Origin of the sequence: Pararhodobacter sp., assembly GCF_036802785.1 — a bacterium.
In the GTDB taxonomy this organism is placed as follows: Bacteria; Pseudomonadota; Alphaproteobacteria; order Rhodobacterales; family Rhodobacteraceae; genus Pararhodobacter.
Map to the genome: position 1 here is coordinate 1 of NZ_DAIRVN010000037.1, position 42,547 is coordinate 42,547.

A 42,547-nucleotide genomic window follows, 5' to 3' on the forward strand; every position below is an offset into this window, starting at 1 on the left:
CCTTCAGGCCAGTCACCGCCCAGTGCCGCAGGGTCGGCACCCTCGGCGTAGCGCCAGTAGTCAGCGGGCGGCAGGGCGGCCAGATGGTGCCCGACCTGACGCGCAAGCCACAGGCGCAGGGCGGCGTGTGGCCCGTCCGGGGGAAGGGCATCGCGCATGCCCCGGTAAAGCGCAAAGACCGCGCCCAGTGCTTCAGCCTCCGGCACCCTGCGCTCCGCAGCGGTGTGCAGCATGATGCCGTCATGAAAGCGGATGCTCCGGGCCTTCAGCACAGCATTCCAGTGAAACGCAGGCCAGACAAGCGCGGGCCGGTCTTCGGCAAGGCGCAGGCCAGCCGCGCGCAGGAACTGGCGCCGCAGCAGCATCCGTCCCGGCAGGGCCTCCATCGTCAGGGCGCTATCGCGGTCCGGCGCCGGCCATCCCGGTTCACTGCCCCCGGAAGATCGCGCCAGAACCACATCCGCCACGCCCTCCGCCAGAAGCGCGCGCGCCCTTGAAACACCCGCAGGTTCCAGCCGGTCAAGGCCTGTCAGAAACAAAACCCCCTCGCCCGACGCCAGCGACAGCCCGGCATTGGCGACAACCCCTTGACCCGGCCGTGGCTGCGCGCCCAGCCGGACCGCCCGCCACACCACCTTCCCCGGCCTGCCCTTACCCTTGCGCGCTTCTGGCCCGGATACGGCGATCCGGGGCACCCCGGATATTACCACCGGCGGCCCATCGCGCGTGGCCATGACAATGACCTCATCGCCCGGCAGGGCCGAGGCGAGAAGACTGCGCCTGCAACCCGCGCTCATGCCCTGCCCGTCAAGCACAACGATAAACGAGAGGCGCATCACCGGCCCTGCCCGAAAACGGCGATGAACCGCGCGGCCAGCCCCGGCTCCTCCGTGAGGGCGCGCTCAATGGCCGCTGCCAGCGCCGGGCTTGCCCGCTGCGCCAGGGCGGTGATGAATTCCCCGGCACGCAGGTTCAGCACCTGCACATCTGCCGGATCAAGCCGGGTCTGCGCCCAGTCGATCAACCGGCAGCTGAAATCCAGAAACGGCCCCGCGAAGGCCGCGCGCGCCGGATCGCGCGCAATCTCGCGCTCAAGCCGGGCGCTGACCGCGGACAACGCCTCGAACAGCCGGACCCGGTCTGCCCCGCGCCGGTTGGAAAGCTGCGCACCCCCCGCGACGACATTGTGAATGGCACAGGCGCGCCCGCTCACCATGCCGCGCTGCGCCGAGAGGAACGCGGCCCAATGCGGCTCGATGTCATTGTGCAGCGGAATTTCCGTGCAGCGCACATCCGCCTCGTGCAGAAAGCCGGTGCGCCAGATCTTGTTCCAAGGGTAGTTGGACAGACGGCACAGAACCAGCGCCTCGTCCGGCATCAGCGGGCGCGGCAGCGGGCCGGGGGCGATATCGGCCCAGAAAGCACGGTCAGACGGCTCTTGCGGGCCGCTCAGCCCGCGCGCCAGAAGGCGGCTGTCATGATGGGGGAACAGGCAGAAATCAAAGGTCTGGCCCGCCAGATCATGCAGCAGGGCGCATATGTCCGGCGTCAGTGCATCATCGGCATCAAAGAACAGCACATGCGAGCCGCTGGCCGCCGCCTGACCCAGATTTCGCGCATGCCCGGCACCAAGCCCGGCTTCGGTCCGCAACCAGACGGTCTGCGCACCCGCAACCGGCGCCCGCGGAAAGCGCGACTGGCACGGCACATCCGATCCGTCATCGACCACGATCACCTCATGAGCGATGCCAAGCTGCCCGACCTGCGCCAGAAGGCGCGCCAGCCCCTCATGGTCATTGAAAACCGGGATGACCAGCGACAGCTTCATGCCGCGAACAGGCGTATGTCCAGAAACGCGATGTCAAACCCCTCGGGATCAAGGAACAGCATCAACGTGCGCCACTCCGCCGGAGCCTGAAGCGCAGGTTCGCGCGCCAGCCAGAGCACGTCACAATGGGTGCTTTCCTCGCCGAACGCGACCAGATAATCCGGGAAAAAGCTGTCCTCATGCCCGCCGCCGGGCAGAAACGACCGGACCGCAAGGCGCGCGGTTGTCGAGCGAGGGGCACGGCTGCGGATCGCGACACCAAGCAGCGCCGTATCGCCGGGGTTGTGACGGCCCAGATCAATGTTCAGCGTGCACCAGCGCCCCACACCGGAGGGTTCCAGCCGCATCTGCAACAGCGCAGCGCCCCCCGCCTCAAACGCGGTCTGCGCCGCGCCCTCGCTGTCCAGATCGATCCAGACACCGGGTGCTATCCGCTCGCCGCTGCGGATCACCCCGCCCGATCGCGTGTTTCTGAGCGCGTGCAGCGAGGAAGTGGCGGCAGAAACAACGTCGGTCATCCGTGGGCCTCCGGGAACAGCTTTCGCCGCGACACTGGTGCGCAACGACCTGCCCCCTGTATAGCCCCGGTTTGCGCGCCGATCCATAGCGACGGGCGCGCGAGGGGCTGATCATGGACCTCCCGCGCAGCGCTCATCCCTCGTCGGCAAGGGGCATGCAGTTTCGTCACCGACATTTCGCCCTGAGGTGAGTTTTGCACTTGTATCACCCCACAAAACCCGGTTATTGCCGCAAGTGGAGACGTGGCCGAGTGGTCGAAGGCGCTCCCCTGCTAAGGGAGTAGGCCCGGAAGGGTCTCGTGGGTTCGAATCCCATCGTCTCCGCCATTTCCCCTTGCGAAAGCGTTATTCCGATCCGGCTACGACCGGATTTTTCCGTTGTTTTCGGGGGTTATGCGGGAGGGGCTGAGTTCCGGCCTCGCCGCCACGATACAGAAAGTGGTCTCTGGGCGTTTGTTCTCTGAACCTGATGACTGCGCGGCTTTGGTGAAAAGCTTGTCAAAGCATTGATAATGCAGTGTTTCGTGAGTGTTGCCCTTTCCACCTCGATTTCAGGGACTGCTGTATCGTGCCCACCTGGGTGTCGGTGCAGTCGCTGCCGCGCAGAGGGTGCCGCCGCCTGATCGAACCGGGAGGTTTCCGGACATTCGCCGCAGGCGCATTTTCACTTTGAGGCAAGGCAGAAGCGGCCCTTCAGAGGTGGGCAAGGATCGTCACACCTCAGAAGTGAGGTACCACAGCAATGCCAATACCGCTTATGTCGCATCTGTCTTGGCAACGACCCCTGACGCAAGGCATTCGAACGCAGCGATGGCCTTGCCCAATGTTGCCCGGGGATCGTCGCTTGCCGCGACCCAAAGCGCCGCGTTCAGGGCTACGCCATTCAGAAGCCGGGCCAAAGCCTCGATATCCACGGGTTTGATCGTGCCATGCGCGGCGAGGTCGTTCAGGGTGGCGATGGTCGCCTGAAGGCATCGGTTCTGGCTGGGCCACTGCGACGGATCGCCCAGCACCGAAGGGCCGTCCAGCAGCACGATCCTCTGAACCTCGGGCCTGAGGGCCATTTCGATATAGGCGGCCCCTTCGGCGAGCAATCCGCGCCAGCCACCACCGGCGCGTTTCCCGGCCTCTTGTGCCTGAGCGGCCATCGCGGAATCGATCTCATCAACCACCGCCGCGAACAATCCGCGCTTGTCACCGAAATTATGGTAAAGCGCGCCCCGCGTCAGCCCGGCTTGGGCGGTGAAATCGTCCATGTAGGCGCCGGCGAAACCTTTTTCTGCAAAGGCTTTGCGCCCGGCGGCCAGCAATTTGGCACGGGTTTCCTGCATCATTGCGGCGCGTGTTTTAGCGGTCATTGGCCCTCCCATTTAGATACATCGCGTATCTGTATTGACATACGCGGCGTATGCCCTTAGTCGATATACATGGCGTATATGAAATAGCACCCTTTCACCAGAGCACAACAGAAAGCCGACAAATGCCCTTGCGCAATAAAACCATCTTCCCCGCAAACCGCCACGCCCTTTATGAACAGCATGGCTATTCAGCGGCTGTTCAGGCTGGCGATCTGGTGTTCATTTCCGGTCAGGTCGGAAGCCGTGATGATGGCACGCCAGAGCCGGATTTCCGCCGTCAGGTGCAGCGCGCCTTTGACAATCTGCGTGCCGTTCTTGAGGCTGCGGGCTGCACACTGGATGATATCGTCGATGTCACAACCTTCCACACCAATCCAGAAGAGCAGTTTGCGACCATCATGGACGTGAAGGCTGAAGTCTTTCCCGCGGCACCCTACCCGAACTGGACGGCGGTGGGGGTCACATGGCTTGCGGGGTTCGATTTTGAGATCAAGGTAATTGCCCGCATCCCCACCGCAGCCAGCTAAGCCACGGCTGCGACCCCTTCCACGATCTTCATGCCGCGCTTTGCCGGGCGATCTCAATATGATCGAGGACGAGCGCGGCGATCCGTTCAGGCTGGTCTTCCGGTGAGAAATGCCCGCACTCCTCCAGAACCGTGAGCCGCGATCCGGGAATGGCGCTCTGGAGCTTGTGCGCCCAGTCCACCACCTGCCAGCCGTCGTCAGCGCCCCAGATCAGCTGCACCGGGATTTGCCCAAGCTCGGGCAGCCGATCGGCGACCTCCATGGTGTGGATCGGATCGTAATGCCGGACCTGATGCTGAAAAAGGCTCGGCTGCCCTATCCACCCGGAAATGTAATCAAGGTAGGTCTCCAGCGGGCCCTCAGTGAAGCGCTGCTTGTCATGGACGGCGTCCAGCAGCCAGTCCCGGAAATGGCGTCGGTGGGCATCATCCGGCGCTTTCGCCAGCGTATGAAGACCTTGCACCATCTGCTTTCGGGTGCGCGGCGACGGATAGCTGTCATAACTGACGACATCGATCATGGTGAGGGATATCAGGCGCTCCGGGTGGAAAACGCCGAACCTCTGGGCGATGCCGCCGCCGATGTCATGCGCCACGAGATGAAACCGCTCAAGGCCCCAGTGATCCAGCATCGCCTTGAGGATCTCCACCTGCGCGGACATCGAGGTGTCGACCTGCGGGTCTTGTGGACGCTCCGACAGGCCAAAGCCCAGAAGATCAAAAACATGGGCGCGATATCCTTGCCCGGCAACCCGCGGGGCAATGTTGCGCCAGATCAGCGATGACGAGGGTGTGCCGTGAAGAAAGACGACCGGCTCGCCGTCTCCTTGGGTGCCACAGGCGATGCGGTGGCCGTTCACGATGACCTGGTCTGAGATGAGCGGGTTCATGGGTTCTCTCCGTATTGCGCGTTCAGGCCCATGGTGGAGCGCCTGCATCATGATGTAAAATGCAGTGTTTGACAGAAATGATCTGAATATGTCATGCAATCACCCATGACAAAGCTGGAAATCGGGGCGCTTCAGGCCCTTTGCGCGATCCATGACCACGGCGGCGTCTCCCGCGCCGCCGCTGTGCTTATGCTGTCGCAATCGGCAATCTCTCACAAGATCAAGCGGCTGGAGGACGCGCTTGGCTGCGCGCTGCTGGACCGCCGACCGGGCCACCCCCGCTTCACTGAAGAGGGCGCCAAACTCCTGAGCTATGCGCGTCGCATCCTCGCCCTTCATGACGAGGCCCTTCATGCGCTGAGCACGGAACCCTTGAGCGGGCGGATAAGGCTGGGCGTGACCGAGGATATGACAAGCGGCGGGGTGTCTCGCGTGCTCGGGCGCTTCACCCGTCTTTACCCTGCCGTCTCGGTTCAGATCAGCGTGGCGCAGAGCCGGGTCATTGCTGAGCGTCTGGACCGTGGCGAGCTGGATGCAGGGGTCTTCCAAGTGTTCGCCAGTGACCTGCGAAAGGACGATGTTACGCTGATCGAGGACAGCCTGCATTGGGTCAAATCGCCCGATCTGGTGCTTGATATGGCGCGGCCTGTTCCGCTGCTGGCCTTCGACGACAATTGTTTTTACCGCGATTGGGCTCTGCACCATGCGCAGCAACCCGCGGCGGGGTTCCGCATTGTCATGGAATGCGTGAGCATTGCCGGTATGAGATCGGCCATCCGCGCCGGATTGGGTGTCACCCTTCTGAACGGCCGGCACATCGAGGCCGGATTTGACGTCCTGACGGACCCTTTCCCGCCGCCGCCAGACCTTGCCTTTGTCGTCCGCACCGGGCCGAAAGCGCGCAATGCGACCGTCATGGCCCTGATCAGGATCGTGGCGGGCGAACGCGACTGGCATATCGAGAAAGATGTCGGGAAAGCCTCCTGATCTGGCCGCAATGCGGGGCGGATCGGATAGGGCCAGGTGCGTATCGCACCGGCAGCCGCGCCGCCTCGGCGAGCGTCAGGGTGTCAAAGCCCGCCACGTCGGTCTCTATGCCCCCGGGCTGACGGCGTTCACCTTGATGTTGGCTCCCCTTGAGTCGCGCCAGCGGCCATCCCTGCGGGCCAGGTTGACCTGCGCCAATCCGGCGGGTTGCATCGCACCGCTGGCGATCAGAGCCTTGGCAATTTCCACATTCCGGGCCGACCAGTTTGACCGGGCGCGGCGGGGCGTGATCCGCTGGAACCACGATGTGTCGCCAGCGGATCGCTTCAGCCCGTCAATCCAGCCCCAGGCCAGCGACGCCCGGACACAATCATCCCACTTCACAGAAGGATGACCACTCGCCTTCCGGTAAATCCTGATCCAAAGCTCGTCCGCGCTGGCGTGATTGGCGGCAAACCAATCATACAACGCGGTCGCATCGACAAAGCCAAGAGCGGTTTCCTGCGGATCGGTCATCCGCTTTGCCTAGAAGAAGGAAAGCACGACGGCAATGACCAGACCCGCCGCCAGATGATAAGAACCGCTGACCGCGCCATACAGTATAGGGTGCGGGATGTTGGGGTTGATCCCGGTATTGATCGTGGTGGCCGCAAGAAAGCCGATGCCAAGGAACAGGCCCAATCCAGCCGCGCCGGTCAGCGTTGTAATGCCAAGGCTGGCCATCAGAACGGCGGTTGCAAAGGCGGTGATCAGGCTCCAGACAGCGGGCCCGATGATCATCAGCATCGCCGGTCTGGCATTCGGGTCATGCATGCGCCCAAGGGCCGCAGAATAGGCGCGGCCAAAGATTACGGAGAACCAAAGCCCCCCCAGCACGAAGGAGGCGATGCTTGCCGCGATGATACCGATCCAGCTGATGTCAGAAAAGTTGAGCATGGTCATTGTCCTTTTGAGGTCTCACCGAAAGCTCTGTAAGACATCCCTACTGACAGTTTCCGGCAGTTATGGAATGGCACGATCCGACCGCGCGCGAAGACTTTCGCATGTTCCGCGGCGACAGGATTGCCGCCGTCAAAGATGGCGGTCGCAACTTCCGGCCAAGGCGCGTTGCCCTGCTGCGCGATTACCTTGCCCGGTTGCGCGCGGCAGAGGTCAGCAAGTCATGGGGATAGCGGCTCTGGCGCATGGGGGAGAAGGAACCTGGAGCATCCTCGGTTTGGGTCGGGGTGAGGCGTGCAGCCCACTTTACGCCGAACTGGCCCGCCTTGGCCGGGTGTGGTGCTGACGGTGCCAATATTTGGAATGGTACCCAGCCATCTAATTCTGCACGACGTATAGATGCCCGCAATGCGAAAGCCGCAGCGTGGCATCGGTGCTACCGGTGAAAGGCAGGTTCGGGCCGGTCCCTGCCGGGCGGCCCCGCCGGCCAGATTTCCACCGCTTCTGAGATGGTCAAGGCATCTTCAAGCTCGACCCCAAGGTGGTGGACGGTGCAGTCCATTTTTCGCGTGCCCGAGAAGAAGCGGAACGGGCCGAGGACTGCCTGTCTTGAGGCAGATACGCGCGATCTTGGTCCGCCCCATCGATCTTGGTCCGCCCCATCGAAAGTGTGCCAAATATGCTCGGCTCCAGACCGATCTGCATCACCCGATCTCACACCAACCGAGGATACTTGCGCGTCGAGATGTACAGCCTCAGCGCCGCGGTGCTTTCCTGGATGGCAATGGTGTTCGACAAGGGAGTCCGCACCGTCACGGGAACGTCCCGACAGACGCAAGGTATGGCGCGCCATACTGTCCGGCGCCTTTCAGGCGCTTCCTTTCCGCTGCGCTTGACCGTATACCTGTGGTATCTGAAAAATCTCTCCTATCGTGGTCAAAGGGAACACAGGATGCGACAGAGTCTTCCCCCGGTGCTGGGTCTGGTTCTTATCGCGGCCTGTGGCGGCGGCGGGACGGCCCTGCCCCCTTTGCCGGACGGTGTGCCCGTCGAAACCCCGGCATTCGAAAGCTATGTAACCGAGCACAACGGCTTTTCCCGCGTGCGGCTGGACCGGTCCACCCCCGGTGATGCGGCCATTCTTGCCGCTTTTGAGGATGCAGACCCGGCTGACCCGGCCGGTTACCGCAACCTCGTCACGTTGAACGAAGCGCTGTATGGCGGACGCATGAATGTCGAGGTGATCGCACAGGTCGATGACGGCACAGGCCCGGTGCAGCGGCTCTTGCGGCTGACCGCCGATCAGTCGCCGTTCCTGAATGAAGAGGCCGGGCAGCTGGTTGCCGCGACCGGCACTTTTTATCTGCGCGGGCATAACTTCAGCTGGGTCTCGATTGATGACGGCCCCATCCTGAGCGGCAATGACCCACGCGGGCTGGTCAATCTGGCGCTTGATTTCGACAACGAAACCGCCACGCTGGACCTGCGAACCGGCGTTGATGACCTGTCGCAGGTGCGCACCGAGATCATCGCGACGGACCTACCCTTCAACATCCGCACCGGGGCCTATGGCGGCGATGTGCTGATCACCGTCTGGGACCCGGATTCACCCGATATCTTGTCGGCCGATGGCAGCCTGCGTGGCACCGTGGGTGGAAGCCCCACCTATGCAAACGACCTGCATGGTCTGTCCACCGCGGGGCTTTATACCACCGAAGGCATCGATGCGGAAACCAGGCGGCGCCTTTCGGTGCAGGGAGCTTTTGTGGGTATCGATCCGAATGCCCTGCCAGCGGCGCCCTGAAGCCGCGCTGTTGCGCGCGCTGGGTTTTCTGATTGCACTGCTTCTCACCCTGTCGGGCGGCGCCCATGCGCAAGTGATGGAACGCGCGGCGATGGCCGGGCTGGCCCCGGGAGAGCGGCTGCGGCTTTATGCCCTGACGCGCGCGCTTGATACCCGCCGCGCACCGCCGCCGATCACGCAAGCAGCGCGACAGGCGCTTCAGGCGCAGGGGTTCTATCATGACGCCCGCAGGCCCGCCCTGCTCAGCGCTGATGCCCGCGTAACCCCGGTGCTGGCCTGGGATGCCAATATCAACGGCGGCTTTATCAATGACCGGTTCGACCATTTCGGCCTGATGTTCGAGGTGGACCCGGCGCGCATGGCCAGAGCCGGGCTGGTCGCAGGTGCGCGGCTGGGGGCCGAGACGCGACTGGCCTACGGGCCGGGCCGGTATCTGGAACTGCAGGGAAATGGCGAGGCCGTCTGGTCTCCCCGCCATGAGATTGGCAGGGCCAATGCCAGCCTTTCGGTCTGTTCACGCAACCATGTCACGGGCTGGAATTTTGCCGATCTTTGCGCCAGCACGCAGGCAGGCTGGCGAGCGCTGTCGAGCAGTCGCAGCTCAACCGTATCGGGTACGCTTTCGCATCTTCTGACGGCCGGTCCGGCGTATCACCAGCTTTCTCTCGGGCTTGCCCGGCACTGGCAGGAGGATGGCCAGCAAAACGCCGTAACACTGGGCTGGGGCGCCGTCTGGAACCATCTGACAACCGATATATCGCTGACCCTGACCGATGGAATCCCCAACGAAACCGCGCTGCGCCGCCGGATCAATGCGCAGGCAAGCTGGATCTGGAAGCAGCGGCCCTTCAGCCTGTCGGTCTGGCAGGTCGATGCCCGTGGCGGCCTCTTGCTGGGGGTTGAGCGGCAAGACCGGCTGAGAGGGTTGAGCCTGTCTGTCCGCCCGCGTCGGGGCCTCACGGTGGAGCTGACGCATCAGCAGACCAGATCAACCCTCGCATTGTTCAGCGAGCAGCGCACCGGCCTGGGCCTGCGCTTCGATCTGGGACGCTAGAGCGGCTCATGCCGCTGGCCAGCACACGCACTGCGGAAGTGGGCCATCAGTGCCCTACCTCGATCTCCTAAGCAGAGGTGGCGCGGTCTGCTGATCCGTTGCGTCGCCCATCTCATGGTCAACGAAAGCTTCAGCGAGCTTCCGGTTGCGATCACGAAGAAGCTCGGTGAGCCTGTCATGAAGGTCCTGATTCAGTTTCAGCCCCCAGCTGCTTCGTTTTTCAAGGGCATCGAATGCCAGCAGGCCATCCGCGCGCCGGTCCTTCAGGAACCTGAGCAATGCGGACTTGCCCAGATAGCGGCTCTCAAGTTGGTCGAGGGTGTTGTAGACACCGAGCTCGGACTGCCCGTCATTTGCCGCCAGAAGCAACAGCAGCTCCCATGTCGTGCCGTTTCTATGAAATGGAGAATAACTGCGCAAACGTGCGATCTGTCTAAAGGTGTCCAATTCAATCTGAAGTTGTTTACATGCGGGTATTTTCGCGTTTCTATATTGCATGCGCTGGCCTCCTTTTTTGAACGCAACTGTAAAATACCGGCAGATGAAAGCACGAGTCGTCTATGCCGAGCTCAAAAACACTGAATGTCAGTCACCAATATTGATTTCCATCAACTAACAAAGTCGTCAATTTATATCGGTATTAAAGGACGTTCATTTCTCAGGGTGATTTTCTGAAGAAAACCACGTAAAAATAGGTCGTTAGCGCGCAGGCCGCATCGGGTTTGAGTGATGTCGGATCTTGTGAGAATGGATGCGATCGTGATGCCTAAAATATCTTTACCTCCATAGAAATGATACGGCATCAAGGCGATAAAATGCAGATTTCTGCCGGAAGGGGATTTGTGACCACCCTGAAAGGCTAAAATGATGCATTGTGTCGCAAATACGCGCCATATAGAAATTTTCAATACCTTAAATATGAAGTGGGCATTGCGCGCGGCCATCAACGGCCGCCGCTCAATCGCGTGCTTTGGTCTTGAAATGACCATAAACCTGACGAGGTTGCGCCAGGCGAGTCTTGATAATCCAAGGAGGATTCCATGAATAAACCGATGATGACAACTACGGCAATGTTCATAGGGTCCACCACCGCATTCGCTGCTGACCCTGCTATAGTCGTCACTCTTCACTTGTGAGGAGAAAAGTGACCAAAAAAATCGATCGGCGTGCGAACGCCGCTTTTTTGCGGGAAACCGATCCGGAATTGCACCCCCTCTCTGTTCGGGGCACCGACGGATCAATCCCTTCTCTGTGGCGGCAGATCGTCAACTGCAGCTGCACTCTTTCAGACCCGATGACCACGTAACACGCTGAAATACCTCGTGCAGGACTATCAGCACCCCGGCGCTCAAAAAACGCCATAAGCCGGAACCAATCTGGCAACACAATGAAATATGATGGGATGAAGACATGAAAGGGAAAAAGGTTGTTCGGGCGTTCGAGTGTCAGCACTGCGGCCACAAATTGCGGTTCGGAAGCAAAGTGTGTGGCTGGTGTTTCAGACCAACGCCAATATACAACAAATACTACTTCTATTACATAATTGTCCTCGCAACATTTATCGCCGTTTTGCTGTTTCTCTTTTCATAGCGTTTCCGGGATCATTCTTTCAGATGTCCGCTTCCCACCGGTTCCTGCTTTCTGTTCAGCCAAGGGCCAGAGCGCGTTCACCCGAAAGGAGCGCGCTCGACTCGCGGCGGCCGTTCACGACCGCGACGTTGCGCGGTCGTTTTTCAATCCAGTCCCCGCAGAATTTTGCCATGAAGCGCCTGCCTGAAAACATCATACGATGCGCCTGTGAGGCGGCGCAGCTTGGACGACTGCGACAATAAATAAAATTCAGGACACGAGGTGTTTTTCCCCGCCGTATTGCAATGAGGAGAAACCGGATGAGCATACAGGATCTCTCGCTTCTTCAGGATGCACGATTGCTGTTGCGCACTGCCTTGCAGGACAGCGATGTCCTCTACACTCCGCACATTGAATCCAAAATCCGAAAAACGCTTCTTGAGATCGAAAATTCCATCGATAAAGATGAAATTCTAGTCATAACCGCCTTCCGCAATCTCCCTGTCCGTCTGGATGCAGTGCGGTATGCGATGCAGTTGATGTGGTTCTATTCCAATGTCTCGCGCCATCCTGACCTGGCTGCTCAATTTGACGATAGCCTCAGGATGGTGGAGGCACGGATGCTTGACATTGAAGCGCCCGAATGAAGCCAGCGCCTTCATGGTCGCGCGCGACCGGCCGTTCTGAACCTGTTCAGCGCGCGAACTGCTGAAGGCTCCGCCGCCGTTCCGCTAAGGACGGCGGCAAAGCAGGCTGATTCCCCACCCTCAGATCTGTCGGTTCACGCTGGCCGCATGGCGGGCACGCTTTTCCGGATCGGTTTGATCAGTTCATCGAACGGCAGCCCAAGGTGCCTTTCGGCATGCAACACAACCTGCGCTGCCGCGCGCGCGTCTTCGCCCGCGTCGTGGTGGCGGAAATCAAGGTTCAGCACCTTCTTGAGGTTTCCCAGCCCGTGCCCGCCATTCCCTTTCAGTTCAGGCCATGCGCGGCGGGCGATGGTCACGCTGTCCGCCCAGAGGAAACCGGGCGCGGCGATCCCGCAGGCGAGGCTGGCGGCGTTCACTGCCTGCCGGTCGAAATTGCTGTGCTGAACCAGATGGTGGCGTGACAGCAAGGGGAACAGCTGGTCAAGCACTGCATCAAACCGGGGCGCGCTGGTGACATGATCCGGGCCGATCCCGTGAAGCCGGATGTTGAACGGATCAAACCGTGTGCCGGGCTGCACCAGTGTCGAAAACGTCAGGATCCGGTTGTCAGGCCAGACACAGGCCAGCCCGAGCTGGCAGATGCTTGCCGCATCGCTGCAGGCCGTTTCCACGTCCAGCGCGATGAAGCGGAAATTACCTTCGGGGATCATGGTACGCATCGTATTTTATCCTTCGGTGCCCGGGCAAGGATCAAGGTCTGAAAGCCCCTGACTTTCCGGATGGAAAGGTGTAGTGCCATTGTGTCCGAACATCGCCGGAGGCAACAGGCCAGATGCACCGAAAAACCCTCACCCAGTTTCTTGTCGAACAGCAACGCAAGGAAGCCGCGCTCCCCGCGCAGCTTCGGCTTCTGATAGAAATCGTCGCGCGCGCCTGCAAGGCGATCAGCATCTCGGTCAACAAGGGCGCCCTTGGCGGTGTGCTGGGTGATTTCGGCGCCGAGAATGTGCAGGGCGAGGCGCAGAAGAAGCTGGATGTCATCGCCAATGAGCGCCTGCTTGAGGCGAATGAATGGGGCGGCCATCTTGCGGCGATGGCGTCCGAGGAGATGGAGACCATTCATCTTATTCCCAACCGCTATCCGAAGGGCGAGTATCTGCTGCTCTTCGATCCGATCGACGGGTCGAGCAACGTTGACGTGAACCTGTCCGTGGGAACGATTTTCTCGGTTCTCACAGCCCCTGCCGACGTATCCGGCCGAGAGGTCACGGAGGCAGATTTCCTGCAATCCGGCCGTAAACAGGTGGCCGCAGGCTATGCGGTTTTTGGCCCCCAGACATCGCTGGTTCTGTCTGTCGGGACGGGTGTGTATGAATTCACGCTGGACCGGGAAATGGGTTCATGGGTTCTGACGCAGGAGCGCATCCGCATTCCGGCAGGCAACCGTGAATTCGCGATCAACATGTCGAATGAGCGGCATTGGGCCGGGCCGGTGCGGCGCTATATCGCCGATTGCATGGCAGGCAAGGATGGCCCCCGCAACGTGAATTTCAACATGCGCTGGACAGGCTCCATGGTTGCCGACATTCACCGCATTCTCAAGCGCGGCGGCATATTCCTGTACCCCTGGGACGGGCGTGACCCGGCAAAACCGGGCAAACTGCGGCTTATGTATGAGGCCAATCCCATGGCCTATCTCATTGAACAAGCTGGTGGAAAAGCGGTCGATGCCACCCGGCGGATCATGGACATCGAGCCCGAGGGGCTGCACCAGCGCGTCGGCGTCATCATGGGTGACCGCGAAGAGGTCGAACACCTGACGCGGTATTTTCAGGATACTCACGCGGCCAAATCCGGTTAACAAATCCGGTTCAGAAATCCGGCGGCGGGCGCGTCTTCGGGCGCGCCACGCAAGCTGGTTGCCGGTAATTTCCCTATCCGTGCCATTGCCGGAATCGCCGCCACTGTTTGGCAGCCCCGTTCAGAAGTGAATCCGCTGCCGGAGCACAGAAACCCGCAAGCTGCCTGAACGGTCGGCTTCCCTTGCGTCATTGCCCACCGGCCCCAAAGGCCGTGCCCCGCGCGCCGCCGGCCTTATGATCCGGCGCAGCAGCGCAGCACCATCCCCCACACCATTCTGAAACGCACCTCCGGGCCGAGTAAACGGGCCGGGGCCGTCTTTCCGCGCGGACCACAGGGTTGCGCAGGACGGCCATTCTTCGCCGGGGGCCCGGCTTTTGCCCGGCGGCATTGGAACCCCACGGCATCAAACCGGGTTAGGGTGCCATGGAACGCTCCACTGCACATCCTTTTTCGTAATCCTTGCTGATTGGCACGCCCCGGATCACCGCGTGGCTTCTCAGAACGCTTGCAATACTCAGGGAGGAAAGCCCTCATGCCAGACCATATCCCGACCTATCGCCCGACCGCCGATTCCCAGTCCGGCAATGAAACAGTTGAGCGCAAGCAACGCCGCGGTGAGGGTGGTGAAACCCACCAGCTTCCGGATGGCGAGCGGATGACCACCGCACAGGGCGCGCCGGTTTCCGACAACCAGAATACCCTGCGCGCAGGCCCGCGCGGCCCGGCCCTGCTGGAAGATTTCGCCATGCGCGAAAAGATCTTCCATTTCGACCATGAGCGCATCCCTGAGCGCGTGGTCCATGCCCGTGGCTACGGCGCGCATGGCTATTTCGAGGCGACCGAGGCACTGGGCGAGATCACTGCCGCGCATCTGTTCCAGGAGGCGGGCCGCCGCGTTCCGGCCTTTGTGCGGTTTTCGACCGTGGCGGGTAACAAGGGTTCGATGGACCTTGCGCGCGATGTGCGCGGCTTTGCCGTCAAGCTGTATACCGAGGAAGGCAACTGGGACATCGTCGGCAACAACATCCCGGTCTTCTTCATTCAGGACCCGATGAAATTTCCTGACCTTGTTCATGCCGTCAAGGATGAGCCTGATCGCGGTTTTCCGCAGGCGCAATCGGCTCATGACAACTATTGGGATTTTGTCTCGCTCATGCCGGAATCCCTGCATATGGTCATGTGGCAGATGTCTGACCGCACCATCCCGCGCTCGTACCGGTTCATGGAGGGGTTCGGCGTGCACAGCTTCCGCTTTGTGAACGCCGAGGGCAAGGGCACCTTCGTCAAGTTCCACTGGAAGCCGCGTCAGGGCATGCAATCGGTGCTCTGGGATGAGGCCGTCAAGATCAACGGCGCCGACCCTGATTTCCATCGCCGGGACCTGTGGGATGCCATCCAGTCCGGCGACTATCCCGAATGGGATCTGGCGGTGCAGTTGTTCGATGATGACTTTGCCGACCGTTTCGCCTTTGACATTCTGGACCCCACCAAGATCATCCCGGAAGAAGAGGTGCCGCTGCAGGTGATCGGCAAGCTGGTCCTTGACCGCATGGTCGATAACTTCTTTGCCGAGACCGAACAGGTCGCCTTCTGCACCCAGAACATCGTGCCGGGGGTGGATTTCACCAATGACCCGCTGCTTCAGGGGCGCAACTTCTCATACCTGGATACGCAGCTGAAGCGCCTTGGTGGGCCGAACTTCACCCATATCCCCATCAACGCGCCGCGCTGCCCGATGCATCATTTCCAGCAGGACGGGCATATGCAGATGCGTGGCCCAAAAGGCCGCGCGAATTATGAGCCGAACAGCTGGTCACAGGGCGGCCCGCGCGCTGACCCCGACCGCGGGCACCGGTCTTTCCCCGAACCCATCAAGGGCGAAAAGCGCAAGCTGCGCGCGGAAAGCTTTGCGGATCACTACAGTCAGGCGCGCCAATTCTACATCAGCCAGACCGAAATCGAGCAGGCCCATCTGGCGGATGCGCTGGTGTTCGAGCTGTCCAAGGTTGAAACCCTTGCAATCCGTGAGCGGGTGGTGGCGCATCTGCCCAACATCGACGCCGATCTGGCAAAAAAGGTGGCCAAAGGATTGGGGCTTGAGGGCGTTCCAAAGGCCCATGAACCGGCGGTCAAGACCGATACCAGCCTCAAACCCTCTGACCCGCTGTCGATCCTCAAGAACGCGCCGGACAGCTTCAAGGGCCGCAAGCTGGGTATCGTCATGACCGATGGTATCGACGATGCGCTGCTGGAAGCGCTGGTCAAGGCGGTCAAGGCCGAAGGCGGGATGGTTGAAAAGATCGCGCCCGCTGTGGGCGGCATCACCACCGCCGGGGGCAACAAGGTTCCGGCTGATCAGAAGATCGATGGCGCGCCTTCGGTTTTGTACGATGCGGTTGCGGTGCTGGCCACAGCGGAAGGGACTGATATGCTCAAGGGCATGCATCCGGCGAAATGCTTTGCCGCCGACGCCTTTGCGCATGCCAAGTTCATTGCCCTGACCCCCGATGCCGAGGCCCTGTTCACCGCCGTCAGTGCAGGCCCGCCCGATGCCGGCATGCACGTGCTTTCCGGCCCCAAGGATGCCGCCCCCTTCGTCAAGGCCTGCCGCGCCCTGCGCTACTGGGAGCGCATCGCATGAACATACAGCAGATGCCTCCGCCCGTTCTGAAACGGGTGGAGGGGGCGGGGGTGGCTGCGCGCTGGGGCGCGGCGGTCATCATTCCCGCGCGCGATGAAAGCAACCGGATCGAGGCTTGCCTGAATGCGATGGCCGACACCATCGCCCGCTCAGGGCAGACGGTCGGCGTGGTTGTCTGCGTGAACGATACTACCGATGATACCGCAGCCAGAACGGCGGCGGTGCTGCGCGCACGCGCCCTGCCGCATCTTATCGCGGATCTGCATTTTGTGCCCGGCACCGGCGGTGTGGGGCGGGTGCGCGACATCGGCATGACGCTGGCACAAAGCATCGCGCAGCCACCACAGATGCTGATGACCACCGATGCCGACAGCCGCGTCTGCCCGGACTGGATCACAGCCAATCTCGCCGAGTTGTGCCATGCCGATGTCGTCTTTGGCGCCATCAGCCCGGACCCTGATGAACTGGCGCAGATACGCGGCCAGCTTTCTCCGCATGACACGGATGAAGGGGCCTACACAAAGGCCGCGATCAGGCTGGTCACGCTGCTTGATCCGCAGGTGCATGATCCCGCGCCGGAGCACCTCAGCCATTCAGGCGCCAGTATCGCGGTGACGACAACGGCCCTTGCGCGGATGGGCGGCATCCCCTGGAAACCCTTGTCCGAGGACCGGGCGCTGGCCCTGCGGGCCGAGGCGCTCGATCTGCGCATCCGCCACGCCAGTGCACCGCTGGTGGTGACCTCGTGCAGGCTGGAGGGGCGCGCAGTCGGGGGAATGGCAAGCACGCTGCAAGAGCGCTGCTCACAGGCCGATCCGCTGTGCGACACATGGCTTGAACCCGCCGATGCGCTGGCGCGCCGATACACCGCGAAAGGCCGTCTGCGCGCGCTCTGGCCCGCGCCTGAAGCGGTCTGGAGCATGGTTCATCAGCTTCTGGGCCCCGCGCCCCCACTCAGCCACCCCGGCAATTTCGATACATTCGGCGCCTTCTGGCAACGGCTGGAGGCCGTGCACCCGGCCCTCTCCCGCCAGCGCCTGCGTCAGAGCGAGGCCGCGCGCGAACTGCCGCTTTTGCTTACACGCCTTCGTCAGATCAAGGGTGCGGGCCCGCGCGGCCCCGCCAGCTCTGCCCGTCAGGATCATCCCCATGCCATCCCCGCCCAGTAACGCCACCGCCACCCGCCTGCCGCACCCGTCGCCGCATATGGTCTGTGCCGCCATCGCCCGCCGCGCGGGCGCCGCCGACCGGGGCGAGGATGATCTGAGCGCGGATATCGCCGCACTGGTGGACAGCGGCCTGCTTGCCCGGCTCACCCGCGCCTGCCTGCCGAACGGCGATACGCTGGCGGGCTGCGATATCCTGCGCGCACTCGGGCGCGCCAACCTCTCGGTCGGGCGGCTGGTTGAGGGGCATGTGAACGCGCTCAGGCTGATCCGCCTTTATGGCCAGCCGGTGCAGCAGGCCTCGGTTTCCGGGCCGGTGCTGCATGGGGTCTGGGGTGCCGATGATGACCCCCCGGCGCGCATCGACAGTCAGGAGGGCAAGGATGCCCGCCTCAGCGGCGGGAAGAAATTCTGCTCCGGGCTGGGGCTGGTGGGCCGGGCCGTGGTGACCGTTCAGGATGATGAAGGCGCGGTGCAGATGCTGCTGGTTGATGTCGGCGACCCGCGCCGCGCCGATCCGCAGTCATGGCAGGTCAGCGGGATGCGCGCCACGGCCTCGGGGCGGTATGATCTGGAGGGGTTGCAGGGCGGTCTGCTGGGCAAGCCCGGCGATTTTCTGCGTGAGCCGCATTTCGAGGGCGGAGTCTGGCGCTACCTTGCCCTGCATACCGGCGGGCTGGAGGCGCTGGCCGAGGCGGTCCGCCAGAAGCTGAACCCCAACCCGCAGCCCCTGCAGGCCGCGCGGCTGTTCGAACTGGTCAGCGCCGCCAATACCGCGCGCCTCTGGACCGAGGCCGCCGCGCTGGCCGCCGAAAGCCCCCGCCCGGCCCCGCATGCCGTCGCGCGCGTGCTGATGGCGCGTCAGGCGGTTGAAACCGCCTGCCAGCACGGCATCGCACTGGCTGAGCGCGCGGTGGGCACTGCCGCATTTGCCAGCGGCACCAGTATCGACCGTATCCGCCGCGATCTGGCGTTTTTCCTGCGTCAGGCCGATCTGGACGGCAAGATGCTGCGCGCAAGCACCGATATCGCCGAGGCCGGTCAGCCGGTCGGAGAGATGTGGTGATCACCTCGCCCCTGCTGGACGCCGCCGCCGGTGCGCCACCGGCCAGCCCCCTGTCACTGTGCGGCGGCGGCGAGGTGATCCTGCTGGCCCCGCACCCGGATGATGAAACGCTGGGCTGCGGGCTGGCGATTGCCGCGCTGGCGGAGGCCGGTGTGGCGGTGCGGGTGGTGCTGGTCACCGATGGCAGCCGCTCGCACCCCCTCTCGCGGCGCTGCCCGCCAGCGCGGATGGCGCGGCTGCGCGCGCTGGAACTGCGCCGCGCCTTGCGCAGGCTGACAGGGGAGGCCGGGCCTGCGCCGCTGCTGCTGGGCTACCCCGACACCGCCGCCCCCGATGACGCCACCGCCCGCCGCGATGCCTGCAACCGGATCGCGCCTTTGATCGGCGCACAGACCGGCGCGCTCTGGGCCAGTTGGGCGGGTGATCCGCATTGTGACCACGCCAGCACTGCCCGCCTTGCCGCCGATCTTCACGCCCGTCACCCGCAACTGGCGCGCTGGTCCTACCCCATATGGGGCCGCTTTGACCCCGCGCTTCCGGCGCCCCGGCCGCGCGACATGGCGCTGGTTCATGCCCCCAGACAGGCGCAGCGCAAGCGCCACGCACTGGCCGCCCATGCCTCGCAGATGACCGGGCTGATCGGCGATGACCCCACGGGCTTTGTCATGCGCGCCGCGCATCAGCGCCATTTCCTTGACCATCCTGAAATCTTCATCCGCGAGACCGGGCATGAATGACCACCGCCAGACCCATTTCGAAAGCCTCTACCGCGCCAGCCCCGATCCGTGGAACTACACCGCCAGCCCCTATGAGCAGCAGAAATACGCGGCCACCTTGGCCGCGCTGCTACAGCCGCATTACGCCAGCGCGATTGAGGTGGGCTGTTCCATCGGTGTTCTCAGCGCGCAGCTTGCCGCGCGTTGCGACAGGTTTCTGGGGCTGGATCTGTCGCCCACCGCGCTGCAACTGGCCCGTCAGCGGCTGGCATCATGCCGCAATGTGGCGCTGCGTCAGGTTGAGGTGCCGCGCCAGTGGCCCCGGCGCAAGGCCGACCTGATCGTGCTGTCCGAGGTTCTGTATTACCTCAGCGAGGCCGAACTGGCGATGCTGGCGCGACATGTCGATGCCTCTCTCATGCCCGGCGGCGAGGTGGTGATCGTGGCCAGCCGCGGGCCGACCGACACGCCGCTTACGGGGCTGGCAGCTGCCCGGGCGTTCACCCGGGCGCTGTGCGGGCTGCGCAGGCTGCAAGGGTTGGCCCATGCCCCGGCGAAGGGCTACCTGCACCGCACCCTGCGCTGTCAGGCCTGTGACGCAAGGCGCGAAAGGCATGAACAGCCGGGACAAAGCCCGCTGCGGGCGGCACGCTGACGGCAGCGCTGCCGCTTTTCCATGCTCAGGCGGATGCGCTGTTCTGCGCACCCAGCGCGATCCCCTCCGCCTTCAGCGCCGCTGCGAAATCAGAGAGCTGCCACAACTCCTCGATATGCCAGACACCCGGGCGCGCTCTGGCGGGCAGCATCAGCGCGACCTGGGCAGCGATCAGGGCGGTGATGGCGGCCTCGGCCCGTCCGTCAAGCGTCAGACGGTGGCGAAGCGGCCCCCCGGCGCCCCGCCCGACCGCCTCCACCACCAGCGACGCGCGGTCAGAGCCAAGCCGGAACCGCGCCATGCTCCAGCGCAGAAGGCGGCGAAAGCCGGGGCGCTGCGCCAGCCCGGCCAGCAGCCGGAGCGTGCCACGCGTGATCAGCGGTGAGGCAAGGCCCAGCCGGGTGGTGACCCCCGCCATCGCGTGGCGGCGCGCCAGCACCAACTGATCGGCAAAGGCGAAAGGGATGGTCGGCACCGGCGTTGCCTCAGGCCCAAAGCCCGTCATCCGCACATCGGCGGCGCTGACCGGGCGCAGATTGTCCAGCGTCCAGTCCACCGCGGCGGGGCCATGCGCATCGCCCAGACCCAGCAGCACCCCGATGCTCACGGCCTCAACCTGCCCCATCCCCTCGACAGCCGCACGCGCCATGAGATTGCTCAGCCCCGGCGCCAGCCCGACCGAAAGCACCGCGCAGCCACCCTGCTGCCGCGCGGACGCGTCCAGCCCCTCAATCCGGCGCAGAACGCTGTCGGTGGCGGAGATGTCGATATAGGCCAGCCCGCGCCCCAGCACATGGGCCGGAAAACCGGCATCCGGCAGGTCAATGCAGACGATAACAGTGCCGATCCCCGCCAGTGCGGCCTCCCAGCTTTCGGGCTGGCGCAGGTCCATGACCGCCCAGCCGCAACCCAGCTTTGCGGCGACAGCGGCGGCGCGGCCCGCATCGCGCCCGGCGATCCGCACCTGCGCCCGCCCCGCCCCTTGCAGCCCTGCGGCGATCTGGTGACCGACATGGCCATAGCCACCGATGATAAGAATGCCCGACATCTCTTGTTCCTTGCAGTTCCGGCGCCGATATTGGGGCCATGACCAGCCATGAAGCACAGCGAATCGAGACTATCCAAACGGAAAGCCAGGCGGGCCAAACGGAAAGCCAGCCGGGCCAAACGGAAAGCCAGGCAGGCACCGCGCCGCGCAATGCCTGCCGCCCCGCCGAATGTCTGGCCGAAGACTGGCTGGCCTTTCTGGGCCATCGCTGGAACGCGCTGATCCTGTGGCACCTCACAGACGGGCCCCGGCGCTATGGTGAGTTGCAGGGCGTGCTGCCGGGGATCACCCCCAAGGTGCTGAGCGAGCGGCTGGGCGGGCTGACCCGGCGCGGGCTGCTGGCGCGCGCCGTCAGCAACGGCTTTCCGCGCGAAGTGACCTACAGGCTGACCACGCAGGGCCAGTCACTGGGGCCGATCATCCTGCAGCTTTACGAATGGGCGCAGGAGGCGCCTCAGAGTGTGCGCAGGGCGGGCAGCCCCACGCCCACGGCATCAAAGCCGCCGTCAACGGCAATGACCTGCCCCGTAAGATAGCTGGCGCGTTCCGAGCACAGAAAGACAATCGCCTCGGCAATCTCACGCTCCGTGCCGTAGCGGTTGAGGGGGATGGCGTCATGATACGCGGCGCGGATGGCGGGTGAATGCACCGCCAGCGCCAGCTTGGTATCGACCGGCCCGGGCGCCACGCAATTGGCGCGCACACCCCATTCACCCAGCTCCGCCGCCTGCTGCCGCGTCAGGTGGATCACGGCGGCTTTCGAGGTGCCATAGGCCACGCGCAACGTGCTGGCCCGCAACCCTGAGATGGAGGCGATATTGACGATGGCCCCGCGTGTGGCTTTCAGATGAGGCGCGACCGCCTGAGAGGTCAGGAACACCCCGTCCAGATTGGTCGCCATCACCTCGCGCCATGTGGCGAAATCGGTATCTGCCAGCGGGCGGAAATCGGCCACACCGGCGTTGTTGACCAGCGCATCAACACGCCCGCAGCGTGCGGTCACCTCGGCGGTCATGGCGTTGACCTGCTCAGGCACCGAGACATCGCAGACCACCGGAAAACCATGCTCCAGCCCCTCAGCCGCCGCCAGCAGTGCCGCGCTGTCGCGGTCAATCATCGCAACCTGCCACCCCTCAGCCAGCAGAAGCTGCGTTGTTGCCAGCCCGATGCCCCGCGCGGCCCCGGTCACGATGGCGGCCTTCATATCCATGATCGTCTCCTTTGTTCAACGCAGCCAGTGCACCAGAACCAGCGACATCTGCGGAACCGCCGCGACCACCACGATCCCCACAAGACTGGCCAGCAGGAACGGCATGGTGCCCCATGCGACACGCTCAATGCTCAGATTGGTCACATTCGCCGCGACATACAGGTTGATGCCCACCGGCGGCGTGATCAGCCCGATGGCCAGATTGACCATGACCAGCACCCCGAACCAGACCGGGTCCCACCCCATTTCCCGCGCGACGGGCAGGAAGATCGGCAGGGCAATGAACATCACCGTCACCGGGTCCATGAACATGCCCGCGATCAGCAGGATCACCATGATCACCAGCAGGATCACCCAGCCATTGTCGCTCAGCCCCAGCAGCGCGCCGGAATAGCTGCGCACCAGATCATCGACAGTGACGACCCAGCCGAAAAGGCTGGCATAGGCCACGATCAGCATCACCACCGCCGAGGAAGCCGCCGCCGTGCCAAGCGCATCATACAGACGTCGCAGGGTCAGGGTGCGATAGGCAAAGGCCCCCACCAGCAAGGCATAGACGGTTGCGACAATGGCGGCCTCGGTCGGCGTGAAGATTCCGGAATAGATACCGCCCAGAATGACAACCGGCGTCATCAGGCCCCAGAAGCTGTCTTTGAAGGACTGCCACAAGGCGCGGCTGCGGGGCGTGTTGGCATAGGGGGCGGGGCTGAGGGTCTGAAGGCTGGGGCTGGCAATAGCAGGGCGGCGGCGCACGAAGGGCAACACGGCCACCATGGTCAGCGCCATGAAGACGCCCGGAATGATGGCGGCGATGAACAGGCGCGAGATCGAGGTTTCGGCGATCACGCCGTAAATCACCAGCCCGATGGAGGGCGGAATGACGATGGAAAATGCCGCCCCCGTCACCACCAGCCCGGCTGCAACAGCGCGGTCATAGCCGTCTTCCTCCATACCCTTGATGATCATCGGGCCAATCGCCGCGACCGAGGCCGGGCCTGAGCCGCTGACAGCGCCCCAGAACAGGCAAACAACCGTCCCCACCATCCCCATACCGCCCGGCAACCCGCCCACGGCCACGCGAAAGAAGCGGATCATGCGCTCGGCAATGCCAAGGCTGCCCATCAGCGTGCCCGCCAGAATGAAGAACGGGATCGCCAGAAGCGAGAACTTGGTGATGCCGGTCGCGATCAGATCGCCCGCCAGCTCCAGCCCGAAGCCGATTTTCCACATGGCGTATAGCGCCGACAGGCCCAGCGCGAAGGCCACCGGAAGGCGCACCGCCATCAGGAGGAAGAACAGGACGATCATCTGCGTTCCGGCCGATGTGATGCCGATGGCCTCAAACATGTCCGGTCTCCGCAACGGGGCCGGCGCGCATCACCGTCCATGCGTGTTGCAGATAACGCAGGATGATCAGCGCAAAGCCGAACGGCAGCGCGGCCTGATAATACCACGCGGGCAGCCCCAGGCCGTAAGACTGCATGCCCACACGCCGGATATTCATCATCGCCTCCCACGAAAACCACGCCGACAGCGCCAGCAGTGTCACCGAAAGCACGACCGACAGCAGCAGGACCGGCAGCCAGAGCACACGCGGCAGCAGCTCATGCACCATGGTCACCGCCAGATGCTCGCCGCGTTGCGCCGCGATGGCCGCGCCGAAGACCGTCAGCAGCAGGAAGCCGTTGACCAGCAGTTCCTCGCTGGCGGCGAATGAGTAATTGGTGCCGTAGCGGATGACGACATTGAGAAAGCCAAGCGCCGTCATGCCCAGAAACAGGATGGCGCAGACGATCTTTTCGAAATCACGCAACAGGAAGCGTATCATCGGCACGGACCCTGACAAAAGACCCGTGACCCCGCTGAGGGGCCACGGGCGCTCGGTTCATGCCTCAGTTGGCGGCGGCAATCGCATCCTGAAAGGCACCGACAATCTCGGGCCCCACGCGCGCGGCCCATTGGTCAAACGCGGGCTGCGTGGCTTCGCGGAAGGCGCCAAGCTCTTCGTCGGTGGGCTCATACACTTCCATCCCCTGCTCACGCAGGAAAGCGATGCCCTGTGCGGTGCCCTCGCGGGTAATCTCGCGCTGATAGGCCATCGCCTCCTGCGCGGCTTCGCGGATCAGCGCCTGCATGTCGGCATCATAGCTGTCCCATTTCGCCTGCGAGATGCCAAGGAAGATGGGGTCGTAGGAATAATGCCAAGCCGTCAGATAGCGCTGCACCTCATAGACCTGCTGCGGAATGATCACCGCGCCAATAGGGTTTTCCTGACCGTCAACCACGCCCTGCTGCAGCGCCGACATGGTTTCACCCCACTGCATCTGCTGCGGGTTGGCGCCCAGCGCGTTCATCACGTCGATATACATCGGCCCGGCCACGCGCATGTTCAGCCCGCGCATGTCTTCGGGGCTGCGGATGGGGCGGGTGTTGTTCGTCACCTCCCGAAAGCCGTTTTCACCCCATGCGAGCACGACAATGCCCTTTTCCAGCAGGATATCGGACAGCATCTCACCCGGTGCGCCCTGCGTGGTGGCATCGACCTGCTCATAGTTGGAATAAAGGTAGGGCAGCGAGAACACGGCCATTTCCGGCACCAGAGGCGTCACGTTGATGGCCGATGTCACCACGAGGTCCAGCGCGCCACGGCCCACCATCTCGGCCTGGCGCATCTGATCGCCGCCAGACAGTTGCGCATTGGGGAAAACGCGGACACTGAGCGCGCCGTCGGTGCGTTCGGCCAGCAGTTCGCCAAAGCGCTCGGCGCCCTGATGCCATGTCGTGGTATCGCCGGTGTTGTGCGACAGGCGCAGGGTTTCGGCCGATGCCGCACTGACGCCCAGCGCCGTGGCAAGGCTGGCAGCCAGCGCCGCCCCTGTGATGCGTGAAAATTTCATTCTTTCCTCCTCCTCCTGAACAAGTTGCAGAGTGGCTGTCAGACCCTCTGCCCCGATATTTTTCCAAATAGTGGACCGTGTTTTTTCACAATTGCAAGAAAAACTTGCAACGCGCCTGAAATAAAATCAGAATAAGGATGAATACGGGGAATCCACTAAGACCTCACGCAAGAATACGGTTCATATTATGAAACATGAAAGGCCAGATCCGGCAGTCGGCGGCGCGCAGGCGGTAGACCGGGCGCTGGCGCTGCTGTCGCTGATCGGGCGGCACACGGCCTCAGGCGCCACGCTCTCGGCCATTGTCACGGAGACCGGCCTGAACAAGGCGACCGTGCGGCGGCTTCTGCTGGCGCTGATGCGCGCCGGGCTGGTCGAGCAGGCGGGTGAAAGCCGCGCCTATCATCTGGGGGAAGAGGCGTTTCTTCTGGGCCTGCTGGCGCAGGGGCGCCATGGGTTGCTGTCGCAGGTGATGGGCAATCTGCAACGCCTTGCGCGTGAGACCGGGGATGCCGCCTTTCTGTCGGTGCGCCGGGGCCTTTATTCGGTCTGCCTGCACCGCGAAGAGGGCAGCCATCCGATCCGCACCTATGCGCTGATGCCGGGCGCGCACCACCCGCTTGGCGTGGGCGCGGGCTCGCTGGCGATGCTGGCCGCCCTGCCTGACGATGAGGCCGAGACCGTGCTGGCGGCAAACCGGGCAGAGACGGAAAGCAACTATCCGCGCATGCAGCCGGACACGCTGCGCGCCCATCTGACACAGGCGCGCGAACAGGGTTTCGCGCTCAATCCCGGCCTGATCTTTGAAGATTCCTGGGGTCTGGGCGTGGCACTGCGCGGGCCGGACGGGCGGTTGGTGGGGGCTGTGTCGCTGGCCGCCGTGGAAAGCCGCATGCGAGAGCCGCGCCGCACCGAGCTTGCACAAAAATTGCAGGCCGAGGCCCGCATGATCGAAAACCGCCTTGCCGGGGGCAACACCCACGCCGGGCCACAGGAAGGAACCGCACAATGAACGGCGCACAGATAATCGGCTGGGGCCACACGGTCTTTGGCAAATCCGACCATCCGGATACCGAAAGCCTGATGGCGACGGCTGTGGCGCAGGCGCTGGAGCATGCGCAGATCGACGCGGAAGATATTGACGGCATCTTTGTGGGTGTCTTCAACAACGGCTTCTCGCGGCAGGATTTTCAGGGCGCGCTGGTCGCCATGGGGGATGCGCGCTTTGCCCATACCCCGGCCACGCGGTTTGAAAACGCCTGCGCCACCGGCTCTGCCGCGCTGCATGGCGCCATGGATTTCATCGAGGCCGGGCGCGGGCGCATCGCGCTTGTCGTTGGCGCAGAGAAGATGACCGCCACCCCTACCGCCGAGGTGGGCGATATCCTGCTGGGTGCCAGCTACCGCGCTGAGGAAGCCGGGGTTGAGGGCGGTTTTGCGGGCCTCTTCGGTCAGATCGCACAAAGCTATTTCCAGCGTTACGGCGACCGCTCGGAAGAGCTGGCGATGATCGCGGCCAAGAATCACGCGAATGGCATGGCCAACCCCCTTGCCCATATGCGCAAGGATTTCGGCGTCGATTTCTGCAACACCGTGTCCGAGAAGAACCCCCGCGTGGCCGGGCCACTGCGCCGGACCGATTGCTCGCTGGTGTCGGACGGCGCGGCGGTTCTGGTGCTGGCGGATGCTGAAACAGCGGCGGGCATGGCGCGCGCCATTGCCTTTCGCGCGCGCGCTCAGGTCAATGACATCATGGCGCTGTCACAGCGCGATGTGCTGGAATTTCGCGGCGCGCGCATGGCTTGGGTGCGGGCGCTGGCCGATGCCGGGGTCACGCTGGATGACCTCAGCCTTGTGGAATCGCATGATTGTTTCACCATCGCCGAGATGCTGGAATATGAGGCGATGGGGCTGGCCAAGCCCGGTGAGGGCCACCGCGTCATCCGCGAGGGCATCACGCACAAGGACGGGCGCTTGCCGGTCAACCCCTCGGGCGGGCTGAAATCCAAGGGCCATCCGATCGGCGCGACCGGCGTGTCGATGCATGTCATGGCGGCGATGCAACTGGCCGGGCAGGCCGGGGAGATGCAGATACCGGGCGCCAAGCTGGCCGGGGTGTTCAACATGGGTGGCGCGGCGGTCGCCAATTACGTCTCCATTCTGGAACGCGTGAAATGAGGCTCGATCTGTCGCAAGGCGTTACCCCGTTCTCCACACGGGTGATGAACCTGTCGCATCTGCTGACGGAAAGCGCGCGCAGACTGGGCGATGATGTGGGCTTTGTCTGGGGCGATGCCCGCTGGAGCTGGGCAGAGATGGAGGCGCGCGCCGGGGCTTTCGCAGCCGCCCTGGTGCAGGAATATGGCATCACGCGCGGCGACCGGGTGCTGGTGCAATCGGCCAACAGCAACCAGATGTTCGAGGCGATGTTTGCCTGCTGGCGGGTGGGCGGTGTCTGGGTGCCCGCGAATTACCGCCTCTCGCCGGATGATCTGGCATGGCTGGCGGGGTCATCGGGCGCGCGGCTGTTGCTGTGCGGCGCGCAATTCCCTGAGCATGCCAGCGCCTGCGCGCCGCATGTTGATGCCACCATCACCCTTGGCGAGGGTTATGAGGCCCTGATCGCCCGCCACAAAGGCGCCGCGCCCGCGCCCGTGGCGGTGCAGCGCGATGACCCTGCGTGGTTTTTCTTCACCTCGGGCACGACGGGCAAGCCGAAAGCGGCGGTGCTGACGCATGGCCAGCTTGCCTTTGTCGTCACCAACCATCTGTGCGACCTGATGCCAGGAACCGGGCCTGAGGATGCTTCGCTGGTGGTGGTGCCGCTCTCGCATGGTGCGGGCATTCACCAGCTTGCGCAGGTGGCGCATGGGGTGAAAACCATCCTGCCTGCGGGCGAAAAGTTTGACCCCGCCGAGGTCTGGGAACTGGTCGCGCGCTGGCGGGTCAGCAACATGTTCACCGTGCCGACCATCGTCAAACTGCTGGTCGAACATGCCAGCGTGGACCAGTCTGATCATTCCAGCCTGCGCTATGTCATCTACGCGGGCGCGCCGATGTATCGCGCCGACCAGCGGCTTGCGCTGGAAAAGCTGGGGCCGGTGCTGGTGCAGTACTTCGGTCTGGGTGAGGTGACGGGCAACATCACCGTGCTGCCTCCCGCACACCACCATCCGGATGACGGGCAGATGCGCATCGGTTCCTGCGGCTTTGCGCGCACGGGCATGCAGGTGCAGATACAGGATGATCAGGGCGCCGAGATGGGCATTGGGGAAACCGGCGAGATTGCGGTGATCGGCCCCGCGGTCTTTGCGGGCTATTTCAACAACCCCGGGGCCAATGAGAAAAGCTTTCGCAACGGCTGGTTCCTGACCGGCGATCTTGGGCATATGGATGCGCAGGGCTTTGTCTATCTGACCGGGCGGGCATCGGATATGTATATCTCGGGCGGATCGAACATCTATCCGCGCGAGATTGAAGAGAAGCTGTTGCTGCATCCTGACCTGTCCGAGGTTGCGGTGCTGGGTGTGCCGGATCCGGTCTGGGGCGAGGTGGGCATGGCCGTCTGCGTGCCCCGCGCGGGCGCGCAGCCACAGGCCGGAAGCCTGCTGGAATGGCTGACCCCGCAACTGGCGCGCTACAAGATGCCGCGCCATGCTGTTCTGTGGGAGGGGCTGCCGAAGTCCGCCTATGGCAAGATCACCAAGAAAATGATCCGCGAGGAACTGGAGGCGCGCGGCCAGTTACCGGGCCAGAACGCATGACAGCGCGGTTGCGCCGGATACAGCACCCCGGAGCGCCCGCTTCTGAGCGGCTCCGCTCCCTGCCCTGCCACGCTGCGCCGCTTCGCCTGACCCTGCCCGCAGGACAGAGCCTTGCCGAAGCGGTGCCGCAGGCCTTTGCACGGGCGGGCTTTGCCTTTGGCTACCTGCGGCTTGATGGCGCGGATTTTGCGCCGCTGAACTTCGTCACCCCCGCCCCCGCGCCGGGCGATGGCCATGCGGCATGGTATAGTGCCACGCATCACAGCAGCGCTGCGCGGGCGCGTCATGCCGGGGTGCATCTGGGGCTGCGCGACGGAAAACCCTTTCTGCACTGCCACGGCATCTGGGACGGCACGCCGCCGGACGCAGGGCATATGCTGTGCGAGGACAGCATCCTCGCGCAGGACTGCACGGTAGCGGGTTGGGGCCTGAAGGGCGCGGGCCTTGTGGCCAGCCATGATCGTGAGACGGATTTCACGCTCTTCCGGCCAGAGCGGCAGGGTGACGCCCCAATAGCCAATGCGTTCCTGATCACCCTGCGGCCCAATCAGGATATCAGCGCCGCCCTGCTTGCCTTTGCCCAGGAGCACCGCATCACCGCAGCGCAGATCGAGGGGATCGGCAGCCTTGTCGGCACCGCTTTCAGTGATGGCCGGATGATCGAAAGCTACGCAACCGAAATTCTTGTGGTGCAAGGGCGGTTGCAGGACGATGCGCTTTCCCTCCAGATTGCCGCCGTGGGTTTTGACGGGCGCTGCCAATCCGGCACACTGGCGGCGGGTGCGAATGCCGTATGCGTGACCGCCGAGATCCTGCTGCTGGGCGAACCCTTATCCCCAGCCTGACCCTTCAGTCACCCGAGGCATAGAGAAGCGCGATGTCGCGCTGGTATAGCGCGCAGACTTCGCCTTCGCTCAGCACAACGGCCTGAGCCGCCTCCAGAACGATGGTGCAGCCGTTGGCAAAGCCATATTCCCGCGTGCCGTCGGGAAGGGTTTGTTGGGCAGGAACCTCGTCCATCGGGCGCTCAGGGCCGGGTGGCGCGGACGTGGTGCAGGCGGTCACCAACAGCATTGCCAGAAGGGAAAGCGTTCTCATGTCGCAGACTCCGGTTGTTCACAGGATCAACACGCCAGAGGCGGTTTTGGTTCAGAACACCGCCGAAAGAGCAGGCAAGGCCCTCACCTCCACGCGCCCACAGCTCTTTCGGCGAAGGTTTCAAACGATACCGGCACCTGCCCTGTCAGTCTTTCCACGCTGTCGGTCGTCCGGTCTTCGGCGGCCGCGCTGATGGCTTCATCCAGCCGGCTGAGGGTCTCGGCATAGGCGTGCGGCATGCCTTGCGCCGCCAGACGGGCAGTCAGCGCGGCGGGTTCCAGCAGGACGTGGCGCACGGGACGGCCAAGCGTGGCAGACATAATCGCGGCGGCATCATCATAGCTCAGCGCCTCAGGCCCCGTGAGGACGCAGTCGGTATTCAGCGCGCCCGGCGCGGTCAGGGCCGCCACGGCGGCAGCCGCGATGTCACCGGCATCAATGAACCCCACCCGGCCCGTGCCGGTCGCGCTGTAGATCGCGCCCTCCTGCCGCATTGACATGCCATGCGCCCCTTCCGAGAAGTTCTGCATGAACCAGGAGGGCCGCAGGACCGCCCAGTCTGCCGTATTCTCTGCCAGCCAGGTGTGTACTTCGCCCATCATCGGCCCGCCCGGCGCCAGCAGCGACGCGCTGAGCAGAACAAAACGCTTCACACCGCGCGCCATCGCCTCTGCCAGCATGGGCTGCATCACTGCAAGATGATCAGTCCGGTCGGTGGGTGCGACAAGATAGGCCGCGTCGCATCCGTCAAAGGCGCTGGCCGAGGTCAGGTCGGCCCAGTCAAAGCGCCGGTCCGAGGGAAGGTCAGGGTTACGGGTGCCGGTCAGGGCTTCGATGCCCGCCGCCACAAGGCGCGCGGCCACGCGGCTACCCGTCTTCCCCTTGCCGCCTGTCACAAGGATGCGTCTGGCCATGCTCACGCGCCCCCGGCATAGGCTGCCATGGCCGCTTCGGCACCGCCCAGCGCTGACAACACGGTCAGCGGGTTCCAATAGTCGCGGTAGTGCGCAATACGGCCATCGCGCAGGGTGATCACCGAAATGTAGTGCTGGTCATAGGGCAGGCCGGTGGCCTTGCCTGCGCCCGTGCACGAAAACTCCAGCACCACGGTTTCACCGGATGGATACACGGCCTCAAGCACGAGATCGCCGAAAGCGATGAGCGGTCCAAGCCTTGCCATATGGGCGGTAAGCGCGGCACGGCCTTCCAGCCGCCGGGGCAGCCCTTCAGGCGCGAAGGGAAATTCAAAGATGATGTCATCCGTGAACAGGCCGGGCATGTCGTCTGCGGGCGCAAGGCGTTTGCCCAGTGCACCGCGCAGCAGACCGGAAAAGGTATCGAACTTGTCAGTCATGGCAAAGCCTCGTAAGGATGGAACGGTAACGTATCGACCATATAGGAGGGCTTCGGTTGGAACGCAACCGTTCCGTCGAAAAAACACGGCGCGCACCGTCCGGTGCCGCTGTGCAGCGTACCGAGCTGACAGAAGCGCTCTATCGCGCCTTCTTTCAGGAATGGGCAGAACATGGCTTTGCGGCGGTCAGTCTGGAGCGCGTGGCGGCCCGGGCTGGCGCGGGCAAGGCGGCGATCTATCGGCGCTTCTCCTCCCGGCAGGAATTCGCGGCGGCGGCGGTATCGGCCTATGGGCTGAAAATCGCCATGCCGCAGGATTGCGGAAGTCTGGAGGCCGATGTTCTGGCCTTTCTGCTCCGGCTCCGGGCGGTGCTCCGGCATCCGCTGATCCGCCGTATCCTGCCCGACCTTCATGCCGAAGCCGCGCGCTCAGCAGAAATGCGCGCGCTCAATACGCGGGTCGCCGAAGCCAGACGCGCGCTGGCGCTTGCCATCCTTGACCGCGCCAGCGCACGCGGAGAGCTGAGCGCAACTGTTGACCGGGAACTGGCGCTCGATCTGCTTCCGGCACCGCTGTACTGGCGCATGGTCGTGATCGGCACCACCCCATCGCGGCAACAACTTGCCCTTGAGGCAGCGGCGATCTCTGCAGGCCTGCGCGCGCTGTAGCAGTGCGGGCGGGGCGCGCCCGCCAGGCTCCTTGCGCCGGTTCCTGCCGGTTTCGGAAACCCCCGGGCGAAATCTTCCAAAACCGGGTCTTGAAGTAGGTTATAAAATAACATTACAAGTCGTCACCTTGCAGTGACAGTTCGTCTGACCCGGTGCAGCGGCAATGAAATCACTCGTCTTGCCACGCCCCCCTGCCCTTCTGGCGCAGTCTTACCGGCGTGTCAGGCGCCAACAACGGATAGCATCATGAACCGACTCACACGCCCGATTCTGGCCGGCCTGCTGGCGCTTGGCCTTGGTATGCCCGCGCTTGCGGACAACACGATCAATGTGGCCGCCCCTTTTGAAATCCAGTCGGCCGAACCCTCGACCAGCGGGTATATCTTCACCCGCATGGGCATCGCCGAAACGCTGGTGGACGCCGACCCCACGGGCCGCCTGCTGCCCGGTCTGGCCACGGAATGGAGCGTCTCGGATGACGGGCTGATCTGGCGCTTCGTGCTGCGCGAGGGCGTGCAGTTTCATGACGGCACAGCACTGACGCCCGAGGCCGTGGTGAATGCGCTCACCATCGCGCGGGGCAAGCCCGGGCTGATCGCGGGGTTGCCGGTTGAGGCAATCAGCGCCGAGGCGGGCGCGGTGGTGATCACCCTCACCGAGCCGCGCGCGGCCCTGCCTGCGTTTCTGGCGGAAACACAGGCGCAAATTCTGGCGCCTGCGGCCTATGGGCCTGACGGGCAGGCGCTGACGATGATCGGCACCGGACCCTACCGCATCACCGTTCTGACCCCGCCGCAATCGCTGCGCGCCACCGCCTTTGAGGGCTACTGGGGCGATCAGCCCCATGTGCCGGACGTGACCTATACCGCTGTCGGGCGCGCCGAAACCCGCGCGCTGCTGGCGGAATCCGGGGATGCGGATTTCGTTTTCAACCTTGATCCGGCCAGCGTGGCGCGGCTGTCGCAATCTGACGCGGTGCAGGTCATGTCGGTCGCCATTCCACGCACCCTGCTGATCAAGGTCAATGCCGCGCATCCCTTTCTGGCAGCGCCCGAGGCGCGGCAGGCGCTGAGCCTTGCCATTGACCGCGCCGGGATCGCGCAGGCCATTCTGCGCTATCCCGAAGGCGCCGATCAGCTTTTCCCGCCCGCCATCGGCGGCTGGCACAACGCCGACATGCCGCCGCTGACCCATGACATTGACGCCGCGCGCGCGCTTCTGGAAGGGCTGGGCTGGGAAGCCGGGGCTGACGGCATTCTGGCCCGTGACGGGCAGCGCTTTGCCCTGACCCTGACCACCTATCCGGACCGGCCGGAACTGCCGCTGGTTGCCGCCGTGCTGGAACAACAGTTCCGCGCCATCGGGGTGGACGTGACCATCAACTCTACCAATTCCTCCGAAATTCCGTCGGGGCATCAGGCAAACACGCTTGAGCTGGGCCTGCTGGCGCGCAACTTTGCCCTGATCCCTGATCCGATCGGCACCGTGCTGTCGGACTATGCGCCCACCGGCGACTGGGGCGCGATGGGCTGGGACAATGCCGAGGTGGTGGCGCTTGCTCAGGCGCTGGCGCGGGGCGAGGGCGGCGATGCAGAGCGTGCGCGCATCAGCGCCATTCTTCAGGCTGAGCTGCCGGTCATTCCGATTGCCTGGTATCAGCAGACGCTGGCTGTGGCGGCGGGCCTGGAAGGGGCGGTCATCGACCCGTGGGAGCGCAATTTCGGGCTGGCCGGGCTGCGGTTCGCCCCATGAACCGGCTTGTTTCCCGGCTGGTGCAGATGGTTGCCGTCGCCCTTCTTGTCGGCGCGGCCACCTTTGCCATGATGCGCAACCTGCCCGGCGATGCCGCCTGGCGGATCGCGGCGGGGCGCTACGGCTATGATAATGTGAACGCCGCCGCCGCCGAGGCTGTCCGGCAGGAGCTGGGCCTTGGCGGGCACTGGCTCCCGGCGTTCATGCAGTGGATGGGTGACCTGCTGCGGCTGGATTTCGGTGTATCGCTCGTATCAGGCGCGCCGGTGATCAGCGAAATCAGCCATCAGCTGGGCGCGTCCCTGTGGCTGGCGCTGGTCGCGGTGGGGTTGTCGCTGCTGATCGGGCCGCCGCTGGGCGTGATGGCGGGGCTGCGCCCCGGCGGCTGGCTGGACAGGGGGCTTCTGGTGGTCTCAACCGCGCTCAAATCATTGCCGCAGTTCCTGATGGCGCTGATCCTCATCCTGATCCTGTCGGTGCAGCTTCGCTGGCTACCCGCCGCAGGCCATGGTGAGGCGCGGCATTTCATTCTGCCTGCGCTGGCACTGGCGCTGGGGTTGGCGGCGGTGAATGCGCGGATCGCGCGCGATGCCATGGCGGGTATTGCCGCGATGCCCTTCTATCAGTTCGCGCAGTGGAAGGGCCTGTCGCGCGCGCAGGTTCTGTGGCGGCACGGGCTGCGCAATGTCTCGGTCCCGTTGCTGACCTATCTGGGTCTGCAGTTTGTGACGCTGGTCGAGGGGGTGGTAGTCATCGAATCCATCGTGGGCTGGCCCGGAATCGGGCATGCGCTGGTGCATGCGGTCTTTGCCCGTGATGTGCCGATGGTGCAGGGCACGGCGCTGATGCTGGGGCTGGGCTTTGTGCTGGTCAATGCGCTGATCGACCTTGCCGTATCGCGGATTGATCCGAGGGGGGCGCAATGACCACGCTGTCCACAACGTTGCCCCGCAGCCGGAACCCGGGGCGTATCATCGCTGTCGCGATACTGGCGCTTGTCGCGGGTTTTGCGCTACTGGGGCCGCATCTGGTGCCGGGCGACCCATTCGCGCAGTCGCTGATGAAAGCGCTGGCGGGGCCAGAGGCGGGCGCGCCGCTGGGGTATGACCATCTGGGCCGCTCGCTCTATCACCGGCTTGCCCATGCGCTGCGCCTGTCGCCGATCATCGCGCTGGCGGCTGTGGCCACGGCCGGAACGGCGGGGCTGGTGCTTGGCACGCTGGCCGCCGTGCGCGGCGGCTGGGTTGAGCGCGCGCTGGTGATTCTGGCCGATGCGCTGATGGCTTTGCCGGGCCTGCTGATGGTGCTGATCGTTCTGGCGATCATGCCGGGCACGGCTATGGGCTTCTGGGCAGGCCTGTCGCTTGTCCTGTGCGTGGAGTTCTTCCGCCTGACCCGGGCAGCCACGCGCGCCACGCTGGCCTCGCCCGCCGTGCAGGCGGCAAAGCTGCTGGGTTTTCGCTGGCCCTATATCTTCCGGACGCACCTCTGGCCGGAAATCGCACCCCTGATCCTGACCGCCGCCGCCTTCGGCACCGCGACCGCGATCATGGCCATCGCCGCGCTGGGGTTTGTCAGTGTCGGCATGCGCGCACCGACGCCTGAACTGGGGCTGATGATGGTAGAGCTTCTGCCCTATTGGCGCGAGGCCCCGATGGCGCTGCTCACGCCCGTTATCGCCACCTTCGCCCTGCTTCTGGGCCTGACCCTTCTGGCCGGGAGCCGCGCACCATGACCCTTCTGAACGCCACCGACATCGCCGTTTTCGACGGGCAGACACAGCTGGTCGCGCCGGTGTCGCTGACCCTTAAACCGGGCGAGCCGCTGATCATTCTCGGTGAAACCGGCTCTGGCAAAAGCCTGCTGGCACAGGCGCTGATGGGCACCTTGCCGGACAATCTGCGCGCCAGGGGGCAGGTTGAAACCGGCGGACGCGTGCTTCGCGCCGGGGACCGGGCGGCGTTTCGCGGGCTTTGGGGGCGCGAGATTGCGGTGCTGCCGCAGGAGCCATGGCTGTCGCTCGATCCGCTGATGCGGGCAGGCGCGCAGGTGGCTGAGGCGCACCGGCTGGTGCGCGGCCTCTCCCCGGCGCAGGCCCGTGTGCAGGCGGTGTCCGATCTGGCGGCCTTCGGGCTGAGCGGGGCAATGACGCGCTATCCGCATGAGCTGTCGGGCGGCATGGCGCAGCGGGTGGCTATCGCGGCGGCGCGGGCCGGGGGTGCCCCCATCGTCATCGCCGACGAGCCGACAAAGGGGCTGGATGCGGCGCGGCGCGATGATGTGGCGGCGCTGCTGCTGGGCGCGCTGAGACAAGGTGGCGGCAACAGCGGCGGGCTTCTGGTGATCACGCATGATCTGGCGCTGGCGCGCAAGGTCGGCGGGCGGGTGATCGTTCTGCGCGCGGGCACGGTGGTGGAAACCGGCCTGACAGCCGAGGTTTTTGCCGCGCCCCAAGCCACCTATACCCGCGAGCTGATCGCCGCCGATCCTGAGCATTGGCCGGACAGGAAGCCCGCCGCGGGCACCGCGGAAGTCATTGTGCACACGCAGGGGCTGGCGCTGTCGCGTGGCGGGAGGCTTCTGGTCGAAGGGATGGACCTGTCGGTGCAGGCCGGGCGCATTCTGGGTATCACCGGGCCGTCAGGCTGCGGAAAGTCCAGTCTGGGCGACGCCTTGCTGGGGCTGCTGGTGCCGGATGCGGGCCGGGTGATCCGCGCGCCCGGGCTGGCGCAGACCGCATTTCAAAAGCTCTATCAGGATCCGGTCGCAGCATTCCCGCGCAAACGCACCCTTGGCCAGACGCTGGCGGATGTGGCGCGGCTTCATCAGGCGCCGGCGGGCCAGATCGACAGCATGCTGGCGCGCCTGCGCCTTGACCCGGCGCTTCTGGCCCGCCCGCCCGGTGCGGTTTCAGGCGGTGAACTGCAACGCCTTGCCCTGTTGCGCGCCATGCTTGCGCGGCCGCGCTTTCTGTTCGCGGATGAGCCGACATCGCGCCTTGATCCGATCACCCAGCGCGAGGTGATCGGGCTGCTGTGCGAGCTGGCGCGCGATGCCGATATGGGGGTTGCGCTGGTCAGTCATGACACAGCCCTGATCGACAAGGTGGCCGATGAGGTGAGGCGCTTCACCGCGCTGCGCCCTGACGTGACAGGCGCGGGTGACATGGCCGCCTGAACCTGCGCTGTCCCAATGGCCGGGCGACACTACCTGCGCAGGGTCATCCTGCGCAGGTCTCTCAGGCAGCGCGGCTTATTCGCCGTCCGGCGTGCCGATCTTGTCCTGTGTGCGGGTGTTGAAATCATCGGCATCGTGGCGCTCACGAAGCTGCTCATGCAGCTCACCACTCGTGCGGTTGACCATGCTGCCGCGCTTGACAGCCGGGCGCGCCAGCAATTCATCCGCCCAGCGGTTCACGTTGAGATATTCATGAACGCTCAGGAACGTGGCCGCATCATAGAGCTTGCCCTGCACCAGCCCGCCATACCACGGGAATACCGCAATATCGGCGATGGTATAGTCCGGCCCGGCCAGAAACCGGCTTTCGCCGAGGCGGCGGTCCAGCACATCCAGCTGGCGTTTGACTTCCATGGCAAACCGATCAATCGGATATTCCATCTTTTCCGGCGCATAGGCATAGAAATGGCCAAAACCGCCGCCCAGATAGGGCGCGCTGCCCATCTGCCAGAACAGCCATGACAGGCATTCGGCACGCGCCGCCCCCTCAGCGGGAAGGAAAGCGCCGAATTTCTCGGCAAGATGCATCAGGATCGCGCCGGATTCGAACACCCGCACCGGGTCTTTGCCGGAACGGTCCAGCAGCGCCGGGATCTTGGAGTTGGGGTTGACCGACACAAAGCCGGATGAAAACTGCGCCCCCTCACCGATATTGATCAGCCATGCGTCATATTCGGCCCCTGCATGGCCCAGCGCCAGCAGCTCCTCCAGCATGATCGTGACCTTCTGGCCGTTGGGCGTGCCCAGCGAGTAAAGCTGGAACGGGTGCTTGCCCAGGGGCAGCTCCGCCTCATGCGTCGGCCCGGCGATCGGCCGGTTGATACTGGCAAAACGCCCGCCGCTCTGGCGATTCCATTGCCATACTGCCGGTGGTGCATAGTCGGTCATAGGGGCATTCCTGATGTGGATTTCCGATTCCGCTACAGGTTTGCCTTCGCATGCGGGGGGTGTAAAGCCTTGTCAGTGGCAAGCTGATCGCGAATGGTTTGGCGCCCGGCATTTCGGCACTGCATCCGCTCCCCGCTCCTGATACAAGGCCCGCGCTGGACAGGGTATCACAGGGTAACGGCGGTTTCGTTTTTTGCGGTGCGGATCACCATCATGGTGAAGAAGCGCGCCACATTGGTGCGGTCGCGGAACAGCCTGTCGCACAGCGCGTCGAATTCTTCCATGTCGCGCAGCGAGAGGATCAGAACGACATCGGTTTCACCCGTCACGGCATAGGCCTGCGACACGGCTTCCTCGGCAATGGCCATATCCAGAAAGCGGCGCATATGCTGCTCGCCGTGAAGCTTCAGTTCCACGGTGACCAGCGCCTTCAACAGGCGCCCGGTTCTGGCCGGGTTCAGAATGGCGACGATGCGGTCAATGATACCCGTCTTGCGCAGCCGCCGCACCCGGCGCAGGCAGCTGGAGGGCGACAGCCCCACCGCCTCGGCTAGATCCAGATTCGTGCGCGATGCGTCGCGTTGCAGCAGGTTCAGAAGGTTTCTGTCGATCCGGTCCATAGGCGGGGCTCCCTTCAAGGCCAAGAATGCAATAAAATTGCATCATCCTGCAATCTTTGACCACAAGTTCGAACCGGACCGGGTTAGCAGAAGAGAGCAATCATACAGGAACCCGATGATGCCGCCCCTCCGTTACGCCTTGCAGCACACCCGGCAAACGCTTGAAATCTACTGGCTTCTCGCCCGGATTATCATCCCCGTCACCATCGTGACGGAAATCTTGTCACGGATGGGCGTGGTTGACGCGCTCGCCCCGGCCTTTGCCCCGGTGATGGGCCTTGTGGGCCTGCCGCCGGAACTGGGACTGGCATGGCTGAGCGGTATGCTGGTGGGAATTTGGGGTGCCGTTCCCCTGCTTTTCACGCTTGTCCCGGCAAGTGCGCTGAGCGTGGCTGACGTGACGGTGTTCTCCGCCCTGCTTCTGTTTGCGCATGGCCTGCCGATTGAGCAGAAGATCATCCAGCAGGCAGGGCCGCGGATGATGGCAACAACGCTGCTGCGGGTTGCGGGCGGGGTGCTTTATGCCTTTCTGCTGCACCAGCTTCTGTCCATGACGGGCTGGTTGGCCGCACCGGTGAACCCGGCATGGATTCCGACAAGTGAGGCCCCTGACTGGAGGGTGTTTGCGCTTCAGCTTCTGGAGATGATGATCTTCATGTTCATCATTCTGCTGGCCCTGTCATGGGCGCTTGAGCTGCTGAAGGTGACCGGAATCCTCAACCTGATGATGAGAGCGCTTTCGCCCCTGCTGCGTCTTGCGGGCATAGGCGGTGAGGCCGGGCATCTGACCGCTGTCGGCCTGTTTCTGGGTATCTCCTATGGTGGCGGGCTGCTGATCCGTGAAGCGCGCTCAGGCACGGTATCGCCGCGTCAGGTGTTCTTGTCCTGCGTGTTCATGGGGTTCGCCCATAGCATCATCGAGGACACGCTGATCGTCATGGCGCTTGGTGCTGATATCAGTGGTGTCCTTCTGGGGCGGCTTGCCTTTGCGGTCATCGCCACGGCGGCGATTGCGGCGATTATCCGCTCCCTCAATGAGGAGACCTTCCTGAAATGGGCCTTCCGCTCAACCGGGTCGCATGTCAGGCGCTCAGGATCAGCTTGAGGGCAATGGCCCACATCACCAGCGCGATTACCCCCTCCAGTATCCGCCAGGCCGCGGGCTTTGCAAAGACCGGACGCAACCGGGTCGCGCCATAACCAAGTGCGAAAAAGAACAGGAACGAGCCCGAGACCGCGCCCGCCGCGAACAGCGCCTCATCACCCGGGAACTGGGTTGAGATTGTGCCCAGCAGCACAACCGTGTCCAGATAGACATGCGGGTTCAGCCAGGTGATGGCGAGACAGGCAAGCAAAGTGGTGCCCAGCGGCGTGGTTTGCCCGTTCCCCTGCACCCGCAACGCCGATGAAGCACCAAGGGCAGAGCGCAGACTGCGCGCGCCATACCAGATCAGAAACGCCGCCCCGCCATACCGCATGACCGGATCAACCCAGGGCAACAGGGCGGCAATCTGGCTGAAGCCGGTCACCCCCAGCAGGATCAGAAAAGCATCCGAGGCAGCGCAGGTAAGGCAGACGGCAAAGACATGCTCACCCCGCAGCCCCTGCCGCAGCACAAAGGCATTTTGCGCGCCGATTGCGACAATCAGGCTCAGCCCCATCGTCAGCCCGGTGAAAAAAACCGCTATGCCCATGACCTCACGCCCGTTCTGCTGTGCCCCGGGGTTGCGGTACCGGCTGTATAGGGTTTAGGCAAATTGAATGTGCTAATCCTGATGAAGCAAAACTGAACCATGATCGACTATGCCGCCGCCCGCGCCGTCGCCCTTGTCGTCCAGACCGGCAGCTTTGAAGCCGCCGCCCGCGCCCTGAATGTCTCACCCTCGGCCGTGTCCCAGCGGGTGCGCAACCTTGAGGAGCGGATCGGTGCTGTCCTGATCGAGCGCGCCGCGCCCTGCATCGCCACCGAGAAGGGCGCGTGGCTCTGCCGGCACATGGAGCAGGTGGGCATGCTGGAGAAAGCGCTGCTGGCGCAGTTGCCGGGCATCGGCGGGCGCGGTACTGGCCCCGTTACGCTGAGCATTGCGACCAATGCCGACAGCCTCGGCACCTGGTTTCTGCCAGCCGTCGCCGCCTTTACCGCCGGGTCGGATTATCTGCTGAACATTGCGCTTGATGACGAAGATCACACCGCCGACTGGCTGCGCACGGGCCGCGTGGTGGCCGCCGTTACGGCGCTGGCGCGGCCCGTTCAGGGCTGTGAGGTCAAATCGTTGGGCGTGATGCGGTATATCGCCACCGCAAGCCCCGGCTATATGCAGCGGCACTTCCCCGATGGCGTGAGTGCTGCTGCCCTCGCCCGCGCCCCGGCGCTGACCTTCAACCAGAAAGACCGGCTGCAACAGGCATGGGCGCAGCAGGCCTTTGGTGAGGCGGTTCCCTTTCCCACACACTGGCTGGCGTCAACGCAGGGCTTCGTTGATGCCAGCCTTGTCGGGCTTGGATGGGCGCTGAACCCGGTGCAACTTGTGGAGGAGCATCTGGCAGCTGGCCGTCTTGTCGCACTTGTCCCTGAGACAGCTCTTCACCGGCCGCTTTACTGGCAGGTGAACCGGCTTGCCGCCGGCCAACTGGCCGACCTGACGCAGGCAATCATCCGCACGGCACGCAACGCCCTGACCTGATATCTGTCTGCACAAACTGTCAGGCCGTGCGGAGCGGGGCATATTGCCGCTGAGCAGATCACTGCCGATGCCAGACACGAGTCCGGAACCTGAAAACTCGGGCGGGAGTTGTGTCATCAAGGCGGGTGTCCTCCCTATACCGGGGTCGAAGCGCCGCCATGATTGGAGATTGTTATGCGAAGCCTGTTATCAACTTCCGCGCTCATCGCGCCTTTTCTGATCGGTGCAGCCCTTGCTCAGGATGCGCCCGCAACGACCGAACCCATGGTTCCGCCCACCACCGAGCAGACGGATACCCTGCCCGACACGCAATCGGACCCTGCGGACGACACTGATGGGGGGACCGCGCCCGCAATCGACGGCACCGCGCCCGCAACAGATACCGACGCGACGCCGCCTGCCGACACCACGGTCGACACGGTCGCGCCGGATGCCGCTCCAGCCGCAGCCGGGAACGGCGAAACGATCATGCAGGAGCAGGCGCCGAATGAACTTCGTGTGGACTGGATCACCGGCACGAATGTCCGTTCCACGCAGGACGAAAGCATCGGCAGCATTGCCGACCTGATCATCGATCAGGAAACCAACACCATCACGGCAGCGATCCTTTCGGTTGGCGGCTTTCTTGGCATCGGCGCCAAACAGATCGCGGTCCGCTTTGACGAGCTGGAAATCGACTTTGACGCGCGCGAGATTCATCTCAACCTGTCGCGCGAAGAGGCCGATGCAGCGCCGGAATATGTCTTCCGTGAGCGGACGGACGCGCCTGCACCTCCGGCAGCAACCGATACCGGGGGCGGCATGGGCGCCCCGGTCCAGCCTCTGGACTGACGGGTAAGAGTGAGAGGGCCATGGGGCGCAGCCACTCTGGCCCCGGTTCAACAGGGCGTCCGACTCCGTCGGGCGCCCTTTCCTGTTGGTCAACTCCCGCACCTGATGGGCCAAAGACACCTTTGCCGACCACCCGGCTCCGCTCCCTGAAAACCGGATTCACCGGTGGATTGGCGACTTATGCACAGACCGACTGTTATGCATCCGCATGAATTTTTCTGACCCCGACAGGATTCGAACCTGTAACCTGCCCCTTAGGAGGGGGC

At 63.9% G+C, this 42,547-nt stretch carries 45 protein-coding genes and 1 tRNA gene; 25 read left to right on the top strand and 21 right to left on the bottom strand.

Translation table 11 applies throughout. The features are described 5' to 3' along the window. The 3 genes from V7Q53_RS13230 to V7Q53_RS13240 form a co-directional block, all read right to left on the bottom strand. Window positions 1–836: hypothetical protein (locus V7Q53_RS13230; protein ID WP_333829057.1), on the bottom strand; the 836-nt coding region annotated here is incomplete at its 3' end. After that, window positions 836–1,828 carry a glycosyltransferase family 2 protein gene (locus V7Q53_RS13235; protein ID WP_333829058.1) on the bottom strand — a complete coding sequence of 331 codons (993 nt, stop codon included), beginning with the start codon at window positions 1,826–1,828 and terminating at the stop codon, window positions 836–838. The genes V7Q53_RS13235 and V7Q53_RS13230, both read right to left, overlap by 1 nt. Next, a complete protein-coding gene (locus V7Q53_RS13240; RefSeq protein WP_333829059.1) occupies window positions 1,825–2,346 on the bottom strand; it encodes a hypothetical protein in 522 nt (173 codons plus the stop codon). Before V7Q53_RS13240 ends, V7Q53_RS13235 begins: the two co-directional genes overlap by 4 nt. A 237-nt stretch (window positions 2,347–2,583) precedes the next feature. Here V7Q53_RS13240 and V7Q53_RS13245 point away from each other — a divergent pair. Next, window positions 2,584–2,673: transfer RNA gene (locus V7Q53_RS13245), tRNA-Ser, on the top strand. A gap of 428 nt (window positions 2,674–3,101) precedes the next feature. Here V7Q53_RS13245 and V7Q53_RS13250 read toward each other — a convergent pair. Continuing rightward, window positions 3,102–3,704 (bottom strand): TetR/AcrR family transcriptional regulator, encoded by a 603-nt coding sequence (locus V7Q53_RS13250; protein WP_333829060.1) that lies wholly within the window; start codon window positions 3,702–3,704, stop codon window positions 3,102–3,104. 122 nt (window positions 3,705–3,826) lie between these two features. Between V7Q53_RS13250 and V7Q53_RS13255 the strand changes: the two genes are divergently transcribed. Next, complete coding sequence (locus V7Q53_RS13255; protein WP_333829061.1) at window positions 3,827–4,231, top strand: RidA family protein; 405 nt, start codon at window positions 3,827–3,829, stop codon at window positions 4,229–4,231. Window positions 4,232–4,259: 28 nt separating this feature from the next. Here V7Q53_RS13255 and V7Q53_RS13260 read toward each other — a convergent pair whose 3' ends face one another. After that, on the bottom strand, window positions 4,260–5,120 hold the full coding sequence (locus V7Q53_RS13260; protein ID WP_333829062.1) for an alpha/beta fold hydrolase: 861 nt from the start codon (window positions 5,118–5,120) through the stop codon (window positions 4,260–4,262). A 105-nt stretch (window positions 5,121–5,225) separates the two neighbouring features. Between V7Q53_RS13260 and V7Q53_RS13265 the strand changes: the two genes are divergently transcribed. Beyond that, the gene (locus V7Q53_RS13265; RefSeq protein ID WP_333829063.1) at window positions 5,226–6,107 is read left to right on the top strand and encodes a LysR family transcriptional regulator; all 882 of its coding nucleotides are present in this window, start codon (window positions 5,226–5,228) and stop codon (window positions 6,105–6,107) included. Window positions 6,108–6,212: 105 nt separating this feature from the next. Here the strand turns inward: V7Q53_RS13265 and V7Q53_RS13270 are convergent, their stop codons facing one another. Together V7Q53_RS13270 and V7Q53_RS13275 are read right to left on the bottom strand one after the other, a co-directional pair. Continuing rightward, entirely contained in the window at window positions 6,213–6,623 is a 411-nt protein-coding gene (locus V7Q53_RS13270; RefSeq protein ID WP_333829064.1) for a YdeI/OmpD-associated family protein, read from the bottom strand. A 9-nt stretch (window positions 6,624–6,632) separates the two neighbouring features. Further along, window positions 6,633–7,043 carry a DUF1761 domain-containing protein gene (locus V7Q53_RS13275; protein ID WP_333829065.1) on the bottom strand — a complete coding sequence of 137 codons (411 nt, stop codon included), beginning with the start codon at window positions 7,041–7,043 and terminating at the stop codon, window positions 6,633–6,635. Window positions 7,044–7,998: 955 nt separating this feature from the next. Here V7Q53_RS13275 and V7Q53_RS13280 point away from each other — a divergent pair. Continuing rightward, the gene (locus V7Q53_RS13280) at window positions 7,999–8,850 is read left to right on the top strand and encodes a viral aspartic protease (protein WP_333829066.1); all 852 of its coding nucleotides are present in this window, start codon (window positions 7,999–8,001) and stop codon (window positions 8,848–8,850) included. Beyond that, the gene (locus V7Q53_RS13285; protein ID WP_333829067.1) at window positions 8,828–9,904 is read left to right on the top strand and encodes a hypothetical protein; all 1,077 of its coding nucleotides are present in this window, start codon (window positions 8,828–8,830) and stop codon (window positions 9,902–9,904) included. Before V7Q53_RS13280 ends, V7Q53_RS13285 begins: the two co-directional genes overlap by 23 nt. A gap of 54 nt (window positions 9,905–9,958) precedes the next feature. Here the strand turns inward: V7Q53_RS13285 and V7Q53_RS13290 are convergent, their stop codons facing one another. Continuing rightward, entirely contained in the window at window positions 9,959–10,402 is a 444-nt protein-coding gene (locus V7Q53_RS13290; RefSeq protein WP_333829068.1) for a hypothetical protein, read from the bottom strand. Between the two features lie 131 nt (window positions 10,403–10,533). Beyond that, the gene (locus V7Q53_RS13295; protein WP_333829070.1) at window positions 10,534–10,848 is read right to left on the bottom strand and encodes a hypothetical protein; all 315 of its coding nucleotides are present in this window, start codon (window positions 10,846–10,848) and stop codon (window positions 10,534–10,536) included. A gap of 945 nt (window positions 10,849–11,793) precedes the next feature. On the opposite strand from V7Q53_RS13295, the gene V7Q53_RS13300 reads away from it, so the two are divergent. Beyond that, on the top strand, window positions 11,794–12,120 hold the full coding sequence (locus tag V7Q53_RS13300; protein WP_333829072.1) for a hypothetical protein: 327 nt from the start codon (window positions 11,794–11,796) through the stop codon (window positions 12,118–12,120). Between the two features lie 134 nt (window positions 12,121–12,254). On the opposite strand, the gene V7Q53_RS13305 is transcribed toward V7Q53_RS13300, so the two are convergent. Beyond that, a complete protein-coding gene (locus V7Q53_RS13305) occupies window positions 12,255–12,842 on the bottom strand; it encodes an exonuclease domain-containing protein (protein WP_333829073.1) in 588 nt (195 codons plus the stop codon). Window positions 12,843–12,955: 113 nt separating this feature from the next. Here V7Q53_RS13305 and V7Q53_RS13310 point away from each other — a divergent pair, with 113 nt between their 5' ends. From V7Q53_RS13310 to V7Q53_RS13335, 6 genes are all read left to right on the top strand, one after another. After that, on the top strand, window positions 12,956–13,984 hold the full coding sequence (locus V7Q53_RS13310) for a class 1 fructose-bisphosphatase (protein WP_333829074.1): 1,029 nt from the start codon (window positions 12,956–12,958) through the stop codon (window positions 13,982–13,984). A gap of 657 nt (window positions 13,985–14,641) precedes the next feature. Beyond that, complete coding sequence (locus V7Q53_RS13315) at window positions 14,642–16,627, top strand: catalase (RefSeq protein ID WP_333829110.1); 1,986 nt, start codon at window positions 14,642–14,644, stop codon at window positions 16,625–16,627. Further along, entirely contained in the window at window positions 16,624–17,796 is a 1,173-nt protein-coding gene (locus V7Q53_RS13320; protein WP_333829076.1) for a glycosyltransferase, read from the top strand. The genes V7Q53_RS13315 and V7Q53_RS13320 overlap by 4 nt, the downstream gene beginning before the upstream one ends. Then, window positions 17,777–18,859 carry an acyl-CoA dehydrogenase gene (locus tag V7Q53_RS13325; protein WP_333829077.1) on the top strand — a complete coding sequence of 361 codons (1,083 nt, stop codon included), beginning with the start codon at window positions 17,777–17,779 and terminating at the stop codon, window positions 18,857–18,859. Before V7Q53_RS13320 ends, V7Q53_RS13325 begins: the two co-directional genes overlap by 20 nt. Next, a complete protein-coding gene (locus V7Q53_RS13330) occupies window positions 18,856–19,596 on the top strand; it encodes a PIG-L deacetylase family protein (RefSeq protein WP_333829078.1) in 741 nt (246 codons plus the stop codon). Before V7Q53_RS13325 ends, V7Q53_RS13330 begins: the two co-directional genes overlap by 4 nt. Further along, window positions 19,589–20,230, top strand: a complete 642-nt coding sequence (locus V7Q53_RS13335) for a class I SAM-dependent DNA methyltransferase (protein WP_333829079.1) — start codon at window positions 19,589–19,591, stop codon at window positions 20,228–20,230. The genes V7Q53_RS13330 and V7Q53_RS13335 overlap by 8 nt, the downstream gene beginning before the upstream one ends. Before the next feature lie 25 nt (window positions 20,231–20,255). Here V7Q53_RS13335 and V7Q53_RS13340 read toward each other — a convergent pair whose 3' ends face one another. Beyond that, window positions 20,256–21,278: a hypothetical protein gene (locus tag V7Q53_RS13340; protein WP_333829080.1), complete on the bottom strand. Its 1,023-nt coding sequence runs from the start codon at window positions 21,276–21,278 to the stop codon at window positions 20,256–20,258. A 38-nt stretch (window positions 21,279–21,316) separates the two neighbouring features. On the opposite strand from V7Q53_RS13340, the gene V7Q53_RS13345 reads away from it, so the two are divergent. Continuing rightward, on the top strand, window positions 21,317–21,814 hold the full coding sequence (locus V7Q53_RS13345; RefSeq protein ID WP_333829081.1) for a winged helix-turn-helix transcriptional regulator: 498 nt from the start codon (window positions 21,317–21,319) through the stop codon (window positions 21,812–21,814). Here V7Q53_RS13345 and V7Q53_RS13350 read toward each other — a convergent pair. From V7Q53_RS13350 to V7Q53_RS13365, 4 genes are all read right to left on the bottom strand, one after another. Beyond that, on the bottom strand, window positions 21,733–22,488 hold the full coding sequence (locus V7Q53_RS13350; protein ID WP_333829082.1) for an SDR family NAD(P)-dependent oxidoreductase: 756 nt from the start codon (window positions 22,486–22,488) through the stop codon (window positions 21,733–21,735). The two genes, V7Q53_RS13345 and V7Q53_RS13350, sit on opposite strands and share 82 nt — an antisense overlap. Window positions 22,489–22,503: 15 nt before the next feature. Then, the gene (locus V7Q53_RS13355) at window positions 22,504–23,835 is read right to left on the bottom strand and encodes a TRAP transporter large permease (protein ID WP_333829083.1); all 1,332 of its coding nucleotides are present in this window, start codon (window positions 23,833–23,835) and stop codon (window positions 22,504–22,506) included. Continuing rightward, window positions 23,828–24,316, bottom strand: coding sequence for a TRAP transporter small permease (locus V7Q53_RS13360; RefSeq protein ID WP_333829084.1), 489 nt, complete (start codon window positions 24,314–24,316; stop codon window positions 23,828–23,830). Before V7Q53_RS13360 ends, V7Q53_RS13355 begins: the two co-directional genes overlap by 8 nt. A 64-nt stretch (window positions 24,317–24,380) precedes the next feature. Further along, complete coding sequence (locus V7Q53_RS13365) at window positions 24,381–25,385, bottom strand: DctP family TRAP transporter solute-binding subunit (protein ID WP_333829086.1); 1,005 nt, start codon at window positions 25,383–25,385, stop codon at window positions 24,381–24,383. Between the two features lie 187 nt (window positions 25,386–25,572). On the opposite strand from V7Q53_RS13365, the gene V7Q53_RS13370 reads away from it, so the two are divergent. The 4 genes from V7Q53_RS13370 to V7Q53_RS13385 are packed head-to-tail and all read left to right on the top strand — an operon-like array spanning window position 25,573 to window position 29,994. Then, window positions 25,573–26,397, top strand: coding sequence for an IclR family transcriptional regulator (locus V7Q53_RS13370; protein ID WP_333829087.1), 825 nt, complete (start codon window positions 25,573–25,575; stop codon window positions 26,395–26,397). Beyond that, window positions 26,394–27,563 carry an acetyl-CoA acetyltransferase gene (locus V7Q53_RS13375; RefSeq protein WP_333829088.1) on the top strand — a complete coding sequence of 390 codons (1,170 nt, stop codon included), beginning with the start codon at window positions 26,394–26,396 and terminating at the stop codon, window positions 27,561–27,563. Before V7Q53_RS13370 ends, V7Q53_RS13375 begins: the two co-directional genes overlap by 4 nt. Then, window positions 27,560–29,149: an acyl-CoA synthetase gene (locus tag V7Q53_RS13380; RefSeq protein WP_333829089.1), complete on the top strand. Its 1,590-nt coding sequence runs from the start codon at window positions 27,560–27,562 to the stop codon at window positions 29,147–29,149. The genes V7Q53_RS13375 and V7Q53_RS13380 overlap by 4 nt, the downstream gene beginning before the upstream one ends. After that, window positions 29,146–29,994, top strand: coding sequence for a PCC domain-containing protein (locus tag V7Q53_RS13385; RefSeq protein WP_333829090.1), 849 nt, complete (start codon window positions 29,146–29,148; stop codon window positions 29,992–29,994). The genes V7Q53_RS13380 and V7Q53_RS13385 overlap by 4 nt, the downstream gene beginning before the upstream one ends. A 4-nt stretch (window positions 29,995–29,998) precedes the next feature. Here the strand turns inward: V7Q53_RS13385 and V7Q53_RS13390 are convergent, their stop codons facing one another. The 3 genes from V7Q53_RS13390 to V7Q53_RS13400 form a co-directional block, all read right to left on the bottom strand. After that, a complete protein-coding gene (locus V7Q53_RS13390; RefSeq protein ID WP_333829091.1) occupies window positions 29,999–30,247 on the bottom strand; it encodes a hypothetical protein in 249 nt (82 codons plus the stop codon). An 83-nt stretch (window positions 30,248–30,330) separates the two neighbouring features. Then, window positions 30,331–31,161 carry an NmrA family NAD(P)-binding protein gene (locus V7Q53_RS13395; protein ID WP_333829093.1) on the bottom strand — a complete coding sequence of 277 codons (831 nt, stop codon included), beginning with the start codon at window positions 31,159–31,161 and terminating at the stop codon, window positions 30,331–30,333. Between the two features lie 2 nt (window positions 31,162–31,163). Then, window positions 31,164–31,601: a nuclear transport factor 2 family protein gene (locus tag V7Q53_RS13400; RefSeq protein WP_333829094.1), complete on the bottom strand. Its 438-nt coding sequence runs from the start codon at window positions 31,599–31,601 to the stop codon at window positions 31,164–31,166. Between the two features lie 56 nt (window positions 31,602–31,657). Between V7Q53_RS13400 and V7Q53_RS13405 the strand changes: the two genes are divergently transcribed. From V7Q53_RS13405 to V7Q53_RS13425, 5 genes are all read left to right on the top strand, one after another. Then, window positions 31,658–32,269, top strand: coding sequence for a TetR-like C-terminal domain-containing protein (locus tag V7Q53_RS13405; protein ID WP_333829095.1), 612 nt, complete (start codon window positions 31,658–31,660; stop codon window positions 32,267–32,269). Window positions 32,270–32,515: 246 nt separating this feature from the next. Further along, a complete protein-coding gene (locus V7Q53_RS13410) occupies window positions 32,516–34,021 on the top strand; it encodes an ABC transporter substrate-binding protein (protein ID WP_333829096.1) in 1,506 nt (501 codons plus the stop codon). Next, window positions 34,018–34,947 (top strand): ABC transporter permease, encoded by a 930-nt coding sequence (locus V7Q53_RS13415; RefSeq protein ID WP_333829097.1) that lies wholly within the window; start codon window positions 34,018–34,020, stop codon window positions 34,945–34,947. Before V7Q53_RS13410 ends, V7Q53_RS13415 begins: the two co-directional genes overlap by 4 nt. After that, window positions 34,944–35,756: an ABC transporter permease gene (locus tag V7Q53_RS13420; protein WP_333829099.1), complete on the top strand. Its 813-nt coding sequence runs from the start codon at window positions 34,944–34,946 to the stop codon at window positions 35,754–35,756. The genes V7Q53_RS13415 and V7Q53_RS13420 overlap by 4 nt, the downstream gene beginning before the upstream one ends. Next, entirely contained in the window at window positions 35,753–37,198 is a 1,446-nt protein-coding gene (locus tag V7Q53_RS13425) for an ABC transporter ATP-binding protein (RefSeq protein ID WP_333829100.1), read from the top strand. Before V7Q53_RS13420 ends, V7Q53_RS13425 begins: the two co-directional genes overlap by 4 nt. A 75-nt stretch (window positions 37,199–37,273) precedes the next feature. Here V7Q53_RS13425 and yghU read toward each other — a convergent pair whose 3' ends face one another. Both yghU and V7Q53_RS13435 read right to left on the bottom strand, forming a co-directional pair. Continuing rightward, entirely contained in the window at window positions 37,274–38,146 is an 873-nt protein-coding gene (yghU, locus tag V7Q53_RS13430) for a glutathione-dependent disulfide-bond oxidoreductase (protein WP_333829102.1), read from the bottom strand. Window positions 38,147–38,313: 167 nt separating this feature from the next. Further along, entirely contained in the window at window positions 38,314–38,766 is a 453-nt protein-coding gene (locus V7Q53_RS13435; RefSeq protein WP_333829104.1) for an Lrp/AsnC family transcriptional regulator, read from the bottom strand. Window positions 38,767–38,884: 118 nt separating this feature from the next. Here V7Q53_RS13435 and V7Q53_RS13440 point away from each other — a divergent pair, with 118 nt between their 5' ends. Further along, on the top strand, window positions 38,885–39,871 hold the full coding sequence (locus tag V7Q53_RS13440; protein WP_333829106.1) for a nucleoside recognition domain-containing protein: 987 nt from the start codon (window positions 38,885–38,887) through the stop codon (window positions 39,869–39,871). On the opposite strand, the gene V7Q53_RS13445 is transcribed toward V7Q53_RS13440, so the two are convergent. After that, window positions 39,849–40,460 (bottom strand): LysE/ArgO family amino acid transporter, encoded by a 612-nt coding sequence (locus V7Q53_RS13445; RefSeq protein ID WP_333829107.1) that lies wholly within the window; start codon window positions 40,458–40,460, stop codon window positions 39,849–39,851. The two genes, V7Q53_RS13440 and V7Q53_RS13445, sit on opposite strands and share 23 nt — an antisense overlap. A 99-nt stretch (window positions 40,461–40,559) precedes the next feature. Here V7Q53_RS13445 and V7Q53_RS13450 point away from each other — a divergent pair, with 99 nt between their 5' ends. Together V7Q53_RS13450 and V7Q53_RS13455 are read left to right on the top strand one after the other, a co-directional pair. Beyond that, window positions 40,560–41,450, top strand: a complete 891-nt coding sequence (locus V7Q53_RS13450) for a LysR family transcriptional regulator ArgP (protein ID WP_333829108.1) — start codon at window positions 40,560–40,562, stop codon at window positions 41,448–41,450. Between the two features lie 174 nt (window positions 41,451–41,624). Next, window positions 41,625–42,281, top strand: a complete 657-nt coding sequence (locus tag V7Q53_RS13455; protein WP_333829109.1) for a PRC-barrel domain-containing protein — start codon at window positions 41,625–41,627, stop codon at window positions 42,279–42,281. The last annotated feature ends 266 nt before the right edge of the window (window positions 42,282–42,547 follow it).

What these genes read in the sequence shown, in the direction of transcription:
- V7Q53_RS13440 (WP_333829106.1), top strand. Translation starts at nt 38,885, where the DNA reads ATGCCGCCCCTCCGTTACGCCTTGCAGCACACCCGGCAAACGCTTGAA.
- V7Q53_RS13340 (WP_333829080.1), bottom strand. Translation starts at nt 21,278, where the DNA reads ATGTCGGGCATTCTTATCATCGGTGGCTATGGCCATGTCGGTCACCAG.
- V7Q53_RS13350 (WP_333829082.1), bottom strand. Translation starts at nt 22,488, where the DNA reads ATGGATATGAAGGCCGCCATCGTGACCGGGGCCGCGCGGGGCATCGGG.
- V7Q53_RS13275 (WP_333829065.1), bottom strand. Translation starts at nt 7,043, where the DNA reads ATGCTCAACTTTTCTGACATCAGCTGGATCGGTATCATCGCGGCAAGC.
- V7Q53_RS13270 (WP_333829064.1), bottom strand. Translation starts at nt 6,623, where the DNA reads ATGACCGATCCGCAGGAAACCGCTCTTGGCTTTGTCGATGCGACCGCG.
- V7Q53_RS13365 (WP_333829086.1), bottom strand. Translation starts at nt 25,385, where the DNA reads ATGAAATTTTCACGCATCACAGGGGCGGCGCTGGCTGCCAGCCTTGCC.
- V7Q53_RS13295 (WP_333829070.1), bottom strand. Translation starts at nt 10,848, where the DNA reads ATGGCCGCGCGCAATGCCCACTTCATATTTAAGGTATTGAAAATTTCT.
- V7Q53_RS13415 (WP_333829097.1), top strand. Translation starts at nt 34,018, where the DNA reads ATGAACCGGCTTGTTTCCCGGCTGGTGCAGATGGTTGCCGTCGCCCTT.
- V7Q53_RS13400 (WP_333829094.1), bottom strand. Translation starts at nt 31,601, where the DNA reads ATGACTGACAAGTTCGATACCTTTTCCGGTCTGCTGCGCGGTGCACTG.
- V7Q53_RS13250 (WP_333829060.1), bottom strand. Translation starts at nt 3,704, where the DNA reads ATGACCGCTAAAACACGCGCCGCAATGATGCAGGAAACCCGTGCCAAA.
- V7Q53_RS13315 (WP_333829110.1), top strand. Translation starts at nt 14,642, where the DNA reads ATGACCACCGCACAGGGCGCGCCGGTTTCCGACAACCAGAATACCCTG.
- V7Q53_RS13280 (WP_333829066.1), top strand. Translation starts at nt 7,999, where the DNA reads ATGCGACAGAGTCTTCCCCCGGTGCTGGGTCTGGTTCTTATCGCGGCC.
- V7Q53_RS13305 (WP_333829073.1), bottom strand. Translation starts at nt 12,842, where the DNA reads ATGCGTACCATGATCCCCGAAGGTAATTTCCGCTTCATCGCGCTGGAC.
- V7Q53_RS13360 (WP_333829084.1), bottom strand. Translation starts at nt 24,316, where the DNA reads ATGATACGCTTCCTGTTGCGTGATTTCGAAAAGATCGTCTGCGCCATC.
- V7Q53_RS13335 (WP_333829079.1), top strand. Translation starts at nt 19,589, where the DNA reads ATGAATGACCACCGCCAGACCCATTTCGAAAGCCTCTACCGCGCCAGC.
- yghU (WP_333829102.1), bottom strand. Translation starts at nt 38,146, where the DNA reads ATGACCGACTATGCACCACCGGCAGTATGGCAATGGAATCGCCAGAGC.
- V7Q53_RS13410 (WP_333829096.1), top strand. Translation starts at nt 32,516, where the DNA reads ATGAACCGACTCACACGCCCGATTCTGGCCGGCCTGCTGGCGCTTGGC.
- V7Q53_RS13375 (WP_333829088.1), top strand. Translation starts at nt 26,394, where the DNA reads ATGAACGGCGCACAGATAATCGGCTGGGGCCACACGGTCTTTGGCAAA.
- V7Q53_RS13325 (WP_333829077.1), top strand. Translation starts at nt 17,777, where the DNA reads ATGCCATCCCCGCCCAGTAACGCCACCGCCACCCGCCTGCCGCACCCG.
- V7Q53_RS13420 (WP_333829099.1), top strand. Translation starts at nt 34,944, where the DNA reads ATGACCACGCTGTCCACAACGTTGCCCCGCAGCCGGAACCCGGGGCGT.
- V7Q53_RS13355 (WP_333829083.1), bottom strand. Translation starts at nt 23,835, where the DNA reads ATGTTTGAGGCCATCGGCATCACATCGGCCGGAACGCAGATGATCGTC.
- V7Q53_RS13235 (WP_333829058.1), bottom strand. Translation starts at nt 1,828, where the DNA reads ATGAAGCTGTCGCTGGTCATCCCGGTTTTCAATGACCATGAGGGGCTG.
- V7Q53_RS13290 (WP_333829068.1), bottom strand. Translation starts at nt 10,402, where the DNA reads ATGCAATATAGAAACGCGAAAATACCCGCATGTAAACAACTTCAGATT.
- V7Q53_RS13425 (WP_333829100.1), top strand. Translation starts at nt 35,753, where the DNA reads ATGACCCTTCTGAACGCCACCGACATCGCCGTTTTCGACGGGCAGACA.
- V7Q53_RS13380 (WP_333829089.1), top strand. Translation starts at nt 27,560, where the DNA reads ATGAGGCTCGATCTGTCGCAAGGCGTTACCCCGTTCTCCACACGGGTG.
- V7Q53_RS13435 (WP_333829104.1), bottom strand. Translation starts at nt 38,766, where the DNA reads ATGGACCGGATCGACAGAAACCTTCTGAACCTGCTGCAACGCGACGCA.
- V7Q53_RS13450 (WP_333829108.1), top strand. Translation starts at nt 40,560, where the DNA reads ATGATCGACTATGCCGCCGCCCGCGCCGTCGCCCTTGTCGTCCAGACC.
- V7Q53_RS13345 (WP_333829081.1), top strand. Translation starts at nt 21,317, where the DNA reads ATGACCAGCCATGAAGCACAGCGAATCGAGACTATCCAAACGGAAAGC.
- V7Q53_RS13265 (WP_333829063.1), top strand. Translation starts at nt 5,226, where the DNA reads ATGACAAAGCTGGAAATCGGGGCGCTTCAGGCCCTTTGCGCGATCCAT.
- V7Q53_RS13385 (WP_333829090.1), top strand. Translation starts at nt 29,146, where the DNA reads ATGACAGCGCGGTTGCGCCGGATACAGCACCCCGGAGCGCCCGCTTCT.
- V7Q53_RS13260 (WP_333829062.1), bottom strand. Translation starts at nt 5,120, where the DNA reads ATGAACCCGCTCATCTCAGACCAGGTCATCGTGAACGGCCACCGCATC.
- V7Q53_RS13240 (WP_333829059.1), bottom strand. Translation starts at nt 2,346, where the DNA reads ATGACCGACGTTGTTTCTGCCGCCACTTCCTCGCTGCACGCGCTCAGA.
- V7Q53_RS13445 (WP_333829107.1), bottom strand. Translation starts at nt 40,460, where the DNA reads ATGGGCATAGCGGTTTTTTTCACCGGGCTGACGATGGGGCTGAGCCTG.
- V7Q53_RS13320 (WP_333829076.1), top strand. Translation starts at nt 16,624, where the DNA reads ATGAACATACAGCAGATGCCTCCGCCCGTTCTGAAACGGGTGGAGGGG.
- V7Q53_RS13310 (WP_333829074.1), top strand. Translation starts at nt 12,956, where the DNA reads ATGCACCGAAAAACCCTCACCCAGTTTCTTGTCGAACAGCAACGCAAG.
- V7Q53_RS13255 (WP_333829061.1), top strand. Translation starts at nt 3,827, where the DNA reads ATGCCCTTGCGCAATAAAACCATCTTCCCCGCAAACCGCCACGCCCTT.
- V7Q53_RS13285 (WP_333829067.1), top strand. Translation starts at nt 8,828, where the DNA reads ATGCCCTGCCAGCGGCGCCCTGAAGCCGCGCTGTTGCGCGCGCTGGGT.
- V7Q53_RS13455 (WP_333829109.1), top strand. Translation starts at nt 41,625, where the DNA reads ATGCGAAGCCTGTTATCAACTTCCGCGCTCATCGCGCCTTTTCTGATC.
- V7Q53_RS13395 (WP_333829093.1), bottom strand. Translation starts at nt 31,161, where the DNA reads ATGGCCAGACGCATCCTTGTGACAGGCGGCAAGGGGAAGACGGGTAGC.
- V7Q53_RS13390 (WP_333829091.1), bottom strand. Translation starts at nt 30,247, where the DNA reads ATGAGAACGCTTTCCCTTCTGGCAATGCTGTTGGTGACCGCCTGCACC.
- V7Q53_RS13300 (WP_333829072.1), top strand. Translation starts at nt 11,794, where the DNA reads ATGAGCATACAGGATCTCTCGCTTCTTCAGGATGCACGATTGCTGTTG.
- V7Q53_RS13370 (WP_333829087.1), top strand. Translation starts at nt 25,573, where the DNA reads ATGAAACATGAAAGGCCAGATCCGGCAGTCGGCGGCGCGCAGGCGGTA.